Genomic DNA, 57,671 nt, shown 5'->3' with positions numbered 1-57,671 from the left:
ACGCGGCGACGTCGCTGACGCAACGCGTGCCGACGCTCGTGCACGACGATTTCGCGCTGTCGGAATCGTCGGCGATTACCGAGTATCTCGACGAGATCTTTCCGGGCACGCGGCTCTATCCGGTCGAGCCGCGCCAGCGCGCGCGGGCGCGACAGGTGCAGGCGTGGCTGCGCAGCGACTTGATGCCGGTGCGTACTGAGCGGTCGACCGAAGTGCTGTTCTACGGGCCGTCGAGCGAGCCGCTGTCGAGCCTGGCGCAGGCCGCCGCGCAGAAGCTGTTCACGGCCGCCGACAAGCTGCTCGCGCCGGGCGCGGCAAACCTGTTCGGCGAATGGAGCATTGCCGATGTTGACCTGGCGGTGATGCTGAACCGTCTGGCGCTGAATGACGATCCGGTGCCGCAGCGCCTCGCCGACTATGCGCGTGCGCAGTGGGAACGGCCGTCGGTGCAGCGCTGGGTGAAGCTGAAGCGGCCGCCGCTGTGATTCGCGGGAGCGAGCTGTGGGGCGGCGGCGCGGGCGCCTGCGCTGCACGCCGATGAGTTGGCGCTCAGTCGGTCCCGCACGCATCGAGAAGCGGTATGTCGGCGCGACTTCATGTAACCCGCCGAATCGGCGTGAGAACGAATATCGATGAAGAAGATCGGTTTGTTGGTCGCAATCATGGCCGTGTCCGGTATCGGATGGGCAGCCCCTCCCGGCGACGGGCTGGTGAAAAGCTGCCTGCTGGCGCAGTCCGTCTCGCCGTCGATTGCGATCCAGGGCATCGACACGCATGAGGTGTCGCAAGAGGGCGACTATGCGGACGGGTTCAACGCCAGTTACCTCGTCAAACATGAGGGTGCCGACGTCGGCTACGCCGAAGGAAAGTCGACGCAGGCGCTGATCTACGCTGGCAGGCTCTACCGATTGTCTGCGGCGATACCCGTTGGAAATAACGGTGGAATCAAGCCGACTGCATTCAATCCCGCGCTGGCCGAGTGGAGCATGGCAACGGTCGGCCGTGAGCGCTATCTCTGCGTGAGCTTCAATTTCGACGGACTCGGGCGAAGCGGGGCGTATCAGAATGTTCACGGCGGATACTTGCTGAACGCGAAAACCAAAGACTTGTACTTTGTTGTACGCGACGTCAGGAAGTGAGGGGCCTTTTCTTGCACGGTGTCGCATCGTGCAGGGCAGTGATGCCATTCAGTTGACTGCACACCCCGGTGATCACTTGTATAAGTCTGGACTCGGGCGTGTTCACATTAGCGAAGGGCTTCGACGATCAGGGCAAAGTCGATAAAGGCAATGAACATCAAATAGCTTTTGTCAAAGCGCGAGAAGATGCGGCGGAAGCCCTTCAATCGACGGAGCAGTCGCTCGACCTCATTGCGACGCTTGTACATTTCCGGTCGTCCTCCCAAGGCTCGACGCGCGTACTCAACGAGGGAACGACCGGGATGAAACCGGGATCGAGCGCGAGTTGTCGGGTTTCGTTGCCTTCGTACGCCTTGTCCATCAGCAGGTGCAGCGGCGGATGCTGCGCATAGAGACGACGATCTGCTCATCCGATCCGGACGCAGCAAGAGAGGTAGGCGTTGCTCGGATTTGATCGCCGTCAAACATCCGCACCACGGCAAATGAACTTCAGCCAGGTGACGCGTGGCCATCACGGCGTTTGTCGAGCAAGTGGATGACGTTGGTATCGGTGGCCAGCTGATTCGTGATTCGAATGCGCGCGATGATACCGATCTGCTACGGTGCCGGATTTTGCGTTTGGCACGCAGAGCGTGACTGATGTGCCGGTCCCGCACGCGTCGATTCGACAGTCGACGATGCGTGCAAAACGCACGACAGAGAACACCTCGTCGCGTTGCGCACCTGTCCGATTTTTGAACACCTTCCGTGTTGCATTGTTTCGAGGTGAAACAGCGCGGCAGGCGCAACCGGCAGGCATGCCCCCGAAAATCCGCGCTTCGATGCATTGGTACGGTTCGTGCATGAGCTTATGCGGGTGTGCATGGCAAACCCACATAAGCAACCCACATCACTGGAGACAAAATGAGCTACCTGAGCATCGCCGACCGTACCGACAGCTTCTTCATCCCCTGTGTGACCCTCATCGGGCCGGGCTGTGCGCGCGAGACGGGCGCGCGAGCCAAATCGCTGGGCGCGAAAAAGGCGCTCATCGTCACCGACGCCGGCCTGCACAAGATGGGGGTGTCCGGCATCATCGCCGGCTACATCCGCGAGGCCGGGCTCGAGGCGGTCATCTTCTCGGGCGCCGAGCCGAACCCCACCGACGTCAATGTCCACGATGGCGTCAAGCTCTACCAGCAAGAGGGCTGCGACTTCATCGTTTCGCTGGGCGGGGGTTCTTCGCATGACTGTGCCAAAGGCATCGGGCTGGTCACGGCGGGCGGCGGGCATATCCGTGACTACGAGGGCATCGACAAGTCGAGCGTGCCGATGACGCCTTTGATCTCGATCAACACAACGGCGGGTACGGCGGCGGAGATGACGCGTTTCTGCATCATCACCAACTCCAGCAATCACGTGAAGATGGCCATCGTCGACTGGCGCTGCACGCCGCTCATCGCGATCGACGATCCGCGCCTGATGGTGGCCATGCCGCCGGCGCTCACCGCCGCCACCGGCATGGACGCGTTGACCCACGCCGTGGAAGCGTACGTGTCCACCGCAGCGACGCCGATTACGGACGCCTGTGCGGAGAAGGCGATCGCGCTGATCGGGGAGTGGCTGCCGAAGGCCGTCGCGAACGGCGAATCCATGGAGGCACGCGCGGCGATGTGCTACGCGCAGTACCTCGCGGGCATGGCGTTCAACAACGCCTCGCTCGGCTATGTGCATGCGATGGCCCATCAGCTCGGCGGCTTCTACAACCTGCCGCACGGCGTGTGCAACGCGATCCTGCTGCCGCACGTGTGCGAGTTCAACCTCATCGCCGCGCCCGAGCGCTTCGCCCGGATTGCCGCGCTTCTGGGGGCGAGCACGGCGGGCCTGAGCATGGCCGACGCTGCCGGCGCCTCGGTCACCGCCATCCGGCGCCTGTCTGCATCGGTGGGGATTCCGTCGGGTCTCGCAGGTCTCGGCGTAAAAGCTGAGGATCACGAAGTGATGGGTCACAACGCGCAGAAGGACGCCTGCATGCTGACGAATCCGCGCAAGGCGACGCTGGCCCAGGTCATCGCGATCTTCGAAGCGGCCATGTAAGCGTGCTTGCCCCCTCGCGGGCAGTGTCGCGAGGGGGCTGTATCCATGCAGAAAACAGTGGGCCAAGCAGACAGCGTTGGATTGTCTGCTCATTTTGGCCATCTTGAGACGTTCGACGCCGTCGCACGAATCATCGATAATCCCGAGATTCGATCCCAAGACGAACGCGCCGTTGCAGGTGTCGAAAGTTCGGTCGCACTTGGCAACAAGTCGGTGACGACCAGTACGTCATCGGCATCGACCACAGGTACCACCGCGGTCACCAGCACGACGTTCGGCAACTACGCCGACGCTGCCTCTGCAGCAGGTGGCGTCATCAGTGTTGGTAAGCCGGGCGCAGAGCGCGTCATCGATGAGCAGCTGGCTGCGGTGTCGAAACACCGCTACCTTGCGTCATGCCTTCTCCGGTCAGGCTTGCGGTGCGGCCGACGCGCCGGTGATGCCATGCCGCCGCAGCGAATCCTCGACGAAGCCTGACGCCTTCATGTCCTCGACGAAGGCTCAGCGCCGCCGCAGCCGCTTCGCCGCGGCTCTTCGGCTCCGCCATCGCCTGCCGGATCACCGTGAACCGCTTGTCGAGCAGGCGCAGGCCGAGCGTCTTCGCCGAATCGGTCTCGAGTTGCTGCTTCACGCCTGCGCGGCTACTTCCAGTTGCTGTTCGATGAAGGTCTGCAAGACGGCTTGCTGCGTCGGCGCACGCACGATCTGTGCAGTCTTCAGTTCGCGCGTGAGGAACAGGTCGTCGGCGCTGCTCTTGCCGACGGTCACGCGATTGTCGGGCTGGTCGCACCCCGTAGAAACGCGATATCGGCTTTATAAATTAATTCGAAATGCTGATCTGTAATTTCCGATTTCGTCGCGCTAATTCAAGATGTCAGGCAGGCAGAAGGAGTGTGCAGGGCGCTTTGAGTCTGCTTCGTTCGATTTGAAACCCGGATATCCGGATGGACGCGAACCGCACTGGAAATGAAGGATTTCAGGGGGGGCGATAACTTCTTGCGCAGAAGCTTCCACCTGAGTCGGCGTGGTTCAGTAAATCGCTTCATGATCAGGTTCCCTTTTTTCGAAATAAAAGAGAACGCATTTGTCGGTTGGTCGAAAGAAAAATGTCAGATTGTAAGGGGCGCCGCGGTGGACCCAGTAACGTGTGACAAAGGTTCGCATTTGAGAGGAGGGGGAATCAATATACTTGCTCAAAAAATCGCGAATCCTGGATGCAAGACGGGGCGGACAGCGCTCATGAGGAATAGATCTGGACTTGGTTCCGTAGCAGGACAGTCGCGCCGGGCAACAAGCATCGATGGTATCAGCGGCCAACGTGGCGAAGCATCGCGATCGAAGTGTCAGGTGGCGCCGCAGGCTTTCGTTCGCGTCGAGTTCGGGATTGCAGTCAGACAAATTGTACAGGATTGCATAGGGATCAATCGGTCATTGATCACGTCTCGTTCGCACGACAGACCGACTGGCCACGCTTGCGAGTTTCGCGCCGATGGCGATATGACGCCGCTGGCCGCCCGCCAATACCACCAGAGCGGACGCCCGGTTACGCGTGCTTGGTGCGGGTGACTGATCGACAACGGCTGCAAGGGCCGCGCCTCGCCTTAAGTCGCGATAACGATTCACTTTAAGCGGCGCCGGCCTGACTGTTTCGCCGAAGTGCACAAACCTCAATCTCATTTGCCGCCGGCACTCGGGTGGGCACTGTGACGCGTCTCGACGGTTGGATTTAAGCGGAAGAGGCAGATCGCTGGTTGGGCAATCAATAAGCGGGGGCCGACCAGAACAATGATAAATGACCGGGTGCGTACGCCGGGCGGGGAGTGAAAAATGAACAAGACATATCGATCGGTCTGGAATGAGTCGCTGGGAGCCTGGGTTGCGGTGTCGGAACTCGATTCCGCCAGGGGAAAGCCCAAGAAATCGAAGGTGGTGCATTTCGTTGCCGTGGCGGCTGTCGCGTTGAGCGCGCAGGTGCATGACGCTCGCGCACAGTACGCTGCGAATGGATCTTCCTTGGCAACGGGTGCCGGTTCGATAGCGATTGGTTCCCCTACAGGTGGAAGCGCGTCCGCAGGGGGGCAAAGTGCAATTGCGATCGGGCAGGGGACGACGGCAACTACAACTGCTGCCGACGGGGTCGTGCTTGGTTATTCGAGCACGGTCAGCTCCGTGTATGGAACCTCGATTGGTGCTTACAACACTGTTACCGGTGCCAACGCGGTCGTAATCGGCAATAACGCGACTGCTACTGGATCAGCCTCTCTCGTGTTAGGGGGGGGAGCTGCTGCGACGGCATCCAATGCTGTCGCCATAGGGGCACAGGCGATTTCAAGTGTCGCGGGCTCGGTGGCGCTCGGTAATGGCGCCACCACGACGGCCACTGCATCCGGTGCCACCGGCGGGACGGGAACGGTCAGCGGCGTGACAATTGGAGGTATTACTTACGGATCATTTGCGGCTGCCAGTGGCGCAACGGGGGTCGTGAGCGTTGGGGGCGCGGGTAGCGAGAGGCGCATTCAGAACGTCGCGGCGGGTCTGATCAGCGCGAGTAGTACCGATGCGGTGAACGGTAGCGAACTGTATTCCGTCGCGAGTACGTTGGGTTCCAATATCACGTCGTTATCGACGTCGGCGTCGACCGGAATCAGCACGGCGCAGAGCGGCGTGAACTCGCTGTCGACGGGGCTGAGCACGACCAACAGCAGCGTGGCTTCGCTGTCGACGTCGGCTTCGACGGGGATCAGCACGGCACAGAGTGGCGTGAACTCGCTGTCAACCGGGCTGAGCACGACCAACAGCAGTGTGGCTTCGCTGTCGACGTCGACGTCGACGGGGATCAGCACGGCGCAGAGTGGCGTGAGCTCGCTGTCAACCGGGCTGAGCACGACCAACAGCAGTGTGGCTTCGCTTTCGACGTCGACCTCGACGGGTTTGTCGTCGGCAAATAGCGCAATCACCTCGCTCTCTACGTCGACGTCGACTGGTTTGTCATCGGCGAATAGCTCGATCACTTCGCTGTCGACGTCAGCGTCGACGGGGATCAGCACGGCGCAGAGCGGCGTGAACTCGCTGTCAACCGGGCTGAGCACGACCAACAGCAGTGTGGCTTCGCTTTCGACGTCGACCTCGACGGGTTTGTCGTCGGCGAATAGCTCGATTACTTCGCTGTCGACTTCGACATCGACTGGTTTGTCGTCGGCAAATAGCGCAATCACCTCGCTCTCTACGTCGACGTCGACTGGTTTGTCATCGGCGAATAGCTCGATCACTTCGCTGTCGACGTCAGCGTCGACGGGGATCAGCACGGCGCAGAGCGGCGTGAGCTCGCTGTCAACCGGGCTGAGCACGACCAACAGCAGTGTGGCTTCGCTTTCGACGTCGACCTCGACGGGTTTGTCATCGGCGAATAGCTCGATCACCTCGCTGTCCACGTCGGCGTCGACGGGGATCAGCACGGCGCAGAGTGGCGTGAGCTCGCTGTCAACCGGGCTGAGCACGACCAACAGCAGCGTGGCGTCGTTGTCGACGTCGGCGTCGACGGGGATCAGCACGGCGCAGAGCGGCGTGAACTCGCTGTCGACGGGGCTGAGCACGACCAACAGCAGCGTGGCTTCGCTGTCGACGTCGACGTCGACGGGGTTGTCTTCGGCGAATAGCTCGATCACCTCGCTGTCGACGTCGACGTCGACAGGCATCAACTCGTTGTCGACAGGCCTGAGCTCGACCGACAGTACGGTGTCGTCGCTTTCGACCTCGACCTCGACGGGGTTGTCGTCGGCGAATAGCTCGATCACTTCGCTGTCGACTTCGACGTCGACTGGTTTGTCATCAGCGAATAGCTCGATCACCTCGCTGTCGACGTCGACGTCGACAGGCATCAACTCGTTGTCGACCGGCCTGAGCTCGACCGACAGTACGGTGTTGTCGTTGTCGACGTCGACCTCGACGGGGTTGTCATCGGCGAATAGCTCGATCACTTCGCTGTCGACGTCGACGTCGACTGGTTTGTCATCAGCGAATAGCTCGATCACCTCGCTGTCGACGTCAACGTCGACAGGCATCAACTCGCTGTCGACCGGCCTGAGTTCGACGGACAGTACTGTGTCGTCGTTGTCGACGTCGACCTCGACGGGGTTGTCATCGGCGAATAGCTCGATCACCTCGCTGTCGACGTCAACGTCGACAGGCATCAGCTCGCTGTCGACCGGCCTGAGCTCGACGGACAGCACGGTGTCGTCGTTGTCGACCTCGACCTCGACGGGTTTGTCATCGGCGAATAGCTCGATCACTTCGCTGTCGACTTCGACGTCGACAAGCATCAACTCGTTGTCGACCGGCCTGAGCTCGACCGACAGTACAGTGGCGTCGTTGTCGACCTCGACGTCGACAGGCATCAACTCGCTGTCGACCAGCCTGAGTTCGACCGACAGTACGGTGTCGTCGTTGTCGACCTCGACCTCGACGGGGTTGTCGTCGGCGAATAGCTCGATCACTTCGCTGTCGACTTCGACGTCGACAGGCATCAACTCGCTGTCGACCGGCCTGAGTTCGACGGACAGTACGGTGGCGTCGCTTTCGACCTCGACCTCGACGGGGTTGTCATCGGCGAATAGCTCGATTACCTCGTTATCGACCGGCCTGAGCTCGACTGACAGCACGGTATCGTCGCTGTCGACCTCGACGTCGACGGGTTTGTCATCAGCAAATAGCTCGATCACTTCGCTGTCGACTTCGACGTCGACCGGCATCACCTCGCTGTCGACCGGCCTGAGTTCGACGGACAGTACTGTGTCGTCGTTGTCGACCTCGACCTCGACGGGTTTGTCGTCGGCGAATAGCTCGATCACCTCGCTGTCGACGTCAACGTCGACAGGCATCAGCTCGCTGTCGACCGGCCTGAGCTCGACGGACAGCACGGTGTCGTCGTTGTCGACGTCGACCTCGACGGGGTTGTCATCGGCGAATAGCTCGATCACTTCGCTGTCGACTTCGACGTCGACTGGTTTGTCATCAGCGAATAGCTCGATCACCTCGCTGTCGACGTCGACGTCGACAGGCATCAACTCGTTGTCGACCGGCCTGAGCTCGACGGACAGCACGGTGTCGTCGTTGTCGACGTCGACCTCGACGGGGTTGTCGTCGGCGAATAGCTCGATCACTTCGCTGTCGACGTCGACTTCGACGGGCATCAACTCGTTGTCGACCGGCCTGAGCTCGACCGACAGTACGGTGGCGTCGCTGTCGACCGGCCTGAGTTCGACGGACAGTACTGTGTCGTCGTTGTCGACCTCGACCTCGACGGGTTTGTCGTCGGCGAATAGCTCGATCACCTCGCTGTCGACGTCAACGTCGACAGGCATCAGCTCGCTGTCGACCGGCCTGAGCTCGACGGACAGCACGGTGTCGTCGTTGTCGACCTCGACCTCGACGGGTTTGTCATCGGCGAATAGCTCGATCACTTCGCTGTCGACGTCAACGTCGACAGGCATCAGCTCGCTGTCGACCGGCCTGAGCTCGACGGACAGCACGGTGTCGTCGTTGTCGACCTCGACCTCGACGGGTTTGTCATCGGCGAATAGCTCGATCACTTCGCTGTCGACTTCGACGTCGACAAGCATCAACTCGTTGTCGACCGGCCTGAGCTCGACCGACAGTACGGTGTCGTCGTTGTCGACCTCGACGTCGACGGGGTTGTCGTCGGCGAATAGCTCGATCACTTCGCTGTCGACGTCGACGTCGACAGGCATCAACTCGCTGTCGACCGGCCTGAGTTCGACCGACAGTACTGTGTCGTCGTTGTCGACCTCGACCTCGACGGGGTTGTCATCGGCGAATAGCTCGATTACCTCGTTATCGACCGGCCTGAGCTCGACGGACAGCACGGTGTCGTCGTTGTCGACGTCGACCTCAACGGGGTTGTCGTCGGCAAATAGCTCGATCACTTCGCTGTCGACTTCGACGTCGACAGGCATCACCTCGCTGTCGACCGGCCTGAGTTCGACGGACAGTACGGTGTCGTCGTTGTCGACCTCGACCTCGACGGGGTTGTCATCGGCGAATAGCTCGATCACTTCGCTGTCGACGTCGACGTCGACAGGCATCACCTCGCTGTCGACCGGCCTGAGTTCGACGGACAGCACGGTGTCGTCGTTGTCGACCTCGACCTCGACAGGGTTGTCGTCGGCGAATAGCTCGATCACTTCGCTGTCGACGTCGACGTCGACAGGCATCACCTCGCTGTCGACCGGCCTGAGTTCGACGGACAGTACGGTGGCGTCGCTGTCGACCTCGACCTCGACGGGGTTGTCGTCGGCGAATAGCTCGATCACTTCGCTGTCGACGTCGACGTCGACAAGCATCAACTCGTTATCGACCGGCCTGAGCTCGACCGACAGTACGGTGTCGTCGTTGTCGACCTCGACCTCGACGGGGTTGTCGTCGGCGAATAGCTCGATCACTTCGCTGTCGACTTCGACGTCGACAGGCATCAACTCGTTATCGACCGGCCTGAGCTCGACTGACAGCACGGTATCGTCGTTGTCGACGTCGACCTCGACGGGGTTGTCGTCGGCGAATAGCTCGATCACTTCGCTGTCGACTTCGACGTCGACAAGCATCAACTCGTTGTCGACCGGCCTGAGCTCGACCGACAGTACGGTGGCGTCGCTGTCGACGTCGACGTCGACGGGGTTGTCGTCGGCGAATAGCTCGATCACTTCGCTGTCGACTTCGACGTCGACAAGCATCAACTCGTTGTCGACCGGCCTGAGCTCGACCGATAGCACGGTGTCGTCGTTGTCGACGTCGACCTCGACGGGTTTGTCGTCGGCGAATAGCTCGATCACTTCGCTGTCGACGTCGACTTCGACGGGCATCAACTCGTTATCGACCGGCCTGAGCTTGACTGACAGCACGGTGTCGTCGTTGTCGACCTCGACCTCGACGGGTTTGTCATCGGCGAATAGCTCGATCACTTCGCTGTCGACTTCGACGTCGACAGGCATCACCTCGCTGTCAACTGGCCTGAGCTCGACGGACAGCACGGTGTCGTCGTTGTCGACCTCGACCTCGACGGGGTTGTCGTCGGCGAATAGCTCGATCACCTCGCTGTCGACTTCGACGTCGACGGGCATCAACTCGTTATCGACCGGCCTGAGCTCGACGGACAGCACGGTGTCGTCGCTGTCGACCTCGACGTCGACGGGGTTGTCGTCGGCGAATAGCTCGATCACCTCGCTGTCGACGTCGACATCGACAGGCATCACCTCGCTGTCAACTGGCCTGAGCTCGACCGACAGTACGGTGTCGTCGTTGTCGACCTCGACGTCGACGGGGTTGTCGTCGGCGAATAGCTCGATCACTTCGCTGTCGACTTCGACGTCGACGGGCATCAACTCGTTATCGACCGGCCTGAGCTCGACGGACAGCACGGTGTCGTCGTTGTCGACCTCGACCTCGACAGGGTTGTCGTCGGCAAATAGCTCGATCACTTCGCTGTCGACTTCGACGTCGACAGGCATCACCTCGCTGTCGACCGGCCTGAGTTCGACGGACAGTACGGTGTCGTCGTTGTCGACCTCGACCTCGACGGGGTTGTCATCGGCGAATAGCTCGATCACTTCGTTGTCGACGTCGACGTCGACAGGCATCAACTCGTTGTCGACCGGCCTGAGCTCGACGGACAGTACTGTGTCGTCGTTGTCGACCTCGACCTCGACGGGGTTGTCATCGGCGAATAGCTCGATCACTTCGCTGTCGACGTCGACGTCGACAGGCATCACCTCGCTGTCGACCGGCCTGAGTTCGACCGACAGTACGGTGTCGTCGTTGTCGACGTCGACGTCGACGGGTTTGTCATCGGCGAATAGCTCGATCACCTCGCTGTCGACTTCGACGTCGACAGGCATCAACTCGTTGTCGACCGGCCTGAGCTCGACCGACAGCACGGTGTCATCGTTGTCGACCTCGACCTCGACGGGGTTGTCGTCGGCAAATAGCTCGATCACCTCGCTGTCGACTTCGACGTCGACAGGCATCAACTCGTTATCGACCGGCCTGAGCTCGACCGACAGTACGGTGTCGTCGTTGTCGACCTCGACCTCGACGGGGTTGTCGTCGGCGAATAGCTCGATCACTTCGCTGTCGACTTCGACGTCGACAGGCATCAACTCGTTATCGACCGGCCTGAGCTCGACGGACAGCACGGTATCGTCGCTGTCGACCTCGACGTCGACAAGCATCAACTCGTTGTCGACCGGCCTGAGCTCGACCGACAGTACGGTGGCGTCGTTGTCGACCTCGACGTCGACGGGGTTGTCGTCGGCGAATAGCTCGATCACTTCGCTGTCGACGTCGACGTCGACAGGCATCAACTCGCTGTCGACCGGCCTGAGTTCGACCGACAGTACTGTGTCGTCGTTGTCGACCTCGACCTCGACAGGGTTGTCGTCGGCGAATAGCTCGATCACCTCGCTGTCGACTTCGACGTCGACGGGCATCAACTCGTTATCGACCGGCCTGAGCTCGACGGACAGTACGGTGTCGTCGTTGTCGACCTCGACCTCGACGGGGTTGTCGTCGGCGAATAGCTCGATCACTTCGCTGTCGACGTCGACGTCGACAAGCATCAACTCGTTGTCGACCGGCCTGAGCTCGACCGACAGCACGGTGTCGTCGTTGTCGACGTCGACCTCGACGGGGTTGTCATCAGCGAATAGCTCGATCACTTCGCTGTCGACTTCGACGTCGACAGGCATCAACTTGCTGTCGACCGGCCTGAGCTCGACTAACAGCACGGTGTCGTCGCTCTCGACGTCGACCTCGACCGGCATCGGTATGGCCCAGAGTGGCGTGAACTCGCTGTCGACGGGCCTGAGCACGACCAACAACAATGTCGCGTCGTTGTCGACATCGGTCTCGACCGGCATCAGCACGGCGCAGAGCGGTGTGAACTCGCTGTCGACGGGCCTGAGCACGACCAACAGCAATGTGGCGTCGTTGTCGACAGGCCTCACTGCAGTGACCAGCGATATCACCAACCTGAGATCGAGTGTCGCGAACGGCAGCATTGGCCCTGTCCAGCGGACCGGCACGCCTAACCAGCTCACGCTGGTCGCGCCGGGCGGGACGGGCGCCAATCCGGGCGCCGCGCAAGTGCTGAGCAATGTGGCAGCCGGCAACGTTACAGCGACCAGCACAGATGCAGTGAATGGAAGCCAGTTGTACCAGGTCCAGCAGGAGGTCTATACGCTGAGCACGTCGGTCAGCAACAACATCACGAATATCAAAGTGAGCGGCACCGACACAGGCACCGGCCTGAATTCGACGGTAACCGGCGTCAATTCGAATGCGTCGGGCGAGAACTCGACCGCAATCGGCCAGAACTCGAATGCGTCGGGTAGCAACTCGACGGCGACGGGGCAGGGTGCCGCGGCTACGGGAGACAACTCGACTGCCGACGGGCAGGGAGCGATTGCGTCGGGCAACAATTCGAAGGCTGATGGTCAGAACGCGCAGGCGACCGGCGCAAACAGCACGGCGCTAGGGCAAGGCACGCAGGCATCCGGGGTCAACTCGACGGCAACGGGCCAGGGCTCGGCCGCTTCGGGCGGCAACTCGACTGCCGTCGGTCAGGGTGCAATGGCGTCCGGTTCCGCTTCGACGGCATTGGGCAGCAACGCCCAGGCATCGGCGGACAATTCAGTGGCCCTCGGCGCGCACTCGGTGGCGAGTGAACCGAATACCGTTTCGATCGGTTCGCCGGGTAACGAGCGTCGCCTGACGAATGTGGCGCCGGGCATCAACGGCACCGATGCGGTGAACCTGAATCAGCTCAACGGTGCGATCTCTCAAGGTGTCAATCAGTCACGCGCCTATACCGATGCCGGCGTAGCAGCGGCGCTTGCGATTCCGAGTGTCCCGAGTCTGAATGTCGGCGAGCACTGGGCCGGGGCTGCCGTTGGCAACTACGGGAGCGCAGCGGCAATTGGTGCTGCCATCGCCTATCAAGCCACACCGAACCTGAATATTTCCGGCGCCGTCTCTCATGCGGCCGGCAGTGGTTCGACGGCAGTCAAGGTGCAGGCCGGATTCCGGTGGTGACCGTGACGTCGGTTGGGGGGAGTCCGGGACGGTAACCCCCCCCCCGAAAAACCGGTGTGATCAGAAGTAGAATTATCTCGTTGAGGGAGTTCTGCAGCATGAAGAAGTCGAGATTCACGGGCAACCAGATCATGGACGCGCTCAAGCGCGTGGAATCGGGGCTGTCGGTGCCGGACCTGTGCCGGGAACTGGGCATCAGCACGGCGACGTTCTACAAATGGCGCTCGAAGTACGGCGGCATGGACGTCTCGCTGATCGCGGCGGATTTTCGAGAGTAAGTCGACAGCTAGAGAGTACTGGACTGATAACGTCGACCTTCTGCATGTGCACGGCGACGCAGTCAGACGGGCGAGGCAGTTTGATCAGGAGTTCGACAGTCGCGATCATCCGTGACGATCAGCCAAGCTCCTCGAAAAGATCCACATTTACTTCCATAAATTACCTAGATCGTTGATTTTCGATGTGAAGACATAGCCAGCGTTAAAGGAATTCACACAAAATCAGCCTGAGTTCAAACTTTACATTGCAATACGCATGAACTTCTCTTCGGCGGACGGTCACGGCGCGTTCACCGCATCCCTGAACACCTTGCCGGCCGTAAATCTCACGATATTTGCTGCGGTGGTGGGGATCGTCGCCCCTGTCGCGGGATTGCGACCGGAGCGCGCTGCGCGTGCCCACTGCGAAAACGCGCCGAAACCTGCTAGCTGCACCGCTTCGCCGCGGCTCACCACGTCCATGATGACAATCAGCGCCGCCAGGACAGTTTTTCCTGCCTCACTCTTGCTGACGCCCGCGCCAGCAGCGACGGCGTCGATGAGTTCCTGCTTGTTCATGGGCGCTCCCTAAAAAAGGGCAATGCTGCACCCTACCGCATACCCTGCATCACAAGCACCCCGGGAAGTTCGAGTTGACATCCTCAATTTGTTCGTAAGTGCCCGAGCAGCACCGTAATACAGGCTGCTGGCGACGGAGATTCGCGCCGTTATCGGATGGGCTCAACGCGAGCAGTAGGCGACAGCGACGGCGCAACGCTCTCGCGAGCGAAGCTGATCGTCCGGTGGTCAATGTAGGCCGAACCATTGTCCGTTAGCCAATCGATGGGCTGTGCTGCCTGCGTGGTGCCGAAGCGCCGTTCGACGGCGACCATAATCACTAGCGTGATAGGATTCCTAATGGAGTGTGAACGGGAAGAACCGCAATCGGCTTTTGACCGGGGAGTCAGCCAAGTTGACGCGTGCGGCCAACGACCGGCTCGAGCGATTAAAGCTCAGCGAATGAAGCGGCAGTCCACGCGCGTGACGGAGGCGAACATGTTGATCCGAGAGCAATATAGAACGATCACGCTGTTGCGCGCGCAGCACAATCCGGCTACGAAGCGAATCCGACAGATCGTGATCGGCAGATTCCGCGCAGGAGTTCCCCTCGCGGCAAAGTTGCTTGAGCAACTCGACGGTGACGAGCGCCATGCGCTCGATCTATGGTTAGTGGCGTGACGGTCAGGCACGCGGGCGCGGCCGCGCAGTGCTTCGACAAGCACCGACGCAGCTCGTCGAGTTGGTCGCCGAAATCGACGTCCCGGCGGATTCATTGGATGTCGAGGAAGCGGATCGAATCTGGCGGCAGCTGCAGGCGATCGCTCGGAGCTCGCGTCAGCTCGGGTACCCTAAGCCTCGTCTGGTACCGCGCATCCCAACTCCTCTACCTAGCCAGCTGGACCTCGTCGATGCGCTGCTGGACGACGATTCCGTCGGTCTTTGATGTCTTGCGCCGAAGCGGGCAACCGTCGGGGAAGCGACCCGGGACACGCACGGATTGTCTCTGCAACGATCCGCGAAGAGCAAAAAAAATGCCGCCCCCCCTTAGGGCGAGGTCGGACGGAATTCGTGGAAGCCAACGGGTTAAGCAGCGATCTGATTCAGATAAAAACGTTGAGTGAACGCGGCAGATGACCTGCCTGATTTCGTCGGACCATTTCAATCTTGGGGAACGGCCTCGGTTGCTTTTGTTGAACAATACCGCTGCTTGAACTCTTCGGGCGTCAGATAGGCCAGGCTCGAGCGCGGCCGGATGGTATTGTAGTGACGCCGCCACTGCTCGATCACAACCTTCGCTTCCGTGCGCGTTCGAAACCATTCCAGACTCAAGCATTCATCTCGGAACCTGCCGTTAAAGCTCTCGTCCGCGCCGTTCTGCCAGGGTTTGCCGGGATCGCTGAGCGCCATGTCCATGCCGTACCGTGCAGCCCACTTCAGGATGGCCCGCGATACGAACTCCGGGCCGTTATTCGAATGCAAGTGACGAGGCGCGCCATGAAGGCTGACCAGTTGGGACAGGACTTCGACGACACGTCCGGAGCGAATCGACCCGGCCAAGTCGATTGCCAGGCATTCACGCGTGTACTCATCGATCACCGTCAGACGCTTCAACTGCTGGCCGTTGGTGCACTCATCGAATACAAATTCGTACGCCCAGACATGCCGTGCCGCCGTCACCGGCTGCGGCCGAGGGCAATGGACAGACACACGTCGACGGGGTCGCTTGCGCGGCGCCTGCAATCCGGCAAGACGCCACAGCCGCCAAGCCCGGTCAACGCCATGGGGTGATGTCGCCGCACCAGGTATGATTGGGTACGGTCAATGAGAAATCCTGGTTCAGCAGATTCGGCGCGACAGGCAGGTCGTGCTTCGAATTCGTCGTGGCCTTGAACCGGCATTTCGGCTTGCAGCACAGTCCCGGTTTTCTGCGCAGCCGCATGATCCGGTGCACGGTGATTCACACGCCACGTTCCCCGAGATGTTGCTGCAGGCGCTCGGGCCCGAAGCTTTCCCGAGTTCGCTGATGTGCCGCAAGTACCTCCGCTTCCAGGCAAGGCTCCTGCTGCGTTCTTTCGGACGGCTTGCGCTTGCGCCGCGCATAGTAGCTGCGCACCGATACGCTCAGCATGCGGCACATCGGCGGCACAGGATAGTCCCGTCGCATTCGTTTGATCGCGCCGTACTTCACCGCGACTCCTTCGCGAAGTACGTCGCGAACTTTTTCAGGAGATCACGCTCCATTTTTACCTCGGCCAGTTCGCGCTTGAACTGCTCCAACTCGTTCTCACCTTCCGTCAGTGGGTTCTGGTGCTGGCGACATCTTTCAGCTTGCCGGCCTTCGCTGCGTACATCCAGTTTGCCAACGTCTTGATTGGGATCGACAACCGCCGGGAAGCGTCCGATACCCCAACACCTATCCGAGCCTCTACAAAATCCGGTGCGGTTCAGTAAATTTCATTCCGGATCGACGTTATTTAGCACGTAGACGTTAGCGCGCGACGCAATTTGGCAGTTCGTCACGCTAACAACTCTTTTGTTGACTAGGCTGCGCATAGCCTGACGTACTTGAGTCGTTGTCAGACCGAGCGACTGCCGCAACGCCTTGACCGTCCACTCGCTACCGTCAGACATCAGAGTAATGATGTGCGCCGCCGTCTGGGGTTTTTTTCCGATCATCTGCATCGCAATACTACGCATTCGTCCTATGTAGGTTTACTCACATCCGAGCGGCGACCGGATGCTGTTGTTGTCGCCGCTCGTGATTCGCGAGGCGGAGGTCGACGAGATCGTCGACAAGGCGAGGCGCGCGTTCGATGTGACGGCGGGGCGGGTGGGGCATTCCGCGTGAGCCGTCGTGGCCCTTGCCGTGATTACACATGGTCGTAGCGCTGCAGATCGAATTCGATGATGCGCGCGACGCAGGCCGCGGTGGTGGTTATTCCGGTCTCGAGGACGAGATCGGCGGAGACCGGTGCTTCGTATGGGTCGGAGATGCCGGTGAACTGGCGTGTCTGGCCGGTCATTGCCTTTGCATAGAGGTGCTTCGGGTCCCGTGCAGAGCAGGTCTCGATGTCGGTCTTCAGGTAGATTTCCACGAAGCGTTCGCAGTCGATGATGTCTCGTGCGAGTTGCCGGTCCGCAGCGTAGGGGGAAATCATGGCCACGATCACCGTGATACCCTGGGCGTTCAGCAGCTTTGCTATTTCTGCCGTGCGGCGACAGTTCTCCGCGCGGTCTTCGCGTCTGAAGCCGAGATCGGGCGACACACCTGCGCGGAGTTCGTCGCCGTCGAGAATGCAGACGGGGATCTGGCATTCGCGAAAATGGGCAGCGACTTGGCGCGAAAGTGTGGATTTACCGGCACCGCTCAGGCCGGTTAACCACAAGGTATGTGGCGCGGCCATTGTCAGCGGCCGGTGGTGACGAATGGCGGTTTTTTTCATTGGAGCGGGAAACGCGACGAGCGTACTTTGTTGCACCGATCACACTGATACGCATGATCGCCGCTGTCGGTCAGGATGGAGTTGTAGTAGGTATGTTCCGCCCAGCGATGCATGCCGACCAAACACCTCAGCCAACCGAGCCACCCAGCCGAGTTACGCATGGTCGGCACCCTCCGTCGAACGGATTTCGGCAGTGGTCGTCTGTTGGCGGAACGAGAGCGGGCGGTCTTCCAAGCGAGATCTCCGATTATTGAGCAGCGGGACAAGGGTATCAACCCGTGCCAAGTACGGCCATCGGCCGTCAGGCCGCGGAGATCGCTGTTCGGATCTGTGCGGCCGCCTCGAGCAGTTGCTGCGCGAGAACTTCCGCCTCGTCGACGCTGCAGATGATCCGAAGCTGACGCGCGCAGTCGAGTTGGCCGGTGACCCGAATCTCGACCAATTCGGAGCTCGGGTGTCGCCGTACGATGGCCGTGGCGGGAACCGAGGCAGCGCTGCGCGTCTGCGTGTAGCGGGCTGTGGTCTTCATGGTTGTGTAGGTTGCGACGATCGGTGGCCGCCACCGTGTGGCCCGAGTACGTGAAACCCTTCGCCATCGCGATCAGATCGGGCTCGAAGTCGAAGTGCTGGTGCGCGATCCATTCCCATCAACTTGCGGTTTCGGCTCCAGTTCCAAGCACAAAAAAACGCCAAGCGAGAGCTTGGCGCGAATCCACATCACAGTACATGACTCACTGCTGCCCTAGAGAATGGCATGCCTCGAGGGAGGCATCCTAATCATGCCTTGCTTGAGCCAAAAAAAATGAACAAATGTTACGCGCGGCCACGAGTTTGCATCTCGTCGGCCGAAGCAAAGTTTGACCATTTCGCATAGTAAAGTTAGACCTCTTTCGGGTGCGTTCCGATCGGGAAGGCTCACGCTCACCGAAAGCTTGATCGGACTGTCGGGCTCGTTTGACCTCGTCACCATGCAGATACGTTGGCGTGGTCGAGATCGGCGCGTGCCGCAGCCAGTTCGGGCTCGTGCGACGAAGCTCGTCCGCTGTCGCCGGTTGCGCATGGCGACCCGCTGGCGTATGAGACGTCGTGGGAGAAACGGGAGACGGCGTACCGCGTGTATGAGACAGAGAGTTTCACGTCGCTTGCGCTGGCCACATGGCCGGCGATGTAAGGCGACGGCGATGCCGCCGCGTCGGTGTTTGTGCGCATCACTTACTACCATTGCGATCAGATTGGCACGCCGCAGGAGGACAGTGCCGAATCGGGGGGGCGCCTGATCCGTCCGCTACAAGGTGCGAGGCGAGGCAAGAGAGGTTAGCAGACTTAACGGACATCAATACGTGCCGATGTGCGCAACGTGCAATCGGGAAAACCTCAGTGCCCCCGCGCGACGGGGCTTGCTGCGAAGCGGGTAGACCGGGGCGACGGAAGAGAGGGGCGCGATGCCGCTGACGTGTCGGCGATCGGAGTAATTCGCTCTCGAGAATATTGTTGACAATCGGGTCAGCCTATTGGCGATACATTTAGGCCGCGCTGGCTGGTTGCGTCGCGCCGTCGGGAAAGGCGTCAGGATCGGTACCATGACGGACCACTCAAGATCGTGTCGCGACACGGCCGCTTGACCTCACTCTATAGCACTGACCGCACCCATATCGACGATGCAAAGCCATAAGAAACGCTAACAGAATGATTTTTGAAGGTGTCGCCAGCAGATGATGCAGGCGGCGATTTTCATGAACGCCTCGTGTATGGAGGCGAGGCGCTCGAGCCGAATGCGCAGGCGTCTGAAGTTGTGCAGCCACGCGAAGGTGCGCTCGACGACCCACCGGGTCTTGCCGAGGCCGCTGCCGTGGGGCTCTCCGCGGCGTGCGAGATCTGCGTAGCAATACCGACAGCGTGCAGGGGCTTGCGATATTTGTCGTGGTCGTAGCCGCGATCGGCCTGCACGATGACGGGCTTTGACAGAGGCCGCCCCCGCTTGCCACGAATGGGTGGGATGGCCTCGATCAGCGGCAGCAGCTGGGTGACGTCGTTACGATTGGCGCCCGTGAGGATCAGCGCGAGCGGGATGCCCTGCGCTTCGGTAACGAGATGGTGCTTTGAACCGGGTCGCGCCCGATCGGTGGGATTGGGTCCTGTTTTTGACCTGATCCCACAGCACGAATGGAGGACGAATCGATGACCACGCGCGACCAGTCGATACGATCGGCTGCACGAAGTTTCGCCAGCAATACTTCGTGCAGCCGGTCCCAAACGCCCGCCTGTTGCCAGCCGTGCAGTCTGCGCCAGCAGCTCATGCCCGAGCCGCAACCCATTTCCTGCGGAAGCATTTCCCAAGGAATACCGGATTGCAGCACGAACAGGATGCCGGTCAGCACGGCGCGATCGTCGAGCGGCTTGCGGCCCGGGTATCGCGTACGGCGTGGCTTCGGTGGAGGCAGCAGTGGTTGGATCAGTGACCACAGTTCGTCATCGAGTATCGGTTTAGCCATGGCCTCCTCGTCAGCGAAACAACGAAGAGGTTAACAAAACGCGCGGCGAGTTAACAGCCCTCGACACTCATTTTGTTAGAGCTTTTAAGAAGCGGTTTCAATAGGCTCCGTGGGGCTGCTAAATTTCGCGGCAAGCTGTTCACCTCAGGCATCCGAATAACCGAGACCGAGGAGATGGGCAAGCCGATCATCGATGATGAGCTGTGAATATTGATCGAGCCGTTACTACCGCCGCTCAAGCCACGGCGCGAGCAGAACCCAGGCCGCTTGCCTGTTTCGAATCATCGGCGAGCGTTGCGCAAGTGCGGTATCGAGCCGGTGATCGCCAGACGCCGTACCGAACATGGCAGCGGCCTTGGCAAATATCGCTGGGTCGTTGAACGCACGCATGCCTGGCTGCATCACTTCAACTGCTGCGACAACCCCGTATTCACCTTCCCGCGCAAAGACAAATGACGACGGTGGTGGCCGCAGCATAAGCCGCAATGGAAGGGCCTCGGGCACAGCAGCGGCCCCAGTGCTTGCCTGTACGACCGCTACCTACGCTGATCAATCATTGTTTCCCTGAGAGAACGAATGAAAATTATGAGAATTTTCCTGTCACTCCTCGTGTGTCTTTCCGTGTTGGGATGTGCTGATCAACAAAAGTTAGCCTGCGTTCACACACGATGGCAAGCAACTTTCATGGAGGCCGACGGCGAAGTCGGCCCGTTTGCGAACATGAAATACACGCTGATCCGGGCTTCTGACAACGCAGTCGTTTATCAAGGAACGACCGATGGGAAAGGTCATGCTCAATGGGATGGTGCTTGCGAAGGGGAGGCGTACACAATCCGACAAGATGGTCTCTTGGGTGACTAACATCATGATGGAGCTTGCGACACACTGCCTGATCGCTACACTCCGATTCGCGTCCATCGACTAGCGTCCAACGTGTTTAATCGCGAGATCCACGAAGGCGCGTAATCGATTCAGCCGCCTGAGGTCGCGATGGTAGCCCATCCAGATATCCCGATGCGGCGGCTCATCGCTCAGATCGAGCCTGCGAATGGTAGCGAGCTGATCGCCCACAGGCCGCGGCAATACGGCAATGCCCAACCCTCTGCCGCACATCTGCGCCTGGACATTTCGGTTGTTCGACTGCAATACGATGCCCGCGTTGGGGAAACGATTTCTGAGCCAGTCGATATCCGGAAAGCTGCCCGTTGACGTATCCATCGCGATCAGGCGGTGCCCCATGCCATCGCCTTCCACGGGATCGGCACTCGTGGTCGCCACGTAGACGCCGTATCGCATCTGGGTCAGACGTCGTTGCACGATATCGGACCCGTCGAACGGAACGATGCGGAAAGCGACGTCCGCTTCACGCTGCGCCAGGTTGAACAGGCGTGTGCCTGTCAGGATCTCGATTTCAACGAGCGGATATTCGCGCGAATACTCGGCAATCACGGGCGGCAGGACATAGGCGCCAAACCAGTCGGCCGACGACACCTTGAGCGTTCCTTCCAGCTTCGTCTGCTCACCGGTCAGCCTGCGCTCCATGGTCAACGCGCTGTCTTCCATTTGCTCGGCCAGCGGCAGGATAGCGGTGCCTTCCTCAGTCAGGACAAAACCGTCCGCGGTTCGCTGAAACAGTACCTGTCCCATCGATTCTTCAAGCGCGCGAAGCCGTCGCCCGATAGTCGGATGACTGAGATGCAGCGCACGTGCCGCGGCACCGAGCGTCCCTGCGCGTGCGATCGCGAGGAAGATCCTGACATCGCTCCACTCCATACTCACGCACCCACAAAAATGAACGGAAGATGTTCATTATATTGAATTGCCGTACGAAATTGAATTTGCGAGACTGGGATCCGTCGCGTATGTCGTCACGTCCTCGCGGCCTCCCTGCGGATTGAAATCCGTCATGACGCGTGGGGCAGATCGAACAACCAGGCAGAACGGAGATTGTCATGTCGCGCATCACATCCACTACCGTGTATGTCACCTACGAGGGCACACTCGACGAACGCTTTGACCGGAGCTACTACGTCGAATATCACCTGCCGCTCGTGATGCAGGCATGGCGGCGCTACGGTCTCGAGTGTGTCGCGGCTTTCTTTCCGGCGCTGACGCACGTTGGCACCGTGGTGATCTGCGAATGCATTTTTCGCGACGAGACGGCCATCGAAGCCGCGTTTGGATCACCGGAAGCCGTGCAGGTCATGGCCGACGTCGCGACCTTCACCGACATGTCCCCCAAACGCTTGCGCGTCGCCCGGTTCTGATCGGGTCGATGCGCAACTCGCGCGCCACGCGCCCCTCAAGCTACAAACAGGAGAATGACCTTGGCCTTCTGGACACAAGCTGCCCCGCGCACCGTACGTCGCGGTCATATGTGGATTCCGGGCGATCGGATCAAACGAAACGGTGAGACCTGCCAATGCGGCCCGCTCTTTGTCGAATGGGAAGCGCCGGAGCAGGTGACTCGCCCGTGGCCGACCGTGCTTCTGCATGGCGGCGGCTATCAGGGAACCGAGTGGTTCGACACACCGGATGGCCGGCCTGGCTGGGCACAGCGCCTGGTGGAAGCGGGCTATGCGGTTCTCGTTGCCGACCGTCCCGGGCAGGGAAGGTCTCCTTTCCACGTCGAGACCATGGGACCGATGGGGCCGGCGTTTTCGTATGAACACGGCCGCCATATCTACTTCCCGAGCGAATACGAAGGTCAGCACACGCAATGGCCTTTTGCCCGTGACGACGAAGCCGCGATGGACGAGTTCATCGCGGGTTATGGCCCGCTTCCCGCAGACCTCGCGTTTTCCGAAGACATGGAAGCGGACCGGATCGCAAAGCTGTTGGACAGGATCGGCCCGGCGATCCTGCTGACGCACTCGGCGTCGGGGCCGGTCGGCTGGTTGGTGGCCGATCGTCGGCCCGGCCTCGTGAAAGCGATCGTCGCCGTCGAGCCGATGGGCCCTCCGTTCGCGGAGATTCCGAATATCGGCTCGCTGACATGGGGCCTCGCAGCGGCGCCCCTGAACTGGGAGCCGCCCGTTGCTTCGCCTGAAGCGCTGCGCGCGGCCGCGCCGGGTACACATCGGCTGCCTCGGCTCGCCGGTTTGCCGATCGTGGCCGTCACGGCGGAGGCCTCCGCCTTCGCGGCCGCCAGTCGACCCACTATCGAGCAACTCAAGGCATCCGGCAGTCAGGCTGAAGTGCTGCATCTTCCCGACCATGGTGTGTTCGGCAACGGCCACGGGTTGATCTACGAGAAGAACTCCGACGATGCACTGATGCCGGTGCTGAACTGGCTCGTCGAACACACGGAAGCATCGAACCCGGTGCAAGCGACATTGTGAACGCGGCCATTCGCGAGGAGAGTCAAATGGAAATCGGAATAATTGGCCTGGGTGCAATGGGCCGGGAAATGGCTCGCAATCTGGTCGCTGCCGGTCATGCCGTCACGGCGTGGAATCGTTCGGGCGGGCATGTCGAAGGCGTGCGCATGGTTGAAACGCCTGGGCAAGCGTTGCAGGCCGATATGACCTTGACGATGCTGTCCGACGACACGGCAATCCGCAACGTCCTGCTGGATACAAGTCTTCTGCTTCATGCACGACCGGGACTGGTGCATGTCGTGGCATCGACGATCTCGGTGGCGTTCGCACGGGAACTGGCGGAGTCGCATCGAGCGGCGCGCGTCGCATTTGTCGCTGCGCCGGTGCTGGGGCGACCGGATGTCGCTGCCAGGGGCGAACTCAACGTGCTCGCCGCCGGCGCACCCGCCGCGCTGGAGAAAGTCATGCCGGCACTGGACATCATCGGCAAACGCGTCTGGGACATGGGCGAAGAGCCGTCCACGGCCTATGCTGCGAAAATCGCCTGCAACATGATGATCACGATGGCCATTCAAGCGATGGCGGAAGCCGTCGTTCTCACCGAGACGAACGGGCTTTCGCGAGAGCGATTTTTCGAGTTGATCCTGGGCACGCTGTTCGGCAGTCGTCCTTACCAGACCTATTCCGGCAATATCATCAGGAACGCGTATCAACCTGGTTTCAAGGCCGCGCTTGGCTTAAAAGATCTTCGTCTGGCCTCCGAAGCGGCCGAACAGGCTGGCCGCACACTCCCGATGCTCGCTGCCGTCCACGGCCAGATGGCCGAAACGGTCAATGCGGGCATGGGCGATCTCGACTGGTCGGCAATCGCGGCTTTGACGGTAGATCCGTATGCGCACTGCGCCTGATTCGCGCTGTTGCGGTCCCCGGCAAGTGAATCGCATCCCATCATTCGCTCAAGGTAGGGGGCGCGTGGGCGTATTCGAATGACGGTGCATCTTGTGGTCAACCTGGCGCCTCGCCCCGTGACGGCCAGCGCGGGTCCGAACGGCTGCATCAATCTGGCGCCAGTCCTGAACTGTCCGGACGCTCGATCGGCCGCAACGGGTCGATCACTGCCTTGATGAGGCGACATCTAGGCAAGCTCAGAGCTAATCCGGCGCTGACTGAAAGAGCAGTGTCCAGCCTTACACGGCTCAGTTGTTCTTCGCCACCGCCTCCACCTCCGGCCCATCCGCCGCATCATTCCTGCTCCACCCACCCCCAAGCGACCGATAAAGCGCCACCGCCGCCAGCGCATGTTCGCGCTTGACCTGATTGAGCGAATCCGAATCCCGCAGATAGACCTCCTGCGCGGACAGCACATCCAGAAAATCCGTCGCGCCACCTTTATAGAGCTGATTCGCCAACCCAAGCGCTTTATCCGAAGCAGCAAGCGCACTATCAAGCCTGCGCGACGCCTCATCGGAACTGACGAGATTCGCCCGCGCATCCTCGACTTCCCGCAACGCCTGCAGCATCGTCTGCCGTAACCCGAGTTCCGACTCGCGCATCCGGCTTTCGCTCTGCGCGATATCGGCGGTAATCCGCCCCGCATTGAAGATCGGGCTCGTCGCACTTAACGCGGCACTGAACAGGTTATCGGTCAACGTCGGCAACCCGAGATAAGACGCCGCCAGAATCCCGTCCGTCAGGTTCAACGAAAACTTCGGATACCGTTCGGCCTTCGCCACGCCGACTTGCGCCGCCCGTCGCTCGACCTGCGCATACGCCGTCAGCACATCCGGCCGCCGCAGCAACGCTTGCGAAGGCAACGTCCCCGGTGCACCCACCGGCGGCGCCGGAATCTCCCCAGCCTGCGCGAGCACGAGCCGATCGACCGATTCCGGCGTGCGCCCCGAATACACGGCGATCAGGTTGAGCTGATGCGCAATCTGCGCCTGCGTCGGCGGAATCCGCGCTTCGAGCGCATCAAGCTGGTTCTGCGCGCGTGTGACGTCGAGCTCCGTCGACAGCCCGAACGCCTGCCGCTTGCGCGTGAGTTCGAGCGCATGCTGCCGGATCTTCGCGTTGTCCTGCAGGATCTTCAATTCCTGCTGCGCCCAGCGCAGATCGACATACGCGGAAGCCGCATCGGCCGCGAGCGCGAGCCGCATCGCATCTTCCGCATGCTTCTGCCCGACCAGCTCGGCTTGCGCGGCGAGCAGGTCGAGCCGTTCGCCGCCGAACACGTCGGGTGACCAGCTCAGCGCGAGCCCCGCGCCGGCCTGTCGCACATAGCCGAGCGGCGGCGGCGTGTTCTGGCGGGCGTCGGCCGCATGCGCGGTCGCGTCGAGTTCGGGCAGCAGCACCGCGCGCTTTTGCACGGTCAGCGCCTGCGCCTGCTTCACGCGTTCGGCGGCCGCCTGCAGATCGAGGTTGCCATCGAGCACGGTGGCGATCAGCCGGTCGAGCACGGGGTCGTGGAATTGCGCCCACCACGCGGCGGCGTCGATGTCGGCGCGCGGCACATCGGTATCCCAACCATCGGGCGCGAGCGTTCGAACCGAATCCTGAAGCGCCGGATGCTGCGCGGGCTGCACCGCACATCCTGCGGCGAGCGCGCTGACGGCGAGGGCGACGAGAAGTTTTTTCATGATGGTGATGACCTCAACCTCAGTGCGCGTCCGGCGGCGGCGCGTTCAGGGAAATGGGTTGGGAGAAGACGACCGCGATCAGCGCGACGACGAAGCACAGCGACAGCGCGTAGTACGCATCCGCATACGTGAGCGTCAGCGCTTCGCGATAGATCAGGCGGTGCAGGTTCGCCAGGCCGGCTTGCGCGGTGTCCAGCGTGTTGCCGGCCACGGACGCCCAGTACGCGGCCTGGCGATCGAGCAGCGATGCGATCTGCGGCTGGCCGGCGCTCACGTGCTCGTTCAGGCGCAGATAGTGAAAGTTCAGCCGGTCGTTGAGCATCGTCGCACTCACCGCGATGCCGATCGCCCCGCCGAGATTGCGCATCAGGTTGAACAGGCCGCTCGCCGATTTCAGGCGCGACTGCGGCAGCGAGCCGAGCGCCATCGTCACGATCGGCGGCACGCTGAACTGCTGGCCGATGCCGCGCAGCGCCTGTGGCAGCAGCAGTTCGCGCCAGCCCCAGTCGTGCGTGATCGGCGTGTACAGGTAGCAGCCGAGCCCAAAGCAGATCAGCCCGAACACGAGCAGCGCGCGCAGGCTGAAGAAGCGCGCGGCGAACGCATACGCACAGAGCGCAATCAGCTGGAACGCGCCGACCGACAGCAGCGCCAGGCCGATCTGCAGCGAGCTGAACGTGCGCACCTGCGCAAGGAACAGCGGCGTCAGGAACACGGTCACGAAGATCCCGATGCCGGTCACGAACGACAGCAGGCTGCCGATCCCGAAGTTGCGCACCGCGAGCGCGCGCAGGTCGACGATCGGATCCTTCGCGGTCAGCGCGTGCACGATGAACAGGAAGCCGCAGATGCCGGAGATCCATGCGCAGATCACGATCGCGTCGTCGCCGAACCAGTTCTTGCGCGGGCCTTCCTCCAGCACGTATTCGAGGCAGCCGAGGAAACCCGACATCAGCGCGATGCCGAGATAGTCGCCGCGCTTGACGAGGCTGAGGTCGGGTTCGTCGATATGCACGTAGCGCGGCACGAGCAAGGCCACCGCGATGCCCGGCACGAGGTTCAGGTAGAACAGCCAGTGCCACGACCATTGATCGGTGATCCAGCCGCCGATCACGGGGCCGATCGCCGGGGCAAGCGATGCGAGCGCGCCGATGGTCGTCGATGCAATCAGCCGCTGCCTGCCGGGGAACAGCACGAACGCGGTGGTGAACACGGTCGGGATCATCGCGGCGCCGAGCGCACCCTGCAGCCCGCGAAACAGGATCATCGAATTGATGTCCCACGCGAGCCCGCACAGCATGCTGGTGATCGTGAAGCCGACGGCCGATGCGGTGAACAGCCAGCGCGTCGACATCACTTTCGACAGCCAGCCCGACATCGGGATCACGATGATCTCCGCGATCAGGTAGGCCGTCTGCACCCACGACAGTTCGTCCTGGCTCGCGGACAAGCCGCCGCCGATGTCGCGCAGCGACGACGCGACGATCTGGATGTCGAGCGTCGCCATGAAGAAGCCGACGCACATCAGCGCGAAGGCGAACACGCGCTGCTTGGTCGGTTGCGACGCCGGGTCGCCGGAAAACGCGGTGGTCATCGTCGTCTCCCGTTCAGTTCGCGTGATCGGTATGCACGGTCACGACCGCGGACAGGCCGGGGCGCAGCACGTGGTCGAGGCCCGGCTGTGGATCGAGATGCACGCGCACCGGCACGCGCTGGACGATCTTCGTGAAGTTGCCGGTCGCGTTCTCGGGCGGCAGCACGCTGAAGGTGGCGCCGGTGGCGGGGGCGAGGCTGTCGACGCGGCCGTGCAGGCGCGTGCTCGACGCATCGAGCGACACGTCGACGCGATCGCCCGCGTGCATCTTGCGAAGCTGGTCTTCCTTGAAGTTCGCGTCGATCCACAGCCCGGAAGCCGGCACGATCGTCAGCAGCGGCACGCCGACGTTCGCGAGCATCCCGACGCGGCCCGTGCGATTGCCGACGTAGCCGTCGACCGGCGCGCGGATCGTCGTGTATTCGACGTTGAGCGCGGCGACGCGCTGCGCGGCAAGCGCGGTGTTCACGCGGGCCCGCGCGTCGGCGAGTTGCGCGCCGAGCACGTCGAGCTGCCGCTTCGATGCGAGCAGCGCGGCGTCGCTGCGCTCGACGGCGGCGCCGGCCTTCGCGTAATCGGCGTCCGCGCGTTCGACGATCTGGTTCGACACGGCGTCGGATTTCACGAGCTCGCGGTAGCGCACGCGATCCGATGCGGCACGCGTCAGCTCGGCCGACGACGCGCTCTTGTCGGCCGCCTGCTGGCCGATCACCGCGTATTGCAGTTGCTGCTTCGCCTCGAGTTCGGTCACGGCGGCGCGCGCGCTGTCGACCTCGGCGCTGGCCTGCGCGAGTTTCGCGTCGTAGTCGCGCGCATCGAGCTGCACGAGCACGTCGCCGGCCTTCACGCGCTGGTTGTCGGTCACGAGGATCCTGTCGACGAAGCCGTTGACCTTCGGCGCGAGCACCGTCACGTCGCCGCCGACATACGCATCGTCGGTGCTCTCCTGGAAGCGCAGCACGAGCAGCCAGTCGAGCGCGGCGGCGGCGACGACGATGACGACGGCGCCCACCGCGATGCGCATCCACGGCACGCGGCGCTGTTGCTTCGCGGGCCGGTCGAGAGTGGCTGCTTCACGGGATGAGGCAGCGCCTTGGGTCGTATCCATCGATTCACCTATGTATATGCACTAATCAAAGCGATCGACGTCGTGTCGTCGATCGGGGAAGGGGCTAGCGCTCCGGCAGGTTGTGCGTGATCCGGAACAATTCGTCTCTGAGGCGGGCCGCCTGCGCCGACCCGAACCGCTGCTCGAACGCTTCCTGCGCGGCGAGCCAGTGCACCTGCGCGTCGGCGATCTTCGTTTCGCCGTGCTCGGTCAGCGCGAACGTCTGGCGGCGGCACGGCGGCTCGATCCGGCCCGCCACCAGCGCCGCGCCGACGAGCGGCTTGAGCGCGCGCAGCAGCGCGGTGCGTTCGATCACCAGCACGGCTGACAGCGTCGCCATCGTCAGCCCCGGCCGGTCGCGCAGCAGCGCGAGAATGCTGTACTGCGACGGCGTCACGCCCGCCTGCGACAGATAACGTTCGTAGAACTGCGAGATCCGGCGGGCGGCTTGCCGGACGGCGAAGCAATCGTCATCGGTGAGCGTGGTCTTGTGCATGTACACATGTTAGGGCGAGGGGCGGTGCGAATCGATGGTCGGGGCAGGATCAGATTGGTGTCGTGGCTGTACCAATCGGCGGCAGACCGGTGCGTTCGCGCGCCGGATCAGGCCGCGGCCGGAACAATCCAGCCTTCGCGGTCGCAATAGGCAGCCGTGTGGTCGATGAACGCCTTGACCTTCGCGGGCAGCAGCGCGCGGTTCGCGTACGCGAGCTTGATCTCGACGAACCCGTCGACGAGATCGGCGTCGGCCAGCAACTGCACGAGCGCGCCCGACGCGAGCTGGGCGCCGACGAGCGTCTTCGGCACGACGCCGATGCCGAAGTCATGCATCACCATTTCGCGGTTGAAGACGGGGCTGTTCGACGAGATGTCGAAGCGGAACGGCACGGTCAGCGTGTTGCCGTCGACGCGGAACGACAGCGCGGGCCGGCGCAGCGACGGCGACATCGGCACGAACGGATGGTCGGCGAGGTCGGCCGGCGTGACCGGGCGCGACCGGGCCTGCAGATACGCGGGCGTCGCAACGATCACGAGCGGAATCCGTTCGATGAGCCGCACGACGGTCGATTCGTTCGTCAGCATGTACGGCACGACGATGCCGATGTCGTAGCCTTCGCCGACCAGATCGACCGGGCGCTCGGTCAGCGTCACGTCGAGGCGCACCTTCGGGTGAGCGGCCTTGAAGCCGGCGATCAGCGGCACCAGCTGGTTCAGCGCGGCCGTCGTGTGCGCGACGAGGCGCAGCAGGCCTTCAGGCTCGCGCGTCGAGGCCTGCGCTTCCGCCTCGAGCGAGTCGAGTTCGTCGAGCACGGCCGCGCAGCGCTCGTAGATGCGCTCGGCCGTTTCGGTCAGCGACACCTGGCGGGTGGTCCGGTGCAGCAGCCGGCTGCCGAAACGCGCTTCCAGATCCGCGACCGCGCGCGACACGACAGGCCGTGCGAGGCCGTGCATGTCGGCGGCGCGCGTGAAGCTGCGCATCTCCACCACCGACCGGAAAATCCGCAGCTTGTCGATGTAGTCCATGTCCGTCTCCTTGACGCGAGGGCCGGCTGCCGGCCTTGTTACGGCGGAGTGTACATTGACTTTATGCATATGCACATATAAATTGCGGAGCATGAACGACACCTCGATTGCCCAGGCGTGCAACTGTCTCGCGCTGCGTCAGGCGGCGCGCTTCGTCACGCAACTGTACGAGCGCCATCTGGCCCCGGTCGGGGTCACGCCCGCCCAGTTCTCGATCATGGCGAACCTGGCGCGCCAGCCCGGCCTGCTGATGAGCGAACTCGCCGATGCGCTCGTGATGGATCGCACGACGCTGCTGCGCGCGCTGAAGCCGCTGCAGCGCGACGGTCTCGTTGCGACGGCCGCGTCCGCGCACGATGCGCGCGCGCATGCGCTGAGCCTCACGAAGCAGGGCGAGCGCACGTTCGCGCGGGCGTTGGTCGCATGGCAGGCCGCGCAGGACGAATTCGAGATGCAGTTCGGCCGCGACCGCGCGAAGGCGCTGCGCGACGAGCTGTTCAGCGTGACCGCGGAACGCTAGAGCGATCGGCGGCAAACTGGAGCGAAATTCGAGCCATTGACCGCTTCATTGGCGTTCGAGAGTGGAAATTGGTTTTTAAACTGTCCGGATAGATGGCGATCTGGACAGTTTTTATTTCCAGTTGTAGAGTCCCCTGACGAGTTTCACCGACCGGCGCCGCCGGCACGCGTCAGAGGAGCAATCGATGCTGCAGTTGAGTGACCGCGACAGCGCCATGCTGCGCGGGGATTTCGGCGATGGCGTCGCGCGCGCGATGCGGATCGTCGCGCGCACGGCGCAAGTGATGTCCGCGCCGCACCTGATCGACATCACGTCCGCCCATATCGACGGCTGTCTTTACCACGGCCGGACGAGCCTCGACTTCGTCGAGTATTTCGTCGACACCGGCGCGAAGGTTGCGGTGCCGACCACGTTGAACGTCGGGTCGCTCGACCTGATCCATCCCGAGCTGTATCACGGCGACCGCACGATCCAGCGCGATGCGCAACGCCTGATGGACGCGCATCTGCAGCTCGGCTGCGAATCGAGCTTCACGTGTGCGCCGTACCAGCTGAAGAACCGTCCCGCGAAAGGCGAGCAGATCGCGTGGGCGGAATCGAACGCGATCGTGTTCGCGAACTCGGTGCTCGGCGCGCGGACGAGCCGGTACGGCGATTTTCTCGACCTGGCCGCCGCGATCACCGGGCGTGCGCCGTATGCGGGGCTGCATGTCGAAGCGAACCGCGCTGCGCGGATCGTGTTCAACGCGCCGGATTTCAGCCGCCTGCCGTCGCGCGACATCCATTTCGCCGCGCTCGGGCTGCTGATCGGCAGGATCGCGGGGGCGGTCGTGCCGGCGATCGTCGGGCTGCCGGCGGATACCACCGAAGACGAACTCAAGGCGCTCGGTGCGGCCGCCGCGTCGAGCGGGGCCGTCGCGCTGTTCCATGCGGTCGGCGTGACACCCGAGGCGCCGACGCTCGACGCCGCGTTGCACGGGCAAGCGGCGCAGCGCACGGTTGACGTCGCGATGGCCGATCTCGACGAGATTCGCCGCACGCTGAACCACGGCGCGGCCGGCGATGCGCTCGTCGCGGTGGCGCTCGGCACGCCGCATTTCTCGCTGGCCGAATTCCGCGCGCTCGATGCGTTGCTGGACGCGTTCGACGGCAAGCCGGCCTGCGATTTCTACGTGAACACGAGCCGGTTCATCCTGTGGGAGCTGGACGAAACCGGCCTCGCGGAGAAATTCGCTGCGCGCGGCATCCAGATCGTCGTCGACACCTGCACGTACATCACGCCGGTGATGAAGCAACTGTCGGGGCTCGTGATGACCAATTCGGGGAAATGGGCGTCGTATGCGCCCGCGAACATCGGCGTGACGGTCGCGTACGGCAGCATGCGCGAATGCGTGCGTTCGGCATACGAAGGAAAGGTGCGATTCGATGACTGAGGTCACGCGCAAGGTAGTGACGGGCGACACGCTCGTACCGGGCAGCGCATGCGCGCGCCCGTTCGTGCTCGACAAGCCGCTCAGCTTCTGGGGCGGCTATGACTCGGGCGCGGGAAGGATCGTCGATCGCGGGCATCCGCAGGCCGGCGCGAGCCTCGCCGGCAAGGTGATGGTGATGCCGCACGCGAAGGGCTCGAGTTCGAGCAGCAGCGTGCTCGCGGAAGCCGTGCGCAACGGCACGGGGCCGGTCGGGATCGTGCTGAAGGAGCGCGACCTGATCATCTCGATCGGCGCGATCGTCGCTGCCGAGCTGTACGCGATCGCGGTGCCGGTGGTGTGCGTGACCGATGACGTGTACGACGCGATCGTTGCCGCGAAGGGGGAGGTGCGGATCGACGCGGGCGAGGGTGACGGCGGCGCGCGGATCGGCATCGACCCGTGACGCGTCGTGCGCCGGGGCGGCTCAAATGAAGCGAATGAGCGGCGCGTCGTCCTTCGCGAGCGACAGTGCATGCCGGGCGGCCTTCATTTCGCGCTTGCCGCCGGGCTGCGCGAGCCGCCGAATCTCCGGCCACACGATCACGCCGAACACGATACGCAGGAGCGTGCTCAGCACGAACAGGCCGATCGCGCCCGAGGCGAACCACGCAAACGCGTCGAGCATCCCGCTCGTGCTGCGCGATACCGCACACATGATGCCGCCGATGAAGGTCAGCGCGACCAGCAGGCCGAGCGTCACGAAAACGTCGGTGCGGGCGCTCGCGACCTTGGCGGTGCGAACGAGATACACGGAGCCGTCGGTCGCGTTGCGGATCCCGTAGAGGGCGCGGCGATCCTGGTTGGGGGCGTACGCGACCGTCAACCGGTCGCCCGCGACGATGAACAGGTTGCGCGTGCCGCTGGTCCTGACCGTGAGCGGTGCATCGAGCGTGTCGAGCTGCAGCGCGATCTCCTCGATGCTTTGCCTGGTCCAGCCGAGGTTGTTGCTCCAGACGTCCGTACTGATCGTCTGCTGGCTGACCGATGTCACGCAACCGGATGCGATCTGCATGGTGAGATCGGTCATGGGCTGCTCCGTTCCGCCGTGAAACCGACCGGTTCGAGTTGTCACCTTTCGTGGGCCTCGCGCCGCTGGGGCTGGAGGGCCAGCTCGGATAGACCGGCGATCGCGAGCAGCGTGCCCAGCAGGCTGACGATGGTCACGAACAGGGTGAGTGCGACGACGAGCGCCCAGCCCAGTTTGAAGGCGGCGGCGCCAATCAGCAGGCTCAGCATGAGGATGCATGACGCCCACGTGAGCAGCGACAGGTTGCTGTTCCTCTGTCTGAACGCATCGTAAGGGGCGATTGCCAGATCGTTGCTTCGGATCCACGCGATCCGGCGGCGGCCGCGATCGTCGAAGATGCACGCGCGCACAGCCATCCCGGGCTTCAATTGATCGATCTGCTTGAACGCCTCTGCATCGATGTCGTAGGCGGAGATGAAGTAGCACGCGCCCTGCATCGTCAGGCGATAAAGCGGCACCTTCCTGATGTCGGCCGTGACCCGGATGAGGTTCGTATCGATGCGGTCGATCGTCGATTCGATCACGGTGGTGTGATGGCGCATGGTCGGGAGAGGGCGCCGGTCGGCGCCGCTTTGGCGTGGCATCGATCATACCGATGAACGCCCGCGCAGGCACGTCGTGCCGCCCGCCATCCCGCATCATCCGTGCGCGGTACCCGCGGCCGCTTCGCGATACGCGCTCGGCGTCTGCCCGGCCCAGCGCCGGAACGCGCGCGTGAAATTCGCCGGGTCGGTGAATTGCAGCCGCTCGGCGATCGTTTTCAGGTCGAGATCCGACGCGGCGAGCAACTGCTTCGCGTCGCGAAACCGCGCTTCGTCGAGCAATTGCCGATAGCTCGAACCGGCTTCCTCCAGCCGGCGCCGCAGCGTGCGCGTCGACACGAGCAGCGCGTCGGCGAGCGTCTCCGGCCCCGGGTAATCGCCGGCGCCACGTGCCAGCTCCGCGCGCACGCGCTCGACCAGATCGCCTTCCTCCTGACGCACCTGCGCATACTCGCGTTCCACCTGCACGAGCGCTTGCCGGTGCGCGACTTCGTCGGCGAGCGGCAGCGGCCAGTCGAGCACGTCGTGCGCGATCCACAGCGCGTTGGCGGCACAGCCGAATTCGACTGGCGGCAACTGATCGCGATAGCGCGCGAAATAGGGCGGCTCAGGCCACGCGAATTGCAGCCTGATCGGCGGCGACGCGCGCCCGGCCCATTGCGAGATGTTCTGCGCAAGCCCCGTCAGCACGAACTCGAACATCACGTGATGCTGCAGCACGGGGCTGGCCTGCACGCCGTGCAGTTCGAGCGTCGCGCCGTGTTCGTCTTCTTCGTAGGTCAGGCGATATTGACGGTTGCGCATCCGGAAGTAGCGCTGCGTGACGGACAGCGCTTCCCGGATGTCCCGCGCAGTCAGCGTCGCGTAGCCGAGAAAGCCGTGCACGGTCGGCTTCAGCAGCAGCCCGAACGCGAGCCCGATGCCCGGATCGCCGCCGATCTCGATCGCATTGAGCACGAGCCGCCCCCATTGCGACGGCGCGACGCGCGCGTCCGGTTCGGCCAGGACCGCATCGCGCAGGCCCGTGCCGGCGCGCACGGCGACCAGGTCGACGCCGCGCGCGGCCAGCGCCTGCAGCAGCAGGCGCGTATAGGCGACGGGAATCGTCGGCCGGCGCAGCCCGAGGCGGTCCTTGGCGAGAGGGGAGGTCATGTCGTTTTGGCCGGAAATGACAAGCATTATGGCTGTTTGCCCCCTCACGTTCAAGGCGGCGCGCGCCTACGATGTCATGCATCGCTTATCGGCACGATCATCATGACCACGACCTTTCCCCATCTGCTCGCCCCGCTCGATCTCGGCTTCACGACGCTGAAGAACCGCGTGCTGATGGGCTCGATGCACACGGGCCTCGAGGACAGCCGCAAGACGCTGCCGCGGCTCGCCGAGTATTTCGCCGAACGCGCGCGCGGCGGCGTGGGCCTGATCGTGACGGGCGGCTTCGCGCCGAACGTGGCCGGCTGGACCAAGCCGTTCGGCGGCACGCTGATGACGTCGGCCGCCGCGCGGCGGCATCGCGAGATCACGGATGCCGTGCACGCGGAGGACGGCAAGATCGCGCTGCAGATCCTGCATACGGGCCGCTACGGCTATCACCCGTTCGCGGTCGCGCCGTCGCGGATCAAGTCGCCGATCTCGCCGTTCGCGCCGCACGAACTGAGCGCGCGCGGCGTCGAGCGGCAGATCCGCGCGTTCGTGCGCTGCGCGACGCTCGCGCGTGAAGCCGGGTATGACGGCGTCGAGATCATGGGCTCCGAAGGCTACCTGATCAACCAGTTCATCTCGATGCATACCAACAAGCGCAGCGACCAGTGGGGCGGTGCGTACGAGAACCGCATCCGCCTGCCGATCGAGATCATCGAGCGCACGCGCGAAGCGGTCGGCCGCGATTTCATCCTGATCTACCGGCTGTCGATGCTCGACCTGATTCCCGACGGCAGCGACTGGAGTGAAACCGTGCAGCTCGCGAAGGCCGTCGAGCGCGCGGGCGCGACCATCATCAACACGGGGATCGGCTGGCACGAAGCCCGCGTGCCGACGATCGCGACGTCGGTGCCGCGCGGCGCGTTCGCCTGGGTGACGAAGAAGATGAAGGGCGAGGTCGGCATTCCGCTCGTGACCACCAACCGGATCAACCGTCCCGAAGTGGCCGAACAGCTCCTCGCGGACGGCTGCGCGGACATGGTGTCGATGGCCCGCCCGCTGCTCGCGGATGCGGAGTTCGTGGTCAAGGCCGCACAGGGTCGGGCCGACGAGATCAACACCTGCATCGGCTGCAACCAGGCGTGCCTCGATCATGCGTTCAAGAACCAGATCGCGTCATGCCTGCTGAATCCGCGCGCGTGCCACGAGACGGAGCTGAAATACACGCCCGCGCCGCAGCCGAAGCGCATCGCGGTCGTCGGCGCGGGGCCGGCCGGGCTCGCATGCTCGACCGTGCTCGCGCAGCGCGGCCATCAGGTCGACCTGTTCGACGGCGCGGCCGAGATCGGCGGCCAGTTCAACATGGCGAAGCGGATTCCGGGCAAGGAAGAGTTCCACGAAGCGCTGCGCTATTTCGGCCGCCAGGTCGAGCTGACCGGCGTGAACCTGCACCTGAACCGCCGCGTCGACGCGAGCGACCTGATCGCGGGCGGCTACGACGAGATCGTGCTCGCGACCGGCGTGGCGCCGCGCGACCCGAAGATTCCGGGGCAGGACGGGCCGAACGTGCTCAGCTACATCGACGTGCTCGCGGGCCGGCAGCCGGTCGGCCGGCGGGTCGCGGTGGTTGGCGCGGGCGGGATCGGCTTCGATGTCGCCGAGTATCTGGTGCAGGAGGGTGAATCGCCGGCGCTCGATCTGGAAGAATGGAAGGCCGAGTGGGGCGTGACGGACCCGGCCACGACGCGTGGCGGCGTGACGCGTGCGCAGGTGACGGCGCCCGCGCGTGAAGTGACGCTGCTGCAGCGCAAGGCCGCGCCGCTCGGCAAGGGGCTCGGCAAGACGACCGGCTGGATTCACCGTGCGACGCTGAAGATGAAGCAGGTGAAGATGATCGGCGGCGTGAACTATGAACTGATCGATGCGCGCGGCCTGCACGTGTCGTACGGCGAGAAACGCACCGACCACGAACTGATCGAAGCCGACACGATCGTGCTCTGCACGGGGCAGGAGCCGCAGCGCGCGCTGCTCGCGCCGCTGCAGGCGGCCGGGCGCTCGGTGCACCTGATCGGCGGCGCGGAACTGGCCGCCGAACTCGACGCGAAGCGCGCGATCGATCAGGGCTCACGGCTTGCGGCACGGTTGTAACGGGCGGTCGCTGCAACTGCCGCCCGGACGTACGCCGCACGGCGGTGAGCCGCTTGCGACGCGGTTCGCGGCTCACCGTCCGATGTACCGATTCGCCGGCGCAGGGCTGAAACGGGCAGCAGCGCCGGCCGCGTCGCCACGCACCGCGGCGGCGCTACCTCGACAGACCGTGACCGCGCACGGCCATCACACGGCTCAGGCCGCTTCGGCGCGCTCTTCCTCTTCCGCTTCCAGCATCGCCTTGACGATCAGGTAGATGGCCGGCAGGTCGTCGTCGTCGCGGCGCCAGTCGACCGGCTCGTCGACGTCCGCGGCGACGAGGCGGCTGTCGCGCAGCCGGATGAACGCGTCGACGACGGCCGGATCGTTGCGGCTCAGGAAACCGGCATTCGAGAATGCCAGCTCTTCGACGTTCAGCAGCGCCTGCCAGCTCATCGTGCGGACGGCCGCAGGATGGGTGCGCCGCCGCAGGCCGAGCGCCCGCTGCGCGGGGCCGCCCGCGACACGCTGCAGATCGACGACCGCCCGCTGCGCGGCGCGCTCGAATTGGACGGGGTTGAAGCCGGGTTGCTCGGGATCGAATGCGGATGCCTGGAACATGGTCGCCTCACAAAAATCCGTCCGTCGATGGATGACGGAATTCGGGTCAAATGGTGCAAAAGCACTGTAAATATATACAGTGTTCTAGGCGGTTTCAAGTCCCGGATGAAGAATCTTGCCGTCGCGGACGCGAGCGGATGCAGGGAAGCCGCTGGAAGCCGGTACGCGAGCGCCGGTCGCGCGTTGTCGCGCCGATTCCGCTGGCCGCGTTCCGCTTATACCGATTCCGCGATGGTCTCCCGCAGCCACCGATGGGCCGGATCGCGATGCACGCGCTCGTGCCACAGCATCGACATTTCATAACCGGGCACCTCGACCGGCGCTTCCACCACCCGCAATGCGGGCACGTCGCGCACCAGCCGCTCGGGCAGCATCGCGACGAGATCGGTGCTGGCGACCGCCGACATCACGAACAGGAAATGCGGCACGGACAGCACGACGCGCCGCGTCGCGCCCACCTTCGCGAGCACTTCGTCCGTTACGCCGACGAAGCCGCCGCCGTCGGGCGACACGATCACGTGCTCGAGCGTGCCGAACTGCGCGAGCGTCGGGCGCCGCTTCAGCTTCGGATGCCCGGCGCGGCCGATGAGCACGTAACGCTCGACGAACAGCGGCAGGCGCCGCATGCCGGGCGGCGACCCTTCGGTCGTATGGAAGGCGAGATCGACGCCATTTCGTTCGGCATCCTGCTCGATGTGCGGCGGCACGAGTTCGACGACTGCGAGTCGCGTGCCGGGCGCGGCCGAGCGCAGCGTGTTCAGCGCGGACAGCACGATCGTCGATTCGCCGTAGTCGGTCGCGGCCACCCGCCACGTGTTCGTCGCGGTCGCGGGATCGAACGGCGTGGCCGGAACGACCGCACGCTCGACGGCTTCGAGCGCGTCGCGCAACGGCTCGCGCAGCGCTTCCGCGCGTGCGGTCGGCCGCATTCCGCGCGGCCCCGGCAGCAGCAGCGGATCGCCGAACAGGTCGCGCAGCTTCTGCAGCTGCACGCTCACCGACGGCTGCGACATGTTCAGTTTCCCGGCCGCGCGCGTGACGTTGTGCTCGGCGAGCAGCACGTCCAGCGTGACCAGCAGGTTCAGATCGAGTCGCCTGAGATTATTCATGGCTATACCTGGAATATCAGAAATTCATTTCAAATATACCTTCGGTCGGAGCATCCTGCGGTCATTCAATCCACGGAGTGACGAACATGAATGTGCTGATCGTGTATGCCCATCCCGAGCCGCGCTCGCTGAACGGCGCGCTGCGCGACTTTGCCGTCGCGCATCTCGAAGCGGCGGGCCACGCCGTGCAGGTGACCGACCTGTATGCGATGAACTGGAAGGCCGCGTTCGATGCGAACGACGTGACCGATCGTGCGCCCGATGCGCGTTTCGATCCCGCGCTCGACTCGAAGCATGCATTCGAGACGGGCACGCAGCGCGACGATATCGCGCGCGAACAGGACAAGCTGAAGCGGGCCGATGCGGTGATCCTGCAGTTTCCGCTGTGGTGGTTCTCGATGCCGGCGATCATGAAGGGCTGGGTCGAGCGCGTGTATGCGTACGGTTTCGCATACGGCGTCGGCGAGCATTCCGACAGGCACTGGGGCGACCGTTACGGCGAGGGATCGCTGGCCGGCAAGCGCGCGATGGTGATCGTCACGACGGGCGGGTGGGAATCGCATTACAGCCCGCGCGGCATCAACGGGCCGATCGACGACGTGCTGTTCCCGATCCAGCACGGCGTGCTGTATTACCCGGGCTTCGATGTGCTGCCGCCGTTCGTGATCTACCGGACGGGCAAGATGAACGATGCGCGCTTCGCCGAAACGCGCGCGGCGCTCGGCAAGCGTCTGGATGAACTGTGGACGACGCGGCCGATTCCGTTTCGGCGGCAGAATGCGGGCGACTACGAGATTCCGGCGCTGACGCTCAAGCCGGAGATTGCGCCGGAGAAGGTGGGGTTTGCCGCGCATCTTGCGCACGAGAAGTGACGGCGCGAGATCATGACGGGTCGAGGCGTCGTTCGACGCGCAGGCGGCCCGGCGGCTCGAAGTAGGTGCCGAACCGCACGAGCCCGGCGTTCTTCAGGCGGCAGGTCATCTCGAAGCTGACCAGGATGCCGGGATCGCGATTGTCGACGATCCCGACGTCGATCGAGCGAACGCGCGGCTCGTACTTCAGCAGCGTGGCTTCCATTTGCTGCTTGAGCAAATGCGCCGATGCGGGCAATGCCTTGTAGATGTTCGTGAGGTCGGGCAGCCCGTAGTCGGGTAGATGCTTGAGCGAGCCTGCCCGCGTATTGAGAATGCGGCGCACGTTCTGCTGCACGCTCAGGCATTCAAGCGTGCGATCGTCGTGAGCGCCAATCGGTTCGCCGCCGATCTGGCCGAGCAGCATGTCATACAGCGACGGGCCGGCGGTCATCGGTCGTTTCGCCACGTAGTGCCGGTATCGCCGGCCGCCGGCGCATCGACGAAGTCGATCGTCAACGATCCATCGGCAGTGGCGGACAACAGGATTTGCGCGGGCGTAATGCCCGATGCCATCCGTCCAAGCAGTTCGCGGGATACGACCGGCAGCACGCGCTGGTTCAGGAATGCATCGACGCTGCGTGCACCGGATTCGCGCGACACGCAGTGCCGCGCGATCGATTCGATCAGATCGTCTGCATACGTCAGGGTCACCGCGTGTTGTCGATGGAGGCGTTCGGCGATCCTGTCGAGCTTGATCCGCACGATCGAAGCGAGCGCGGCAGCGTCGAGCGGCCGGTAAGCGAGCGTCTGAAAGCGTGCGAGCAGGGCGGGCTGGAAGTGCGCGACCAACTGAGGATGGACGGTTTCGCGCAGCGCTTCGTGCGTGATCGCCGGGTTCTCGGCCGTTGCATCGTCGATTTGCGCGCTGCCGAGATTGGACGTCATCACGATCACGCAGTTGCGGAAATCGATTTCGCGCCCTTCGCCGTCGCGCATCGTGCCGCGGTCGAACACCTGATAGAAAATGTCGAGCACGTCGCGATGCGCTTTCTCGACTTCGTCCAGCAGCACGACGCTGTACGGACGCTGACGTACGGCTTCGGTCAGGACCCCGCCGCGCCCGTAGCCGACGTAGCCGGGCGGCGAGCCCTTGAGCTGCGATACCGTATGCGCTTCCTGGTACTCGGACAGGTTGATTGTCGTCAGCGCGGCTTTGCCGCCGAACAACAGGTCGGCAAGCGCCAGCGCGGTTTCGGTCTTGCCGACGCCGGACGGCCCGGTGAGCAGGAACACGCCGAGCGGCGCGTGCTCGTTCTTCAGCCCGGCCTTGGCGGTCCGCAGGCTCTCCGCCAGTGCGCCGATCGCATCGGCCTGCGCCACCACACGCGCGGCCAGCGTCGTTTCGAGCGCGAGCAGGCTGCGCAGTTCGTCGTCGACGAGATTGCCGACCGGCACACCGGTCCATTCCGCGACCACGCGCGCGATCGATTGCGCATCGACGTCGGCGGCGATCATCGGCGACTTGCCCTGAATGGTCGCCAGCGCGTCGATGGTATTGGCAACGGCCGCCGGATCAGGCGTGGGGCCGGCCGCGCCGCGAAGGGTGCGCAGCAGGTCGACGAGTTCGCGTTCTCGCGTGTACTGGCCGAGCAGTGTGTCTATGGTGTCGCGTACGGCGTCGTATTCCGTGTCGATCGTGGCGCGTCGCCCGGCGACGTCGCCGATCCCGGCACGGGAATCCGCATCGAGTGCGGCGCGTTCCAGTTCGAGTGCCGTCAGCGTCGCGCGCGCCTGCTGCAGTTCGACCGGCGGTACGTCGAGCGCCATGCGCACGCGCGCGGCCGCCGTGTCGATCAGATCGACCGCCTTGTCCGGCAGTTGCCGGGCAGGAATGTAGCGGCGTGACAGCCGTACGGCCGCGACGATCGCCTCGTCGCGGATGTGGACAGCGTGATGCTTCGCATAGCGGCTGGCGAGCCCGCGCAGCATCAGGCAGGCCGTGTCGTCGTCGGGCTCGTCGACCTTGATGACCTGGAAGCGCCGCTCGAGCGCGGCGTCGCGTTCGAAATATTCGTTGTACTCGGCCCACGTGGTCGCCGCGATCGTGCGCAACTCGCCGCGCGCGAGCGCCGGCTTGAGCAGGTTGGCCGCGTCGGCGCCGCCCGCCGCGTTGCCCGCGCCGATCAGCGTATGCGCTTCGTCGATGAACAGCAGGATGGGAGTCGCCGATGTCCGCACCTCGTCGATCACGTTCTTCAGCCGTTGCTCGAATTCGCCCTTCACGCCCGCGCCGGCCTGCAGCAAGCCGAGGTCGAGCGTCAGGATGCGCGTGTCGCGGATCGTTTCCGGAACACTGCCTTCGATCACGCGCAACGCGAGCCCTTCGACCAGCGCGGTCTTGCCGACGCCCGGCTCGCCGACCAGGATCGGGTTGTTCTTGCGGCGGCGCGCCAGCACGTCGATCATTTGACGGATTTCCCGGTCGCGTCCGAAGACGGGGTCGATCTCGCCACGGCGGGCCTTCTCGGTCAGGTCGAGCGCAAAGCGCGCGAGGGCGTCGCCGTCGGTGGTGCGCGACGGCGCCTGGGGCGCGTGACGATCGATGGAGGCATCCGTCGCGACATGGCCGGATTGATCGGCGGTTGGCGACGGCATCGACGGCATCGGCGGCAACGTCATGTCGTCGGACGCGTTCTCGGACGAGCGTCGCCCAAGTCGTGGCAGCACGCGCCGGATCTGCGCGTTCGAAACCGACAACAGCGGCCATGCGCGTTGCGTGCGCAAGACGTGCGGGGCATCGACGATCGCCTGCAGCAGATGGCCCGAGCGAATGGTGCCGTCGGAATCGTCCGACACCGCATGCGTCCACGCATCCTCGATCACCGTGGCGAGTTGCCGTGACAAAGCGGGCATGCCGCGCAACGTGCGCGGCATGCGGTCGATCACGTCGATCAACGCGTCCCACACCGCGTCGATATCGAGATCGTAGTGGCGCAGGATCGCCGGAATGTCGCCGTCGTCCGCTTCGATCAGTTTCAGCACCCAGTGCTCGACCGCGATTTCGTCCGCGAACCGGGTCTGGCAAAGACTCGCCGCGGCTTCGAGCGCACGCGTGCAGTGGGGGTTGAGGCGGCGGATGAGGTGGGAGGCGTCCCGGAGAGGCGGCGTCATGTGGATAGCGGAGCAGGAAGGGGGAGGGTGTGGATTCGCCTATGCCCATGCGAATCGAAGGGCGCGACTGCGAATGGGCGAGCGGCGGAGCGGAATCCGGCGCACGGGCATGCCGGATTCCGCCAGTCGGTCAGCGCATCAGGAACGTTCGTTCCACGTGTCCTTGTGGATAATGTTGCCGTCCTTGTACGACCAAGTGATCGTCTCGTAGCGGAGTTCGACGTCTTCGAGATGGTTGTGCTTCTCGTAGTCGGGGTTCTTGATGTCGAGCATCTTCGGCTTCACGGCGACGATCTTCACGTTGTCGAGCTTCGTGTTGAAGTACTCCTTCTCCTTGCCCGCGTCGTCGATCTTGTACCACTTGATCTCGACCGACTTCAGCGTCTGGCCGCTCGTCACGGCCTTGTACAGGTACGGCGTCGATGCGTCCGTCTCTTTCGTCAGCGTGATCGGCTTGTGCACGCGCGTGCCGGTGAGCTTGCCCGTATTGCCGTCGGTCGGAATGTGCACGCCGTGATCGAACGCGACCAGTTCGACGCTGCCTTCACGATCCTGGACGGTCACCGAACCCTTGATGTCCGCACCGCCGTCGTCCTTGAGCCACATGTAGGCCGGAATTGCCATTTTTCCACTCCTTCTTGTTCGTACTGCGAATCGCCGGAACCCAGGTCCGGCGCTGACAAACCCGGAGCGGATGCCCCGGGAACCAAAACGCGTGTTACCGCACGGTGCGGATCGAAGCGGCCGGCGCCGGCATGTCGGGCACCAGCGTGATTTCGACCCGGCGATTCCTTGCCCGTCCTTCGGACGTGGCGTTGTCCGCGACCGGTCGCGTATCGCCGTAGCCCTGGATCGCGAATTGTGTCGTCGGTATCCCGGACGCATCGACGAGCCAGTCGCGCACGGCGGCCGCACGGTCGATCGACAGCTTCAGGTTGCGCTCGGGGCGGCCCTGAGCGTCCGTATAGCCGGCGACAAGAACGCGCTTGCCCGGATGCGCGTTGATCAGTTCGAGCGCATCGACCATCGCGCGCGTGGAGCCTGGCTTCAGTTGTGCTTTGCCGCTGTCGAACAGCGACATGCTGTCCAGCGTGACGACGGCGGGCGGCGGCGCGGGCGGCTCGTAGGAGGCGATCGCGTCGTTGAGTATCGGCAGCAGTCGAGCGCCGCGATACATGCCGAACGACAGCCGGAGCGGAATGCCGATACGCGCATACCGGTCGAGCTGGTCGCGGTCCGACGAAAGGGATTTGAGTGCGTCGCGCTTCGCGGCGTCTTGCGTAGCGGGGAGACGGTTGTAGCGCTCGACGTGTTCGCCGATTCGGGTCATCAGCGTTTCGTTGTTTTTCGCGGCGCCGCAGACGGCGATGGTGGCCGCGCAAGCAACGATCGCGACGACATGCACGACAGCGGTGATGCGCGGCGATCGCCGCGACCGGCGCGGCATCGCGTCGATCAGCGGCTGCGGCAGCGGCCATGGAGAAGGCGATGCAGGTAGCGCGGCCGGTGCGATGCCGATGCGCGATCGGACTTCGCGCTCCCATGGCTTGCCGGGGCCCGTCGCGGGGCCATGGTCGACCCAGCCGGCGCCGAACAACGGCCAGGGCGGCGCAGGCTGGCGTCGGTCCGTAAGCGTATTGAGCACGGTATGGCGTGTCCATCCGATCATTGATCCGATCCCGGCGGCGCGTGCCGCGACCGTGCGACTTCCGTCGGCATGGAGGGCGTCGGATTCGGCTGCTTCGATCGCGGAGTCGAAACGGTGCATGTATGCGATCGGCGAGCCTGCCGATACGCCATACCACTGGGCCGCCGGCTCCGCTGGAGCGGCTGTATCGGAGAATCGCTGATAGATGGCGACGTAGCCCGGCAGCGACGCGCCGAGCATGCGCGACGTGTCTGCAACTGCCTGCCGGATGACGCGCAGCGTTTGCGACAACACATCGTCGTTCGCATGCAATCCCGGCGCGACCGACAACACGACGCAATCGGGGGCATGACCGTCCCGCCACTGGCGGACGGCGACGGCAAGGCGGGGAAGATCCTGCGGGCGATCGGCCCGCAACCAGATGGCGCCGTCGCCGACGTGGACGAAGCGCGACCCGGTTGCGTCGCGATCGAACAAGGCGGGCAGCCCGTCTCCCGTGACGAGCGCGAGCGGCATCCTGGTGCGCAGCGCGACGGGCAGGTCGGCGGTCGCCGCGCCGAGTTGCGCAAGCACGTGCACGTTCCGCTTGCGGGCATGCGTCAATCTGCGCGAATGCAACCAGACGATCAGCGCCGAAAGCGCGATGACGATCGCGATCAATCCCCACATGATGCCGCGGTCGACGGGCAGGACCCATCCGATGACGGCAAGCGCCAGGGTGGCCGAGATCGTCACGACCGTGCGCAGCGGGTAGCCGAGGCCCGTCAGGGCCGCGCGGGCGGCGTCGGCGTCGACGCGTGTTGGCGCCGGCGGGAGAGGGGTATCGGAAGTCACGGCCGCTGAGCTTTCTGGACGAGTTGTGCCAGTTCCGCGTCGAGGATGCGATCCCATGCGAACCACACGCCTATCGCGATCACGCATGCCGTTCCCGCGATCATCCACGGCGACAGGCGTCTGAGCCGGTCGATCAGCCGCGCGTTCGAGCGGTCGGTGACGAACCCCGGTTGCGAGGCCGGTCGCAACTGATCGATCCGTGCGACCAGCGCGGCGATCACGGCCTGACGTTTCGCTTCGCCTTCGTGGGTTTGCGCCGAGAGGCCCGAACGGGCAGCGTAACGGCCGCGGAACCCGAGGCCGAGCACGGCCGCATAGCATTCGAGCAGGTCGACGTTCGGCGCGGGTTCGCGCATCCGGTGCTCGATGCGGTCGTAGATGCGCGTTCCCGCATCGTGAGTGCCGAAGCGCTCGACCTGCAGCGGCCGGGACTCCCAGTTCCCCTTGTCCGACGCGGGAAGGTAACGCAATGCCGCTTCATCGATCAGCCCGCACTGGGCGAGGACGGCGTCGTCCCGGATGTCGGCGGCGATCCCTTGCGCATCGAGTGCCGTCGCGAACTGCGCGATGAGCCGGATGCACTGTTGACGCAGGTTCTCCTGGCTGTCGACCTGCCCACCGTTCGACAGGTGGGTGACGAGCAGTGCCGTGTCGCGCAGCAGCGCGCGTATCGAAGGCCCGGGCGAGCGGCCGGACGACGGCTCCCGCGCCAGCAGCGCGGATTCGTGACGAGTGGAAACGATGGTATTCATCAGCGCAGCACCGCATAGAGTTCGATCGACGCGTCCGGAATCGACGCGGGCAGGTAGATCTGGCAAGCGCGCGCGGCGAGCATCCGCGCATGCGCGGCGTCATGTGCGTCGAGTGCGAAATAGTGGTTGTCCAGCCGGACCGGAATGGCGCCCGGCACGCGCTGCACGGCCTTGAGCGGAATGCCGGCCACCGCGGAATTGACGATGTGCTCGACGTCGTCCGGCGCGCCGATCTTGCACAGGCGTGGGAACTGCTCGACGAGCTCGAATGCCGGCAGCGCGGCGTTGACGGACAGGTACCAGTCCGCCGCACCCTCGACGATGCGCTCGTCGCGAAACTGGCCGGCCCAGGTCGTGGGCGTCGTGTGTGAAAGCCCGATCGACACGACTCGCGACGGGATGATCGCGTCCAGCAGATCGCGGATCAGCGATTCGAGCGTCGCGAAAACCTCATGTGCCGCGGCGTGATCGTAAGGCGGGATGTCGGTCAGCGACACGCGCGTCGAGAACGTGGTGAGCGATCCTGCCAACTGGGCGAGTACCTGGTACAGGCGATCCGTGGGCTGCCCGGGATGCGACGCGAGAAAGCGCAGTTGCGGCCACGCTTGATGAATGCAGTGGAGGAGCCAGAAGAGCTGGACGTCGGCGACGCCGTATTCGGCCACCTGCTCGATCCGTTCGCTGCGGCGCTCGCCGAGGAGCGCGCTTTTGGCGGCGAGGATATCCGCCAGCCGCCGGATGCGCTCGATATGCAGTGCATGACCCGATAGCGCCAGGCAGGGCGGCACATATCCGCGATCGAGCTGGAACTGACCGCTCGTCGCGCGCGTCAGGCGGGCTATCGCGCATGCCGTATCGTCGGCGTGCGATTCGTACCCGTACAGCAACCGGACCGCGTGGCGCTCGGCGGCGATTTCGGTTTCCGCGGTTCCGTTCAGGTCCGTCACCTTCACGAATTCCCGGTACGCGCGACGCGGGCGGGCGAGCGCCGTTTCGTCGAAACGACAGTTGCTGCCGTTCGCATCGGGCAGCGCGAGTGCGGCGAGCACATCGACCGTCTGGGTATCGGCAGGAATTTCGCCGACGAGGTCGCGAGCGGGCGGCAGTGCATCGGCGACGGTCGTGTCGACCGGCGTTCCGTCCGGGAAGCGTAGCTGCAGCCGCGTGAGCTTCAGGCGGCCGGAGGCCAGTGCTTCTTCGTCGACGTCGACGTTCAGCGTTCCCCAGGGCGATACGGCGATGGCCGACGCGAACTGTTGCAGCGCGAATCCGTTCCAGCGGTCCTGCTGCTGGAAATGCTGCTGCGTAAGAATCAGCCCTTCATGCCAGAGCGGCTTTTCGATCCGCATGGTGTGGTCTATATCGATTAGGAATTATTGAGGCGCAGATTCTAACCATCGTTTTCCGATTTCGTATACCCCTGGATTGGTTGAATTGTTGATGAATGTGTCATTTGTATTGGGATATGCGGGGGGTTAATTTTTGAGATTTTGTGGGTGGATTTGCGGTGCACGGTTTTATTGGGAATGAAGTGCTCTTTATGAATGGATTTTGTGTATAAAAATCAGCCATTTGGGTGGCGATTTGTGTTATTTGAGATTGGTTTTTGGTGTGGGTGGGGCTTGGTTTGTTGAGGTGTGGTTGGGTTTTGTGTATTCGTACTAGTATTATTTTGTGGGTTGTATTTACGGTTGATGATCGATTTTGAATTTTGGTGGTTTACTTCGTGTGAAATGGCGTGATATTTTTCGCCGCCTGAATCGGATGTCCTGCCGCAAATATCCGATTCGGTCGTCCGTCAATACGTGTTGCGGGGTTGAGCAAAGGTGACGTGAACGACGGTGCACCTGCGATTGCGGGTGCACATCGCGGATGTCTTCATGCTTCCTGAGATAAGGAGAACGAATTGGATAGCTTTCAGCGAGAGATCCCGAAGAGCCGGGTGTCGATCACCCTTGATCTGCATACGGGCGGGGCGCAAAAGAAGGTCGAGCTACCGCTGAAGCTGCTGGTGGCGGGCGACTTCAGCGCCGGTCGCGAGCAGGCGCCGCTGGCCGAGCGGAAGAAAGTGAACATCGACAAGAACAACTTCGATGCCGTGCTGGCCGACTACGCACCGGATCTCAGGATCGCTGCGGACAACACGCTGGCCGGCGACGGTTCGGAGCTGCCCGTCAACCTGTCGTTCCGGTCGATCAAGGATTTCGAGCCCGAGCGGGTGGCGCGCCAGATTCCCGAGCTTCAGGCGCTGCTCGCGATGCGCAACCTGTTGCGCGACTTGAAATCAAACCTGCTCGACAACGGTACGTTCCGTCGCGAGTTCGAGAGGGTGCTGAAGGACAACCGCCTGTCCGCGAAGCTCCGTGGCGAACTCGCGCAGATCGCGACCGCCGCGACGCAGCCGGAAGGGCATGCGTGAGCGACGCCGGGCAAAGCGCGCGTTCAGCGCATTCCGCAACATCGTAGCGATTCGATCGCAGACAGGATCCGACATGAAATCCACTGACACGCAGCAAACTGGCGCGACCGAGACCGTCGTGCTGGACGCCCCGCACGGGGATATCGACAGCGTCTATGCATCGCTGTGCAGTAAGATCAACCTGAAACCCGTCAACGAAGCGCGCCCGCTCGAGGCGTTCCGGGACAACGACATGCTGTCCGAGGCGTCGGCCGACGAGCGCATCGCGCGCGGGATGGGCGCGTTCCTCGAGTTGGTCGCGAACGCGCGCCAGCCGGTCGACCGGCTGGACAAGTCGCTGCTCGACTTTCATATCGGCCAGATCGACCGGCAGATCGGCCGCCAGCTCGACGCGGTGATGCATACGCAGGAATTCCAGGCGCTCGAAGCGCGCTGGCGTGGCCTGAAGATGCTCGTGAGCCGTACCGATTTCCGCAAGAACGCGCGAATCGAGGTGCTGGACGTGTCGAAGGAGGCGCTGCAGCGCGACTTCGAGGACACGCCCGAACTGATCCAGAGCGGCTTGTATCGCCTGACGTACATCGAGGAATACGACACGCCGGGCGGCCAGCCGATCAGCGCGATGATCAGCGACTTCGAGTTTGCGAATTCGCCGATGGATGTTGCGCTGCTGCGGAACATCTCGAAGGTTGCCGCTGCCGCGCACATGCCGTTCATCGGCTCGGTCGGGCCGGCATTCTTCGGCAAGCAGTCGATGGAGGAAGTGGCCGCGATCCAGGACATCGGCAACTACTTCGACCGCGCCGAATACATCAAGTGGAAGAGCTTCCGCGATACCGACGATGCCCGCTACGTCGGTCTGACGATGCCGCGCGTGCTCGGCCGTCTGCCGTACGGCAAGGATACGGCGCCGGTGCGGGCGTTCAACTACGAGGAAGCCGTCAAGGGCCCCGATCACGACAAGTACCTGTGGATGAACGCGTCGTTCGCGTTCGCGGCGAACATGGTGCGCAGCTTCGTCAGCAATGGCTGGTGCGTGCAGATTCGCGGGCCGCAGGCGGGCGGCAAGGTCGAGGATCTGCCGGTTCACCTGTACGACCTCGGCACTGGTTACCAGCCGAAGATTCCGACCGAGGTGCTGATCCCGGAAACGCGCGAATTCGAGTTCGCGAATCTCGGCTTCATCCCGTTGTCGTTCTACAAGAATCACGACTTCGCGTGCTTCTTCTCCGCGAGCTCGGCGCAGAAGCCTGCGCTGTACGAGACCAAGGAAGCCACGGCGAACAGCCGCATCAACGCGCGGCTGCCGTACATCTTCCTGCTGTCGCGCATCGCGCACTACCTGAAGCTGATCCAGCGCGAGAACATCGGCACGACCAAGGATCGCCGTCTGCTCGAACTCGAACTGAACGGCTGGATCAAGGGGCTCGTGACCGAAATGAAGGATCCGGGCGACGAGCTGCAGGCGTCGCACCCGTTGCGCGACGCGAAGGTGACGGTCGAGGACATCGACGACAACCCGGGTTTCTTCCGGATCAAGCTGTTCATCGTGCCGCACTTCCAGGTCGAAGGGATGGATATCGGGCTGTCGCTCGTGTCGCAAATGCCGAAGGCCAAGAACTGATCCGACGTTTGTGCGCGAGCCGCCGGGGCGTCGATGGTTGTCCCGGCGGCGCAGCGCATGTCGTACAGCGGGGAGTATCCATGTCGATGATTTTGCCTACGCAGGCTTATGAATTGAAGCTGGCGCCGCATCCGGCGCCGTTCTCGATCCTGAAGTTCACCGGGCTGGATCGCGTGAGCCATCTTTATCGATACGAGATCGAATTCACGAGCCCGGCGGCGGGGATTCCGATGGACCAGGTGCTGGGCCGGCCCGCGAAGTTCAGTGCCGATCCGGTCGATCCGAACATGGATTACCTGCGGAAGATGTTCGGGGAGAACGCGGCGCAGTTCAGTGCGAAGCCTGCGGCGTATACGGTTCACGGCGTGATCACGCAGTTCGACGAGTTGGAGACGTCGGCGGATGAAACGCGCTACCGGGTCGTGCTCGAGCCGACGCTGGCCGATCTCGACCGTGGTGTGACCAGCCGGCTGTTTCAGAAGCAGTCGGTCGAGGAGATCGTGACCGATACGCTGCGGCATTACGGGTATCGCGCGGGTGTCGATTTCAGGTTTCAGTTACGCGGGCAGTACAAGCGTCGCGAGTACGTGACGCAGTATCACGAGACGACGTTCGCGTTCATCCGGCGCATTTGCGCGGAAGAGGGGATCTGGTTTCGCTGGGAGCAGAAGAAGGATCGCGCCGTGGTCGTGTTCGGCGACGATCTGGATGCGTATGCGCGCAAGCAGCGCACGGTGCCGTATCGACGTGACTCGGGGCTGGAGAGCGCCGGCGCCGATGCGATCAAGACACTCGGGCGCGAGACGAAGCGTGTGCCGGAGGCGGTGCGGCTGCATGACTACAACCATCGGCAGGCCGAGGTGTCGTTGCTGGTCGAGGAAAACACGGCGCGCGACGACAAGACGACGCACGCCGTCGATTATCGCTGGGGCGAGCATTACGAGACACCCGAAGAGGGCAAGCGGGTTGCCCGGTTGCGGCACGAAGCCTATCTGGCCGAGCAGATTACGTTCAAGGGGGCGGGCAATCCATTCTGGCTCGAAGCCGGCGAGGTGATGCGGGTCGAACCGAGTCAGGTCGATGCGAAGCACGGGATTTTCGTGACGTCGGTCGAGTCGCGTGGCGGGCGCAGTGACGCATATTGGGTGGCGTTCGAGGGGATTCCGTCGGATCGCGTGTGGCGTACGCCAATGGCTTCCGTTTCGCGGCCGGTCGTTGACGGGATTCTGCCGGCGCGGATTACGTCGCCGGGGAACTACAAGTACGCGTATCTGACCGAGCAGGGCTGGTACGTGATCAAGCTGCCGTTCGATCTCGACGAATGGAGCCCGGGTGGGACGAGCCGGCCTGTGCGGTTTGCGAAGCCTTATAGCGGCGACAACTACGGGCATCACTTTCCGCTGATCGATGGGGCGGAGGTGGCCATTGTCCATACGGACGGCGATCCAAATCGGCCGGTGATCATCGGGGCGATGCATGACAGCGTGCATCCGGATCTCGTCAACAACCTGAACCATACGCGGAATCTTATTCGTACGGCTGCGCGGAATGAGTTGCGGATGGAGGATAAGGAAAGCAACGAGCATGTCCATCTGACAACGCCGTTTCGGGCAAGCCAGCTGAATCTGGGCTTCATGGTGGACACCGATCGCAAGGCGCGCGGAAAAGGTGCCGAACTCGCCACCGCCGGTCACGCGTCGATTAGGGCAGCAGACGGCGTGCTCATATCGGCCGAGGCACAACCTGGCGCGGCCGGCGAGCAGCTTGCCATGCAGAATGCGGACGCGACGTTCGCGCAGGCCGAAGAAATTCTGCGTTCGCTCAATAACGTCGCAAACTCGGCCAAGGCACTCCAGGCTGAGGTTAACCAGCAACGTGTGCTGATCGGGCAGAAGCTTAGCCGGCTCCAGAAGCCTGTCATTGTTGCGAGTGCGCCAGAAGGTGTGGGCATCGCCAGTGGGCAGCACGTTCAGATTGCTGCGCGCAAACAGATGTTTGTCACGACCGGCGAAGGGCTCGACATTGGCGTGATGAAACGCATGACGGTGGCGGCCGGCGAAGCGATTTCGTTCCTTGCGGCAAAGTTCGGAATCAGGTTCTTCGCAGCAAAGGGCAAGGTACAGATTCAGGCACAAGGCGACGGCATGGAACTGATGGCAATGCAGGACATGCTGATGAGCTCGTCGGACGGCGAAGTCACGATAACGGGTCGAAAGGGCGTCACGATTGGCGACGGCGCGGGCGCTTACATCAAGCTGGCAGGCGGAAGGATCATTCTCGGGAGTCCTGCGGGCGAGATCGAATTGAAAGGCAACTTGACCGTCAACGACGCCGCCGGCGGCAGTTTCAAATTCCCGACCTGGTCCACGGTGCCGCTCGACGACGTGAAGAGCGCATTGAATTTCGGATTTTCGGAGTAAGCCTGACCATGGCGACCAAAGCCGCACCGAAGAAATCACCGACGCCGCCGCAGCCTGCCAAAGCTGGATTGAAGCAATTGTCGTTTGCGTTTCCGTTTTTGCGCAAAGGGCAAGGTCAGTCCGAGGCATCCACTCGATTCACCAACGAGCACGATATTTATCGATTGCTGGCCGAGCGTGAGTCGTCTGGTACCTATCTCGCGAGCAGTAACGGCATGTGGCATGGCGGCATTCATGTCACGGAGGCAGGTGCCGGACAGGCCTTGGACCTCGATGCGGGATTGCGGTGCATTGCCGATGGCATGTTGATCGCGTTTCGCGCCAACAAGACTTATCCGGTCAGCGAGGTTGCAACGGCAGATGGCGGATTGCCTTACGAGGCGCCGTATAGCACGGCCTTTGCGCTGGTGCGACACACGATGGAGTTCCCACGGGACACGAAGCTGACGTTTTACAGCTTGTACATGCATCTGATGTCCCGGGAAGACTACGCCAACTTCCCGAAGCGGGAAAAGCCGTCGTATTGGCCGCGGCAATGGCGGGTGACGCAGTATGCGCAGGACAAGCAAGCGTCAGGCCGAAGCGGGCAGGTTGCCGATCCTGCACAGCAGGGACTGCGTATTCGCAAGACTCCAGGCGGTAGTCCCATCGCGATCCTGCCGCAAGGCGCCAATGTCGGCATCGGGAAGATCGAGACGAAGAATGGAAAGCCGTGGGGACAGCTAACCGACCTTCATGAGACGTCACTGTATCCACAGAAAGCCGGTGAATACGTCGAGCCGTCGAGTGCGATCGGCAAGTGGGTCTTTCTCGGCCAGGAAAACGGTGGTGCGGTTGCCGAAGAGACTGTCGAGGATTCGATATTTGATCGGGTTGTCGTGACGACGGGCCAAGGTACGCCGGGTGATACGTCCGGAATTCCAGTCAAGGCAGGAGACCTGATTGGACACCTCGGCCGCTATGACTCGCTGAACCAATGCACGACCGGAACCAGGCTGGCGCACATCGAAGTCTTCTGCGATGACAGCATTCAGTCGTTCCTCGAAAAAGGACGTGCATGGGTCGATCAACACGGCCCGAACAAGGAGGACTGGGCGGCACTGGGCCTGCCATCCGAGCCGACGATCCTGCGTATCGCGCCGGGCACGGTGCTGTATCAACGTACTCAAGACAAGAAAAAATTTGTCCCGGGTATTGACCCACAGTCGAGAAAGACGGGCGCCGTTCAGGTGTATTCGCTTGCCGAACTGGCGCGGGACCCGAATCGACGAGTCGCCGAGCCGCGTCCGAATCCAGATCCAGGTTATCCGGTGAACTGGTGGCATGTTGACGGTGTGAATGCACAAGGTCAGCCGATTGACGGCTGGGTGTGCGACTTCAACCATCCGGGCGGTCGTGTGACGCGGGAATTCGCACAGAAGTGGGTTGATTTCGAATGCCTTGCGGATGCTCATGATCCGGCGCATACGATCTTTGCGACAACACAGGCGTGGGTTGACTATGCGAGCGGCGCCAATGTTGATGACCTTGCTTCGCGTTCGAAGCTCAGTCCGTTGATGCTTAAGGTGTATGACGCTCTGTTTACGGCAGGAGATGGTAAGCGAGCGGCTGATGAATTATGCGCGCTGTCGCGGACCGAGCGTGGTGGATATCCGTGGGTGATGCAGGCGGCGTCTCGGTTGATCGTCAAGCATGAGAGCGAGTGGGCGAATCCGTCGAAATGGAAGCAGATGATCGCCGAGTTGGAAAAGCAGACGGGGCCGAAGCTGCAGCACGGAGCAGAACAAAAGCGGATCGAAGCGCTCGCGTGGTGGGCCGATGTGAAAGCCGGTGTTGTGGATTTTCCGGGTGAGGATGTTTGCCATATTAATGCAATTGGACTCATAGCAAACTTCACACTTGAATGTGACTGTAAAACACGTTTTGAAAAAATATCAAAGATAGTTCTTTTCAACGAGGGTGGATTTGTGAATGATCCAAATGACTCTGGAGGTGCTACAAACAAAGGTATCGCGTGGGCTACTTGGAAAGCATACGCCGAAGAAGATGTCGGCGTGGAGCCGACGTTGGAAAATCTGAAAGCACTGACCGATGACCAGGCTAAGGTGATATACCTGAAGCGATACTGGGAGCCTCGCGGTTTTTGCAAGATATTAAATGAAAAAACTGCCCTGAATATATACGACTGGACGATAACATCTGGCCAAGCCATTAGAAAAATCCAGGAACTTCTCACCTCGGATTATTCCGTTGAAATTGCGCACAATAATGTGATGTCGAAATTATTTATAGACAGCATTAATTCAATTGAAAATCAAGATGAGCTTGTGCAAAAAATCGGAGTGGTGCGGAAGCAATATTATACGTACCTTGCACACGATAGAAAAGGGAAGCCGAACAAGAATTATAAATTTTTGGATGGATGGACAAAACGAACTGATAGATGCTTGGGCTACAAATGATCAATATCGTAGGTTGGGTTAAGGGTCTAATTTTAGGGTGCGTGTTCGTTGTGGTTTCGGCCAGTGGGTATGCGTCTCCCATGGATTGTTTTGTCGGTGAGTGGGATTGGAGTAATTCATCTGGCACCATGACGTTCTCAATTGATCTAAAAAAACAGGGGGGGAGAATTTATGGGCAGTATTGTGCGGTCGCGCAAAACGGAAATAAGATCGACTGCGATGACGAAGAAAGTCAAAATATTGATGGGGTTATTGGTGGTGATGGTAAGTCAGCTGTCGTAAATTTCAATTCATTTTTTGGTGCGAAGAATGGAGAGGCTTTCCTGAGAATGGTTGGTGGGCGTCTAATTTGGCATGTTGTTAGAAATCCAAGTGAAGGGGAGTTCTATGCTCCTAAAGATGCCATTTTGGTGCCGCATCAATTTATGATGAAGAAGGCAAAGTGAAAATGTCTCATGTGAAGACTGCTCAGCTGGTCATGCCTGTTTGGTTGGAAATAATGATCGGCATGGCCGCTGCAATCAAGTGGTGCTTTTCTTGATTTTTCGATAGGGTAATTTATGAGGATTTATCGATTTGTTGTGGCTTCAATAATTGGAATTGCTTCGATGGTGGTCGCGCGCGCCGAAGGATTGTGCGCCACAAAAGAAGTGGCAATATTCAACTGCGAACTTGAAAAATCTGTTTCGTCACTATGTAAATCAAAAGAGAGTGGAGCCCTGATTTATCGAAGTGGAGTTGATGGAAAGGTGGGCTTGCGGATCCCGGGTGGCAAAGAAGATGCGAGAGATTTTTTCTTCTTGTCATATGCTCCTTATGCGGGGGGTGGGGAAACGCATATTCGATTTTATTGGCTTGGATACACATACTATTTGTACGACAAGGTCACTAAGGTTGACGATGGTCCGGCGCTTTATTCTGGAATTGTGATGTATAAAGGGAAGGAGAGAATTTCCAATATTTCGTGTGAAAACGATGCATCGATACGTGCAATCGCATATCAATCAATTGCTAGGGAAACGTACCGGTCAATTAGCACTCGGTAATCAAATCAGGGGGGGCATAGTGAAAAATCTCGCATACGAAGGCGACACAACGAGCCACGGCGGCAAGACCCCGACCGGCTCGGATCACATCAAGGTCAAGGAGCGCCGAGCCACCCGTGTGGGTGACAAAGTCTCGTGCCCGATTCACGGCGACAACGAAATCGTCGAAGGCAGCGGCAGGATGAAGGATGGCACCACGCCGCTATCGCGCGACGGCGATCACACGCGGTGTGGGGCGGTGCTCATTGCCTCGTCCACCGGAGCGCAGGTCAGGTAAGCGATGCCCGTCGATTTCAATCGCGTGCCGCCGCGAGTGGATGTACCACCTCCGCCTCGGGTCTCAATGATCGTCTGGATACCCCTGCTGGCGCTTGTCATGGCGGCCGGGGCCGGGCTGGCGATCACATTTTGGCCGACGGACCGCCTGACGAATACGCCGTGGTTCTGGCTCTGTGTCGTTGGTTATCCCTTCCTGGTCTGGACTTTCCTGCTATTCGCGTGGCTCGCGTATGGCTACACCCGTCGCAATCAGGCGATTGCGACCAACCGCGTGAGTGATGACGCCGAGCAGTCATGTCACGCGATGTCGAGCAGACCGCTTGCGATACTCGGCCATGCATGGTGCTTCGACGCGAACGATTCGGAAAACTCGCTTGAACGAATACTGACGGGAACTGAGCTGGCGAAGCTTCGGCCGAGCGGCGCGGTTGCGGATAGCGAGGTCAATGCACGTTGGCTCGACATCCCGGAGATGCATTTTCATCCGGGTAACGAACTCACTGAACATGCTCGGCATCATGTCGTGTGTACGTGGCTGCTCGAACGCTTGATAGACCGCCTCCTGCCACAGCTCAATACGCTCCCACCGAGAACGAAGCTTCAGATCGAGCTTCATCATCGATCCAGGCTGAAATCCGAGGTTTTCGAGACCGGACTACGGGCGGTGCTCACTGAACGAGTGCCTGCATTGAAGGTGGACGTCACATCGGGTGAACACCCGATTTCGCTCTTCCGAACGGACGCGTGGCTGGACAAGCGAGCCGTCGATACGGTCCACCTGCTGGTTGCCGTTGAGCTTCGCGATGCAATCAGTTCCGTCCTGTCCGATGGCGTTGCAGAGGTGGGTGTCGCGCTGCTCGTCGGACACCCGCGCCTTGAGTCATCGGCCATGCCAGCCGGGTTGCGATTGCATCGCCCCGCCCGAGGCCCGGTCGATACCGCCGCCCGGACGCTTGAGCTTGCCGCGCGCTGGGGACAGACCTCGCGCGACTGTCTGCGCACAGTGTGGACGCATGGCCTGTCCGGCGACAGAGTCAGTGCAGTTCGGCAAGCCGCGTCGTTTCCCGACGAGACGCGATGGATCTCGCTCGAAACGTCGGTGGGCGACTGTTCCGGCGCAGGGCCGTGGTTGGCTGCTGTCCTTGCTGCAGAAAGTGCCCGGACAACGGGCGACCCGCAACTAGTAATGTGTGGCGAAGGTGAAGAACTGATCGCCCTCATGTGCAGAAAGCAGACATGAACGATAACAAGAACGACAACAAGACCCTGCCAGCAGGCCTCTTCATAGGCGTCGCGGCAGTGATCGTCTTCCTTGCGCTCGGTAGCGCGGTATGGATGGAGGGGCCCCGCCACG

At 62.5% G+C, this 57,671-nt stretch carries 44 protein-coding genes and 8 pseudogenes (2 of these 52 running past the window's edge); 26 read left to right on the top strand and 26 right to left on the bottom strand.

Translation table 11 applies throughout. The features are described 5' to 3' along the window. Together yfcF and HWX36_RS30915 are read left to right on the top strand one after the other, a co-directional pair. A protein-coding gene (gene yfcF / locus HWX36_RS30920) for a glutathione transferase (protein WP_175957636.1) crosses the window boundary here: on the top strand, positions 1-485 show its 3' portion. Its footprint begins 148 nt before the window's first position; the window shows 485 of its 633 coding nt (coding positions 149-633); its start codon lies beyond the left edge, outside the window; it ends in the stop codon at positions 483-485. 147 nt (positions 486-632) lie between these two features. Then, complete coding sequence (locus tag HWX36_RS30915) at positions 633-1,139, top strand: hypothetical protein (RefSeq protein ID WP_175957635.1); 507 nt, start codon at positions 633-635, stop codon at positions 1,137-1,139. Between the two features lie 107 nt (positions 1,140-1,246). Here the strand turns inward: HWX36_RS30915 and HWX36_RS30910 are convergent. Continuing rightward, positions 1,247-1,512: pseudogene (locus HWX36_RS30910) on the bottom strand (IS5/IS1182 family transposase); the annotation flags it as partial. Positions 1,513-2,042: 530 nt separating this feature from the next. Between HWX36_RS30910 and HWX36_RS30905 the strand changes: the two are divergent. Both HWX36_RS30905 and HWX36_RS30900 read left to right on the top strand, forming a co-directional pair. Continuing rightward, positions 2,043-3,215 carry an iron-containing alcohol dehydrogenase gene (locus HWX36_RS30905; protein ID WP_175957634.1) on the top strand — a complete coding sequence of 391 codons (1,173 nt, stop codon included), beginning with the start codon at positions 2,043-2,045 and terminating at the stop codon, positions 3,213-3,215. Between the two features lie 45 nt (positions 3,216-3,260). Next, entirely contained in the window at positions 3,261-3,692 is a 432-nt protein-coding gene (locus HWX36_RS30900) for a hypothetical protein (protein WP_175957633.1), read from the top strand. Here the strand turns inward: HWX36_RS30900 and HWX36_RS30895 are convergent. Next, positions 3,624-4,001 (bottom strand): annotated as a pseudogene (locus HWX36_RS30895) (ABC transporter substrate-binding protein); the annotation flags it as partial. The gene HWX36_RS30900 and the pseudogene HWX36_RS30895 overlap by 69 nt on opposite strands. Positions 4,002-5,042: 1,041 nt before the next feature. Between HWX36_RS30895 and HWX36_RS30890 the strand changes: the two are divergent. Both HWX36_RS30890 and HWX36_RS30885 read left to right on the top strand, forming a co-directional pair. After that, positions 5,043-13,316: an ESPR-type extended signal peptide-containing protein gene (locus tag HWX36_RS30890; RefSeq protein ID WP_175957647.1), complete on the top strand. Its 8,274-nt coding sequence runs from the start codon at positions 5,043-5,045 to the stop codon at positions 13,314-13,316. Between the two features lie 98 nt (positions 13,317-13,414). Further along, positions 13,415-13,576: pseudogene (locus HWX36_RS30885) on the top strand (transposase); the annotation flags it as partial. 297 nt (positions 13,577-13,873) lie between these two features. Here HWX36_RS30885 and HWX36_RS30880 read toward each other — a convergent pair. After that, positions 13,874-14,152, bottom strand: a complete 279-nt coding sequence (locus HWX36_RS30880; protein WP_175957632.1) for an HU family DNA-binding protein — start codon at positions 14,150-14,152, stop codon at positions 13,874-13,876. 477 nt (positions 14,153-14,629) lie between these two features. On the opposite strand from HWX36_RS30880, the gene HWX36_RS37430 reads away from it, so the two are divergent. Then, positions 14,630-14,812: a hypothetical protein gene (locus HWX36_RS37430; RefSeq protein WP_244136574.1), complete on the top strand. Its 183-nt coding sequence runs from the start codon at positions 14,630-14,632 to the stop codon at positions 14,810-14,812. A 480-nt stretch (positions 14,813-15,292) separates the two neighbouring features. Here HWX36_RS37430 and HWX36_RS30870 read toward each other — a convergent pair. The 3 genes and pseudogenes from HWX36_RS30870 to HWX36_RS30860 all read right to left on the bottom strand — a co-directional run. Further along, a pseudogene (locus tag HWX36_RS30870) lies at positions 15,293-15,951 on the bottom strand (IS3 family transposase); the annotation flags it as partial. Then, a pseudogene (locus tag HWX36_RS30865) lies at positions 15,918-16,548 on the bottom strand (IS3 family transposase); the annotation flags it as partial. The pseudogenes HWX36_RS30865 and HWX36_RS30870, both read right to left, overlap by 34 nt. A gap of 40 nt (positions 16,549-16,588) precedes the next feature. Beyond that, complete coding sequence (locus tag HWX36_RS30860; protein WP_175957631.1) at positions 16,589-16,816, bottom strand: hypothetical protein; 228 nt, start codon at positions 16,814-16,816, stop codon at positions 16,589-16,591. A 43-nt stretch (positions 16,817-16,859) separates the two neighbouring features. Between HWX36_RS30860 and HWX36_RS30855 the strand changes: the two are divergent. Further along, positions 16,860-16,982: pseudogene (locus HWX36_RS30855) on the top strand (aminotransferase); the annotation flags it as partial. Positions 16,983-17,004: 22 nt separating this feature from the next. Here HWX36_RS30855 and cysC read toward each other — a convergent pair. The 3 genes and pseudogenes from cysC to HWX36_RS30840 form a co-directional block, all read right to left on the bottom strand. Beyond that, the gene (cysC, locus tag HWX36_RS30850) at positions 17,005-17,577 is read right to left on the bottom strand and encodes an adenylyl-sulfate kinase (RefSeq protein ID WP_244136573.1); all 573 of its coding nucleotides are present in this window, start codon (positions 17,575-17,577) and stop codon (positions 17,005-17,007) included. Positions 17,578-17,878: 301 nt separating this feature from the next. Continuing rightward, a complete protein-coding gene (locus HWX36_RS30845) occupies positions 17,879-18,106 on the bottom strand; it encodes a hypothetical protein (RefSeq protein ID WP_175957629.1) in 228 nt (75 codons plus the stop codon). A gap of 1,149 nt (positions 18,107-19,255) precedes the next feature. After that, positions 19,256-20,069, bottom strand: a pseudogene (locus tag HWX36_RS30840) (IS5 family transposase). 282 nt (positions 20,070-20,351) lie between these two features. On the opposite strand from HWX36_RS30840, the pseudogene HWX36_RS37425 reads away from it, so the two are divergent. Next, a pseudogene (locus HWX36_RS37425) lies at positions 20,352-20,477 on the top strand (IS5/IS1182 family transposase); the annotation flags it as partial. A 513-nt stretch (positions 20,478-20,990) separates the two neighbouring features. Here HWX36_RS37425 and HWX36_RS30830 read toward each other — a convergent pair. Beyond that, positions 20,991-21,842, bottom strand: coding sequence for a LysR family transcriptional regulator (locus tag HWX36_RS30830; RefSeq protein WP_175957628.1), 852 nt, complete (start codon positions 21,840-21,842; stop codon positions 20,991-20,993). Positions 21,843-22,021: 179 nt separating this feature from the next. On the opposite strand from HWX36_RS30830, the gene HWX36_RS30825 reads away from it, so the two are divergent. From HWX36_RS30825 to HWX36_RS30815, 3 genes are read left to right on the top strand one after another with little or no spacing between them, the layout of a single operon-like run. Then, complete coding sequence (locus HWX36_RS30825; protein WP_175957627.1) at positions 22,022-22,336, top strand: EthD family reductase; 315 nt, start codon at positions 22,022-22,024, stop codon at positions 22,334-22,336. 60 nt (positions 22,337-22,396) lie between these two features. Then, positions 22,397-23,410 (top strand): alpha/beta fold hydrolase, encoded by a 1,014-nt coding sequence (locus tag HWX36_RS30820; RefSeq protein WP_208457834.1) that lies wholly within the window; start codon positions 22,397-22,399, stop codon positions 23,408-23,410. An 8-nt stretch (positions 23,411-23,418) separates the two neighbouring features. After that, complete coding sequence (locus HWX36_RS30815) at positions 23,419-24,297, top strand: NAD(P)-dependent oxidoreductase (protein ID WP_347879238.1); 879 nt, start codon at positions 23,419-23,421, stop codon at positions 24,295-24,297. A 288-nt stretch (positions 24,298-24,585) separates the two neighbouring features. Here the strand turns inward: HWX36_RS30815 and HWX36_RS30810 are convergent, their stop codons facing one another. From HWX36_RS30810 to HWX36_RS30790, 5 genes are all read right to left on the bottom strand, one after another. After that, a complete protein-coding gene (locus HWX36_RS30810; protein ID WP_175957624.1) occupies positions 24,586-26,025 on the bottom strand; it encodes an efflux transporter outer membrane subunit in 1,440 nt (479 codons plus the stop codon). A 19-nt stretch (positions 26,026-26,044) separates the two neighbouring features. Further along, positions 26,045-27,619, bottom strand: coding sequence for a DHA2 family efflux MFS transporter permease subunit (locus HWX36_RS30805; RefSeq protein ID WP_175957623.1), 1,575 nt, complete (start codon positions 27,617-27,619; stop codon positions 26,045-26,047). A gap of 13 nt (positions 27,620-27,632) precedes the next feature. Beyond that, positions 27,633-28,727 carry an HlyD family secretion protein gene (locus tag HWX36_RS30800; protein ID WP_175957622.1) on the bottom strand — a complete coding sequence of 365 codons (1,095 nt, stop codon included), beginning with the start codon at positions 28,725-28,727 and terminating at the stop codon, positions 27,633-27,635. Between the two features lie 64 nt (positions 28,728-28,791). Further along, complete coding sequence (locus HWX36_RS30795) at positions 28,792-29,223, bottom strand: MarR family winged helix-turn-helix transcriptional regulator (RefSeq protein WP_175957621.1); 432 nt, start codon at positions 29,221-29,223, stop codon at positions 28,792-28,794. Positions 29,224-29,330: 107 nt separating this feature from the next. After that, entirely contained in the window at positions 29,331-30,251 is a 921-nt protein-coding gene (locus HWX36_RS30790; protein ID WP_175957620.1) for a LysR family transcriptional regulator, read from the bottom strand. 91 nt (positions 30,252-30,342) lie between these two features. On the opposite strand from HWX36_RS30790, the gene HWX36_RS30785 reads away from it, so the two are divergent. The 3 genes from HWX36_RS30785 (at position 30,343) to HWX36_RS30775 (ending at position 32,645) form a co-directional block, all read left to right on the top strand. Then, positions 30,343-30,771, top strand: coding sequence for a MarR family winged helix-turn-helix transcriptional regulator (locus HWX36_RS30785; protein ID WP_175957619.1), 429 nt, complete (start codon positions 30,343-30,345; stop codon positions 30,769-30,771). A 184-nt stretch (positions 30,772-30,955) separates the two neighbouring features. Next, entirely contained in the window at positions 30,956-32,203 is a 1,248-nt protein-coding gene (locus HWX36_RS30780) for an aconitase X (RefSeq protein ID WP_175957618.1), read from the top strand. Further along, positions 32,196-32,645 carry a DUF126 domain-containing protein gene (locus tag HWX36_RS30775; protein WP_175957617.1) on the top strand — a complete coding sequence of 150 codons (450 nt, stop codon included), beginning with the start codon at positions 32,196-32,198 and terminating at the stop codon, positions 32,643-32,645. Before HWX36_RS30780 ends, HWX36_RS30775 begins: the two co-directional genes overlap by 8 nt. Before the next feature lie 21 nt (positions 32,646-32,666). Here the strand turns inward: HWX36_RS30775 and HWX36_RS30770 are convergent, their stop codons facing one another. The 3 genes from HWX36_RS30770 to HWX36_RS30760 form a co-directional block, all read right to left on the bottom strand. Beyond that, positions 32,667-33,269, bottom strand: a complete 603-nt coding sequence (locus HWX36_RS30770; protein WP_175957616.1) for a hypothetical protein — start codon at positions 33,267-33,269, stop codon at positions 32,667-32,669. 41 nt (positions 33,270-33,310) lie between these two features. Beyond that, positions 33,311-33,811 (bottom strand): hypothetical protein, encoded by a 501-nt coding sequence (locus HWX36_RS30765; RefSeq protein ID WP_175957615.1) that lies wholly within the window; start codon positions 33,809-33,811, stop codon positions 33,311-33,313. A gap of 96 nt (positions 33,812-33,907) precedes the next feature. Next, entirely contained in the window at positions 33,908-34,990 is a 1,083-nt protein-coding gene (locus tag HWX36_RS30760) for an AraC family transcriptional regulator (protein WP_175957614.1), read from the bottom strand. 75 nt (positions 34,991-35,065) lie between these two features. Between HWX36_RS30760 and HWX36_RS30755 the strand changes: the two genes are divergently transcribed. Continuing rightward, a complete protein-coding gene (locus tag HWX36_RS30755; RefSeq protein ID WP_175957613.1) occupies positions 35,066-37,099 on the top strand; it encodes an NADPH-dependent 2,4-dienoyl-CoA reductase in 2,034 nt (677 codons plus the stop codon). Between the two features lie 195 nt (positions 37,100-37,294). Here HWX36_RS30755 and HWX36_RS30750 read toward each other — a convergent pair whose 3' ends face one another. Both HWX36_RS30750 and HWX36_RS30745 read right to left on the bottom strand, forming a co-directional pair. Beyond that, positions 37,295-37,699 (bottom strand): DUF2471 family protein, encoded by a 405-nt coding sequence (locus HWX36_RS30750; protein ID WP_175957612.1) that lies wholly within the window; start codon positions 37,697-37,699, stop codon positions 37,295-37,297. Between the two features lie 215 nt (positions 37,700-37,914). Next, on the bottom strand, positions 37,915-38,808 hold the full coding sequence (locus HWX36_RS30745) for a LysR family transcriptional regulator (RefSeq protein WP_175957611.1): 894 nt from the start codon (positions 38,806-38,808) through the stop codon (positions 37,915-37,917). A gap of 86 nt (positions 38,809-38,894) precedes the next feature. Between HWX36_RS30745 and HWX36_RS30740 the strand changes: the two genes are divergently transcribed. Continuing rightward, entirely contained in the window at positions 38,895-39,680 is a 786-nt protein-coding gene (locus HWX36_RS30740) for an NAD(P)H-dependent oxidoreductase (protein ID WP_175957610.1), read from the top strand. A 10-nt stretch (positions 39,681-39,690) separates the two neighbouring features. Here HWX36_RS30740 and tssE read toward each other — a convergent pair whose 3' ends face one another. From tssE to tssK, 6 genes are all read right to left on the bottom strand, one after another. Next, positions 39,691-40,113, bottom strand: a complete 423-nt coding sequence (gene tssE, locus HWX36_RS30735; RefSeq protein WP_175957609.1) for a type VI secretion system baseplate subunit TssE — start codon at positions 40,111-40,113, stop codon at positions 39,691-39,693. Beyond that, positions 40,110-42,833: a type VI secretion system ATPase TssH gene (gene tssH / locus HWX36_RS30730; RefSeq protein WP_175957608.1), complete on the bottom strand. Its 2,724-nt coding sequence runs from the start codon at positions 42,831-42,833 to the stop codon at positions 40,110-40,112. The genes tssE and tssH overlap by 4 nt, the downstream gene beginning before the upstream one ends. Positions 42,834-42,971: 138 nt before the next feature. Further along, positions 42,972-43,457 carry an Hcp family type VI secretion system effector gene (locus tag HWX36_RS30725; protein ID WP_006479553.1) on the bottom strand — a complete coding sequence of 162 codons (486 nt, stop codon included), beginning with the start codon at positions 43,455-43,457 and terminating at the stop codon, positions 42,972-42,974. A 94-nt stretch (positions 43,458-43,551) separates the two neighbouring features. After that, a complete protein-coding gene (locus HWX36_RS30720; RefSeq protein ID WP_244136572.1) occupies positions 43,552-45,315 on the bottom strand; it encodes an OmpA family protein in 1,764 nt (587 codons plus the stop codon). After that, positions 45,312-46,067, bottom strand: coding sequence for a DotU family type IV/VI secretion system protein (locus HWX36_RS30715; RefSeq protein ID WP_175957606.1), 756 nt, complete (start codon positions 46,065-46,067; stop codon positions 45,312-45,314). The genes HWX36_RS30720 and HWX36_RS30715 overlap by 4 nt, the downstream gene beginning before the upstream one ends. After that, positions 46,067-47,416 carry a type VI secretion system baseplate subunit TssK gene (gene tssK, locus HWX36_RS30710; protein ID WP_175957605.1) on the bottom strand — a complete coding sequence of 450 codons (1,350 nt, stop codon included), beginning with the start codon at positions 47,414-47,416 and terminating at the stop codon, positions 46,067-46,069. Before tssK ends, HWX36_RS30715 begins: the two co-directional genes overlap by 1 nt. Positions 47,417-47,973: 557 nt before the next feature. Here tssK and tssB point away from each other — a divergent pair. The 9 genes from tssB to HWX36_RS30665 form a co-directional block, all read left to right on the top strand. Beyond that, a complete protein-coding gene (gene tssB / locus HWX36_RS30705; protein WP_175957604.1) occupies positions 47,974-48,486 on the top strand; it encodes a type VI secretion system contractile sheath small subunit in 513 nt (170 codons plus the stop codon). Between the two features lie 73 nt (positions 48,487-48,559). After that, positions 48,560-50,110 carry a type VI secretion system contractile sheath large subunit gene (gene tssC / locus HWX36_RS30700; RefSeq protein WP_175957603.1) on the top strand — a complete coding sequence of 517 codons (1,551 nt, stop codon included), beginning with the start codon at positions 48,560-48,562 and terminating at the stop codon, positions 50,108-50,110. An 80-nt stretch (positions 50,111-50,190) separates the two neighbouring features. Continuing rightward, a complete protein-coding gene (gene vgrG, locus HWX36_RS30695; protein WP_175957602.1) occupies positions 50,191-52,530 on the top strand; it encodes a type VI secretion system Vgr family protein in 2,340 nt (779 codons plus the stop codon). 8 nt (positions 52,531-52,538) lie between these two features. Next, a complete protein-coding gene (locus tag HWX36_RS30690) occupies positions 52,539-54,992 on the top strand; it encodes a glycosyl hydrolase 108 family protein (RefSeq protein ID WP_175957601.1) in 2,454 nt (817 codons plus the stop codon). Continuing rightward, on the top strand, positions 54,974-55,438 hold the full coding sequence (locus HWX36_RS30685; protein ID WP_175957600.1) for a hypothetical protein: 465 nt from the start codon (positions 54,974-54,976) through the stop codon (positions 55,436-55,438). Before HWX36_RS30690 ends, HWX36_RS30685 begins: the two co-directional genes overlap by 19 nt. Positions 55,439-55,552: 114 nt before the next feature. Next, positions 55,553-56,038, top strand: coding sequence for a hypothetical protein (locus HWX36_RS30680; RefSeq protein ID WP_175957599.1), 486 nt, complete (start codon positions 55,553-55,555; stop codon positions 56,036-56,038). A 19-nt stretch (positions 56,039-56,057) separates the two neighbouring features. After that, positions 56,058-56,315, top strand: a complete 258-nt coding sequence (locus tag HWX36_RS30675) for a PAAR domain-containing protein (RefSeq protein WP_175957598.1) — start codon at positions 56,058-56,060, stop codon at positions 56,313-56,315. 66 nt (positions 56,316-56,381) lie between these two features. Beyond that, positions 56,382-57,557 (top strand): hypothetical protein, encoded by a 1,176-nt coding sequence (locus HWX36_RS30670; protein ID WP_244136571.1) that lies wholly within the window; start codon positions 56,382-56,384, stop codon positions 57,555-57,557. Beyond that, positions 57,554-57,671: the beginning of an ImcF-related family protein gene (locus tag HWX36_RS30665; RefSeq protein ID WP_175957596.1), read on the top strand. It continues 3,701 nt past the right edge of the window; 118 of the gene's 3,819 nt are visible here — the first part of the coding sequence; its start codon is at positions 57,554-57,556; its stop codon lies beyond the right edge, outside the window. The genes HWX36_RS30670 and HWX36_RS30665 overlap by 4 nt, the downstream gene beginning before the upstream one ends.

This window comes from Burkholderia sp. BCC0405 (genome assembly GCF_902833075.1).
GTDB lineage: Bacteria > Pseudomonadota > Gammaproteobacteria > Burkholderiales > Burkholderiaceae > Burkholderia.
Note: the sequence above shows the minus strand (reverse complement) of the source record. Positions and strands in the feature narration are given on the sequence as shown.

Bases quoted from the DNA above. Each gene is read 5' to 3' on its own strand.
- HWX36_RS30770 (WP_175957616.1), bottom strand. From the start codon at position 33,269: ATGACCGATCTCACCATGCAGATCGCATCCGGTTGCGTGACATCGGTC.
- HWX36_RS30790 (WP_175957620.1), bottom strand. From the start codon at position 30,251: ATGGACTACATCGACAAGCTGCGGATTTTCCGGTCGGTGGTGGAGATG.
- HWX36_RS30805 (WP_175957623.1), bottom strand. From the start codon at position 27,619: ATGACCACCGCGTTTTCCGGCGACCCGGCGTCGCAACCGACCAAGCAG.
- HWX36_RS30810 (WP_175957624.1), bottom strand. From the start codon at position 26,025: ATGAAAAAACTTCTCGTCGCCCTCGCCGTCAGCGCGCTCGCCGCAGGA.
- vgrG (WP_175957602.1), top strand. From the start codon at position 50,191: ATGTCGATGATTTTGCCTACGCAGGCTTATGAATTGAAGCTGGCGCCG.
- HWX36_RS30845 (WP_175957629.1), bottom strand. From the start codon at position 18,106: ATGAAGACCACAGCCCGCTACACGCAGACGCGCAGCGCTGCCTCGGTT.
- HWX36_RS30685 (WP_175957600.1), top strand. From the start codon at position 54,974: ATGCTTGGGCTACAAATGATCAATATCGTAGGTTGGGTTAAGGGTCTA.
- HWX36_RS30800 (WP_175957622.1), bottom strand. From the start codon at position 28,727: ATGGATACGACCCAAGGCGCTGCCTCATCCCGTGAAGCAGCCACTCTC.
- HWX36_RS30765 (WP_175957615.1), bottom strand. From the start codon at position 33,811: ATGCGCCATCACACCACCGTGATCGAATCGACGATCGACCGCATCGAT.
- HWX36_RS30755 (WP_175957613.1), top strand. From the start codon at position 35,066: ATGACCACGACCTTTCCCCATCTGCTCGCCCCGCTCGATCTCGGCTTC.
- HWX36_RS30915 (WP_175957635.1), top strand. From the start codon at position 633: ATGAAGAAGATCGGTTTGTTGGTCGCAATCATGGCCGTGTCCGGTATC.
- tssH (WP_175957608.1), bottom strand. From the start codon at position 42,833: ATGACGCCGCCTCTCCGGGACGCCTCCCACCTCATCCGCCGCCTCAAC.
- HWX36_RS30690 (WP_175957601.1), top strand. From the start codon at position 52,539: ATGGCGACCAAAGCCGCACCGAAGAAATCACCGACGCCGCCGCAGCCT.
- HWX36_RS30795 (WP_175957621.1), bottom strand. From the start codon at position 29,223: ATGCACAAGACCACGCTCACCGATGACGATTGCTTCGCCGTCCGGCAA.
- HWX36_RS30780 (WP_175957618.1), top strand. From the start codon at position 30,956: ATGCTGCAGTTGAGTGACCGCGACAGCGCCATGCTGCGCGGGGATTTC.
- HWX36_RS37430 (WP_244136574.1), top strand. From the start codon at position 14,630: ATGTTGATCCGAGAGCAATATAGAACGATCACGCTGTTGCGCGCGCAG.
- HWX36_RS30905 (WP_175957634.1), top strand. From the start codon at position 2,043: ATGAGCTACCTGAGCATCGCCGACCGTACCGACAGCTTCTTCATCCCC.
- HWX36_RS30750 (WP_175957612.1), bottom strand. From the start codon at position 37,699: ATGTTCCAGGCATCCGCATTCGATCCCGAGCAACCCGGCTTCAACCCC.
- HWX36_RS30740 (WP_175957610.1), top strand. From the start codon at position 38,895: ATGAATGTGCTGATCGTGTATGCCCATCCCGAGCCGCGCTCGCTGAAC.
- HWX36_RS30680 (WP_175957599.1), top strand. From the start codon at position 55,553: ATGAGGATTTATCGATTTGTTGTGGCTTCAATAATTGGAATTGCTTCG.
- HWX36_RS30900 (WP_175957633.1), top strand. From the start codon at position 3,261: ATGCAGAAAACAGTGGGCCAAGCAGACAGCGTTGGATTGTCTGCTCAT.
- HWX36_RS30725 (WP_006479553.1), bottom strand. From the start codon at position 43,457: ATGGCAATTCCGGCCTACATGTGGCTCAAGGACGACGGCGGTGCGGAC.
- HWX36_RS30860 (WP_175957631.1), bottom strand. From the start codon at position 16,816: ATGCAGATGATCGGAAAAAAACCCCAGACGGCGGCGCACATCATTACT.
- tssK (WP_175957605.1), bottom strand. From the start codon at position 47,416: ATGCGGATCGAAAAGCCGCTCTGGCATGAAGGGCTGATTCTTACGCAG.
- HWX36_RS30775 (WP_175957617.1), top strand. From the start codon at position 32,196: ATGACTGAGGTCACGCGCAAGGTAGTGACGGGCGACACGCTCGTACCG.
- HWX36_RS30825 (WP_175957627.1), top strand. From the start codon at position 22,022: ATGTCGCGCATCACATCCACTACCGTGTATGTCACCTACGAGGGCACA.
- tssE (WP_175957609.1), bottom strand. From the start codon at position 40,113: ATGACCGCCGGCCCGTCGCTGTATGACATGCTGCTCGGCCAGATCGGC.
- HWX36_RS30760 (WP_175957614.1), bottom strand. From the start codon at position 34,990: ATGCTTGTCATTTCCGGCCAAAACGACATGACCTCCCCTCTCGCCAAG.
- cysC (WP_244136573.1), bottom strand. From the start codon at position 17,577: ATGAAAAAAACCGCCATTCGTCACCACCGGCCGCTGACAATGGCCGCG.
- HWX36_RS30880 (WP_175957632.1), bottom strand. From the start codon at position 14,152: ATGAACAAGCAGGAACTCATCGACGCCGTCGCTGCTGGCGCGGGCGTC.
- tssC (WP_175957603.1), top strand. From the start codon at position 48,560: ATGAAATCCACTGACACGCAGCAAACTGGCGCGACCGAGACCGTCGTG.
- HWX36_RS30715 (WP_175957606.1), bottom strand. From the start codon at position 46,067: ATGAATACCATCGTTTCCACTCGTCACGAATCCGCGCTGCTGGCGCGG.
- HWX36_RS30890 (WP_175957647.1), top strand. From the start codon at position 5,043: ATGAACAAGACATATCGATCGGTCTGGAATGAGTCGCTGGGAGCCTGG.
- HWX36_RS30830 (WP_175957628.1), bottom strand. From the start codon at position 21,842: ATGGAGTGGAGCGATGTCAGGATCTTCCTCGCGATCGCACGCGCAGGG.
- HWX36_RS30745 (WP_175957611.1), bottom strand. From the start codon at position 38,808: ATGAATAATCTCAGGCGACTCGATCTGAACCTGCTGGTCACGCTGGAC.
- HWX36_RS30670 (WP_244136571.1), top strand. From the start codon at position 56,382: ATGATCGTCTGGATACCCCTGCTGGCGCTTGTCATGGCGGCCGGGGCC.
- HWX36_RS30785 (WP_175957619.1), top strand. From the start codon at position 30,343: ATGAACGACACCTCGATTGCCCAGGCGTGCAACTGTCTCGCGCTGCGT.